This window comes from Nocardia sp. NPDC050793 (assembly GCF_040654065.1).
In the GTDB taxonomy this organism is placed as follows: Bacteria; Actinomycetota; Actinomycetes; order Mycobacteriales; family Mycobacteriaceae; genus Nocardia.
Window position 1 is genome coordinate 396,475 of record NZ_JBFAHG010000003.1, and the last position, 56,856, is coordinate 453,330.

Annotated in this window: 50 protein-coding genes and 3 pseudogenes (2 of these 53 cut by a window edge); 16 read left to right on the forward strand and 37 right to left on the reverse strand. The window is 67.9% G+C overall.

The window, feature by feature from the left end; translation table 11 throughout:
- On the forward strand, positions 1-66 hold the end of the coding sequence (locus AB0H50_RS12375; protein WP_357450402.1) for a MarR family transcriptional regulator. 435 nt of this gene lie to the left of the window's left edge; only the last 66 of its 501 coding nucleotides appear in the window; the start codon falls outside the window, past its left edge; it ends in the stop codon at positions 64-66.
- A 126-nt stretch (positions 67-192) separates the two neighbouring features.
- On the opposite strand, the gene AB0H50_RS12380 is transcribed toward AB0H50_RS12375, so the two are convergent.
- Entirely contained in the window at positions 193-909 is a 717-nt protein-coding gene (locus tag AB0H50_RS12380; RefSeq protein ID WP_357450405.1) for a hypothetical protein, read from the reverse strand.
- A gap of 579 nt (positions 910-1,488) precedes the next feature.
- Here AB0H50_RS12380 and AB0H50_RS12385 point away from each other — a divergent pair.
- A complete protein-coding gene (locus tag AB0H50_RS12385) occupies positions 1,489-2,868 on the forward strand; it encodes a sigma 54-interacting transcriptional regulator (protein WP_357450407.1) in 1,380 nt (459 codons plus the stop codon).
- Between the two features lie 202 nt (positions 2,869-3,070).
- Here the strand turns inward: AB0H50_RS12385 and AB0H50_RS12390 are convergent, their stop codons facing one another.
- The 12 genes and pseudogenes from AB0H50_RS12390 to AB0H50_RS12445 all read right to left on the reverse strand — a co-directional run bounded on the left by AB0H50_RS12390 (position 3,071) and on the right by AB0H50_RS12445 (position 18,211).
- Positions 3,071-3,952: an amidohydrolase family protein gene (locus AB0H50_RS12390; protein WP_357450410.1), complete on the reverse strand. Its 882-nt coding sequence runs from the start codon at positions 3,950-3,952 to the stop codon at positions 3,071-3,073.
- Positions 3,888-5,507 (reverse strand): hypothetical protein, encoded by a 1,620-nt coding sequence (locus AB0H50_RS12395; RefSeq protein ID WP_357450413.1) that lies wholly within the window; start codon positions 5,505-5,507, stop codon positions 3,888-3,890. The genes AB0H50_RS12390 and AB0H50_RS12395 overlap by 65 nt, the downstream gene beginning before the upstream one ends.
- Positions 5,491-6,837 carry a hypothetical protein gene (locus AB0H50_RS12400; RefSeq protein ID WP_357450416.1) on the reverse strand — a complete coding sequence of 449 codons (1,347 nt, stop codon included), beginning with the start codon at positions 6,835-6,837 and terminating at the stop codon, positions 5,491-5,493. Before AB0H50_RS12400 ends, AB0H50_RS12395 begins: the two co-directional genes overlap by 17 nt.
- 27 nt (positions 6,838-6,864) lie before the next feature.
- Positions 6,865-7,599: a hypothetical protein gene (locus tag AB0H50_RS12405; protein ID WP_357450419.1), complete on the reverse strand. Its 735-nt coding sequence runs from the start codon at positions 7,597-7,599 to the stop codon at positions 6,865-6,867.
- Between the two features lie 42 nt (positions 7,600-7,641).
- A complete protein-coding gene (locus AB0H50_RS12410; protein WP_357450422.1) occupies positions 7,642-8,448 on the reverse strand; it encodes a hypothetical protein in 807 nt (268 codons plus the stop codon).
- Between the two features lie 177 nt (positions 8,449-8,625).
- Complete coding sequence (locus AB0H50_RS12415; protein ID WP_357450424.1) at positions 8,626-9,618, reverse strand: hypothetical protein; 993 nt, start codon at positions 9,616-9,618, stop codon at positions 8,626-8,628.
- 988 nt (positions 9,619-10,606) lie between these two features.
- A complete protein-coding gene (locus AB0H50_RS12420; RefSeq protein WP_357450427.1) occupies positions 10,607-11,557 on the reverse strand; it encodes a hypothetical protein in 951 nt (316 codons plus the stop codon).
- Positions 11,558-11,802: 245 nt separating this feature from the next.
- Positions 11,803-13,599: an acyl-CoA dehydrogenase gene (locus AB0H50_RS12425; RefSeq protein ID WP_357450430.1), complete on the reverse strand. Its 1,797-nt coding sequence runs from the start codon at positions 13,597-13,599 to the stop codon at positions 11,803-11,805.
- A gap of 153 nt (positions 13,600-13,752) precedes the next feature.
- Positions 13,753-14,451: pseudogene (locus AB0H50_RS12430) on the reverse strand (3'(2'),5'-bisphosphate nucleotidase CysQ); the annotation flags it as partial.
- Between the two features lie 6 nt (positions 14,452-14,457).
- Entirely contained in the window at positions 14,458-16,293 is a 1,836-nt protein-coding gene (gene cysC, locus AB0H50_RS12435; protein ID WP_357450433.1) for an adenylyl-sulfate kinase, read from the reverse strand.
- Complete coding sequence (cysD, locus tag AB0H50_RS12440) at positions 16,293-17,225, reverse strand: sulfate adenylyltransferase subunit CysD (protein ID WP_357450436.1); 933 nt, start codon at positions 17,223-17,225, stop codon at positions 16,293-16,295. The genes cysC and cysD overlap by 1 nt, the downstream gene beginning before the upstream one ends.
- Before the next feature lie 32 nt (positions 17,226-17,257).
- Entirely contained in the window at positions 17,258-18,211 is a 954-nt protein-coding gene (locus tag AB0H50_RS12445; RefSeq protein ID WP_357450439.1) for a helix-turn-helix domain-containing protein, read from the reverse strand.
- An 84-nt stretch (positions 18,212-18,295) separates the two neighbouring features.
- Between AB0H50_RS12445 and AB0H50_RS12450 the strand changes: the two genes are divergently transcribed.
- The 3 genes from AB0H50_RS12450 to AB0H50_RS12460 are packed head-to-tail and all read left to right on the forward strand — an operon-like array spanning position 18,296 to position 21,430.
- Positions 18,296-19,459 carry a hypothetical protein gene (locus AB0H50_RS12450; RefSeq protein ID WP_357450442.1) on the forward strand — a complete coding sequence of 388 codons (1,164 nt, stop codon included), beginning with the start codon at positions 18,296-18,298 and terminating at the stop codon, positions 19,457-19,459.
- Positions 19,459-20,235: an SDR family oxidoreductase gene (locus AB0H50_RS12455; protein ID WP_357450445.1), complete on the forward strand. Its 777-nt coding sequence runs from the start codon at positions 19,459-19,461 to the stop codon at positions 20,233-20,235. Before AB0H50_RS12450 ends, AB0H50_RS12455 begins: the two co-directional genes overlap by 1 nt.
- A gap of 31 nt (positions 20,236-20,266) precedes the next feature.
- Positions 20,267-21,430, forward strand: coding sequence for a sulfotransferase (locus AB0H50_RS12460; protein ID WP_357450447.1), 1,164 nt, complete (start codon positions 20,267-20,269; stop codon positions 21,428-21,430).
- A gap of 442 nt (positions 21,431-21,872) precedes the next feature.
- Here the strand turns inward: AB0H50_RS12460 and AB0H50_RS12465 are convergent, their stop codons facing one another.
- The 3 genes from AB0H50_RS12465 to AB0H50_RS12475 form a co-directional block, all read right to left on the reverse strand.
- Entirely contained in the window at positions 21,873-22,424 is a 552-nt protein-coding gene (locus tag AB0H50_RS12465; protein ID WP_357450448.1) for a hypothetical protein, read from the reverse strand.
- 358 nt (positions 22,425-22,782) lie between these two features.
- Entirely contained in the window at positions 22,783-22,926 is a 144-nt protein-coding gene (locus AB0H50_RS12470) for a hypothetical protein (RefSeq protein WP_357450451.1), read from the reverse strand.
- A 71-nt stretch (positions 22,927-22,997) separates the two neighbouring features.
- Positions 22,998-23,540, reverse strand: coding sequence for a DNA-directed RNA polymerase subunit beta (locus AB0H50_RS12475; RefSeq protein WP_357450454.1), 543 nt, complete (start codon positions 23,538-23,540; stop codon positions 22,998-23,000).
- Positions 23,541-23,731: 191 nt separating this feature from the next.
- Here AB0H50_RS12475 and AB0H50_RS12480 point away from each other — a divergent pair, with 191 nt between their 5' ends.
- The 3 genes from AB0H50_RS12480 to AB0H50_RS12490 all read left to right on the forward strand — a co-directional run bounded on the left by AB0H50_RS12480 (position 23,732) and on the right by AB0H50_RS12490 (position 26,950).
- Entirely contained in the window at positions 23,732-24,892 is a 1,161-nt protein-coding gene (locus AB0H50_RS12480; RefSeq protein WP_357450457.1) for a helix-turn-helix transcriptional regulator, read from the forward strand.
- A 355-nt stretch (positions 24,893-25,247) separates the two neighbouring features.
- Entirely contained in the window at positions 25,248-25,490 is a 243-nt protein-coding gene (locus tag AB0H50_RS12485) for a hypothetical protein (RefSeq protein WP_357450460.1), read from the forward strand.
- Complete coding sequence (locus tag AB0H50_RS12490; RefSeq protein ID WP_357450463.1) at positions 25,487-26,950, forward strand: NAD(P)/FAD-dependent oxidoreductase; 1,464 nt, start codon at positions 25,487-25,489, stop codon at positions 26,948-26,950. Before AB0H50_RS12485 ends, AB0H50_RS12490 begins: the two co-directional genes overlap by 4 nt.
- A 7-nt stretch (positions 26,951-26,957) precedes the next feature.
- On the opposite strand, the gene AB0H50_RS12495 is transcribed toward AB0H50_RS12490, so the two are convergent.
- A complete protein-coding gene (locus AB0H50_RS12495) occupies positions 26,958-27,629 on the reverse strand; it encodes a PaaI family thioesterase (RefSeq protein WP_357450466.1) in 672 nt (223 codons plus the stop codon).
- Positions 27,630-27,835: 206 nt separating this feature from the next.
- On the opposite strand from AB0H50_RS12495, the gene AB0H50_RS12500 reads away from it, so the two are divergent.
- A complete protein-coding gene (locus tag AB0H50_RS12500; RefSeq protein ID WP_357450469.1) occupies positions 27,836-28,489 on the forward strand; it encodes an HAD family phosphatase in 654 nt (217 codons plus the stop codon).
- Positions 28,490-28,498: 9 nt separating this feature from the next.
- Here the strand turns inward: AB0H50_RS12500 and AB0H50_RS12505 are convergent, their stop codons facing one another.
- Positions 28,499-29,092, reverse strand: coding sequence for a helix-turn-helix domain-containing protein (locus tag AB0H50_RS12505; RefSeq protein WP_357450472.1), 594 nt, complete (start codon positions 29,090-29,092; stop codon positions 28,499-28,501).
- Between the two features lie 21 nt (positions 29,093-29,113).
- Here AB0H50_RS12505 and AB0H50_RS12510 point away from each other — a divergent pair, with 21 nt between their 5' ends.
- Together AB0H50_RS12510 and AB0H50_RS12515 are read left to right on the forward strand one after the other, a co-directional pair.
- Positions 29,114-29,482 carry a hypothetical protein gene (locus AB0H50_RS12510; RefSeq protein WP_357450476.1) on the forward strand — a complete coding sequence of 123 codons (369 nt, stop codon included), beginning with the start codon at positions 29,114-29,116 and terminating at the stop codon, positions 29,480-29,482.
- A complete protein-coding gene (locus AB0H50_RS12515) occupies positions 29,479-29,985 on the forward strand; it encodes a hypothetical protein (protein WP_357450480.1) in 507 nt (168 codons plus the stop codon). The genes AB0H50_RS12510 and AB0H50_RS12515 overlap by 4 nt, the downstream gene beginning before the upstream one ends.
- 54 nt (positions 29,986-30,039) lie before the next feature.
- On the opposite strand, the pseudogene AB0H50_RS12520 reads toward AB0H50_RS12515, so the two are convergent.
- Positions 30,040-30,255 (reverse strand): annotated as a pseudogene (locus AB0H50_RS12520) (ABC transporter ATP-binding protein); the annotation flags it as partial.
- A gap of 103 nt (positions 30,256-30,358) precedes the next feature.
- Positions 30,359-31,030: an FCD domain-containing protein gene (locus tag AB0H50_RS12525; protein WP_357450483.1), complete on the reverse strand. Its 672-nt coding sequence runs from the start codon at positions 31,028-31,030 to the stop codon at positions 30,359-30,361.
- 178 nt (positions 31,031-31,208) lie between these two features.
- Here AB0H50_RS12525 and AB0H50_RS12530 point away from each other — a divergent pair, with 178 nt between their 5' ends.
- The gene (locus tag AB0H50_RS12530) at positions 31,209-32,966 is read left to right on the forward strand and encodes a 2-isopropylmalate synthase (protein ID WP_357450485.1); all 1,758 of its coding nucleotides are present in this window, start codon (positions 31,209-31,211) and stop codon (positions 32,964-32,966) included.
- A gap of 58 nt (positions 32,967-33,024) precedes the next feature.
- Complete coding sequence (locus tag AB0H50_RS12535) at positions 33,025-35,310, forward strand: LuxR C-terminal-related transcriptional regulator (protein WP_357450487.1); 2,286 nt, start codon at positions 33,025-33,027, stop codon at positions 35,308-35,310.
- 132 nt (positions 35,311-35,442) lie between these two features.
- Here the strand turns inward: AB0H50_RS12535 and AB0H50_RS12540 are convergent, their stop codons facing one another.
- From AB0H50_RS12540 to AB0H50_RS12565, 6 genes are all read right to left on the reverse strand, one after another.
- Positions 35,443-36,009, reverse strand: a complete 567-nt coding sequence (locus AB0H50_RS12540) for a hypothetical protein (RefSeq protein WP_357450490.1) — start codon at positions 36,007-36,009, stop codon at positions 35,443-35,445.
- A gap of 254 nt (positions 36,010-36,263) precedes the next feature.
- Positions 36,264-37,418, reverse strand: coding sequence for a hypothetical protein (locus tag AB0H50_RS12545; protein ID WP_357450493.1), 1,155 nt, complete (start codon positions 37,416-37,418; stop codon positions 36,264-36,266).
- A 34-nt stretch (positions 37,419-37,452) separates the two neighbouring features.
- Positions 37,453-37,974: a DinB family protein gene (locus AB0H50_RS12550; RefSeq protein WP_357450496.1), complete on the reverse strand. Its 522-nt coding sequence runs from the start codon at positions 37,972-37,974 to the stop codon at positions 37,453-37,455.
- An 83-nt stretch (positions 37,975-38,057) separates the two neighbouring features.
- The gene (locus tag AB0H50_RS12555) at positions 38,058-38,912 is read right to left on the reverse strand and encodes an alpha/beta fold hydrolase (protein ID WP_357450498.1); all 855 of its coding nucleotides are present in this window, start codon (positions 38,910-38,912) and stop codon (positions 38,058-38,060) included.
- 2 nt (positions 38,913-38,914) lie between these two features.
- On the reverse strand, positions 38,915-40,081 hold the full coding sequence (gene hsaA, locus AB0H50_RS12560) for a 3-hydroxy-9,10-secoandrosta-1,3,5(10)-triene-9,17-dione monooxygenase oxygenase subunit (RefSeq protein ID WP_357450500.1): 1,167 nt from the start codon (positions 40,079-40,081) through the stop codon (positions 38,915-38,917).
- Between the two features lie 137 nt (positions 40,082-40,218).
- Positions 40,219-41,712 carry an FAD-dependent oxidoreductase gene (locus AB0H50_RS12565; RefSeq protein ID WP_357450503.1) on the reverse strand — a complete coding sequence of 498 codons (1,494 nt, stop codon included), beginning with the start codon at positions 41,710-41,712 and terminating at the stop codon, positions 40,219-40,221.
- A gap of 240 nt (positions 41,713-41,952) precedes the next feature.
- On the opposite strand from AB0H50_RS12565, the gene AB0H50_RS12570 reads away from it, so the two are divergent.
- Both AB0H50_RS12570 and AB0H50_RS12575 read left to right on the forward strand, forming a co-directional pair.
- Positions 41,953-44,376 carry a PEP-utilizing enzyme gene (locus AB0H50_RS12570; RefSeq protein WP_357450505.1) on the forward strand — a complete coding sequence of 808 codons (2,424 nt, stop codon included), beginning with the start codon at positions 41,953-41,955 and terminating at the stop codon, positions 44,374-44,376.
- A 40-nt stretch (positions 44,377-44,416) separates the two neighbouring features.
- Positions 44,417-45,340 (forward strand): tyrosine-protein phosphatase, encoded by a 924-nt coding sequence (locus AB0H50_RS12575; RefSeq protein ID WP_357450508.1) that lies wholly within the window; start codon positions 44,417-44,419, stop codon positions 45,338-45,340.
- A gap of 61 nt (positions 45,341-45,401) precedes the next feature.
- Here the strand turns inward: AB0H50_RS12575 and AB0H50_RS12580 are convergent, their stop codons facing one another.
- The 6 genes from AB0H50_RS12580 to AB0H50_RS12605 form a co-directional block, all read right to left on the reverse strand.
- Positions 45,402-45,740, reverse strand: a complete 339-nt coding sequence (locus AB0H50_RS12580) for an MmcQ/YjbR family DNA-binding protein (protein WP_357450511.1) — start codon at positions 45,738-45,740, stop codon at positions 45,402-45,404.
- Between the two features lie 78 nt (positions 45,741-45,818).
- Positions 45,819-46,364 carry a hypothetical protein gene (locus AB0H50_RS12585; protein ID WP_357450514.1) on the reverse strand — a complete coding sequence of 182 codons (546 nt, stop codon included), beginning with the start codon at positions 46,362-46,364 and terminating at the stop codon, positions 45,819-45,821.
- Positions 46,365-46,493: 129 nt separating this feature from the next.
- Positions 46,494-47,432: an acyl-ACP desaturase gene (locus AB0H50_RS12590; protein ID WP_357450517.1), complete on the reverse strand. Its 939-nt coding sequence runs from the start codon at positions 47,430-47,432 to the stop codon at positions 46,494-46,496.
- A gap of 395 nt (positions 47,433-47,827) precedes the next feature.
- The gene (locus AB0H50_RS12595) at positions 47,828-48,352 is read right to left on the reverse strand and encodes a GNAT family N-acetyltransferase (protein ID WP_357450520.1); all 525 of its coding nucleotides are present in this window, start codon (positions 48,350-48,352) and stop codon (positions 47,828-47,830) included.
- A gap of 116 nt (positions 48,353-48,468) precedes the next feature.
- Positions 48,469-49,866 carry a xylulokinase gene (gene xylB, locus AB0H50_RS12600; protein WP_357450523.1) on the reverse strand — a complete coding sequence of 466 codons (1,398 nt, stop codon included), beginning with the start codon at positions 49,864-49,866 and terminating at the stop codon, positions 48,469-48,471.
- A complete protein-coding gene (locus AB0H50_RS12605; protein ID WP_357450526.1) occupies positions 49,863-50,867 on the reverse strand; it encodes a zinc-dependent alcohol dehydrogenase family protein in 1,005 nt (334 codons plus the stop codon). The genes xylB and AB0H50_RS12605 overlap by 4 nt, the downstream gene beginning before the upstream one ends.
- A gap of 77 nt (positions 50,868-50,944) precedes the next feature.
- On the opposite strand from AB0H50_RS12605, the gene AB0H50_RS12610 reads away from it, so the two are divergent.
- Entirely contained in the window at positions 50,945-51,397 is a 453-nt protein-coding gene (locus AB0H50_RS12610) for a hypothetical protein (protein WP_357450529.1), read from the forward strand.
- Here the strand turns inward: AB0H50_RS12610 and AB0H50_RS12615 are convergent.
- The 5 genes and pseudogenes from AB0H50_RS12615 to AB0H50_RS12635 all read right to left on the reverse strand — a co-directional run.
- Entirely contained in the window at positions 51,388-52,404 is a 1,017-nt protein-coding gene (locus AB0H50_RS12615) for a glycoside hydrolase family 172 protein (protein WP_357450531.1), read from the reverse strand. The genes AB0H50_RS12610 and AB0H50_RS12615 overlap by 10 nt on opposite strands.
- 104 nt (positions 52,405-52,508) lie before the next feature.
- Positions 52,509-52,862: pseudogene (locus AB0H50_RS12620) on the reverse strand (thioredoxin domain-containing protein); the annotation flags it as partial.
- Positions 52,863-52,916: 54 nt separating this feature from the next.
- The gene (locus AB0H50_RS12625) at positions 52,917-54,398 is read right to left on the reverse strand and encodes an FGGY-family carbohydrate kinase (protein ID WP_357450534.1); all 1,482 of its coding nucleotides are present in this window, start codon (positions 54,396-54,398) and stop codon (positions 52,917-52,919) included.
- Between the two features lie 24 nt (positions 54,399-54,422).
- Positions 54,423-55,853, reverse strand: a complete 1,431-nt coding sequence (locus tag AB0H50_RS12630; RefSeq protein WP_357450536.1) for an L-fucose/L-arabinose isomerase family protein — start codon at positions 55,851-55,853, stop codon at positions 54,423-54,425.
- 137 nt (positions 55,854-55,990) lie between these two features.
- Positions 55,991-56,856, reverse strand: the 3' portion of a protein-coding gene (locus AB0H50_RS12635; RefSeq protein WP_357450539.1) for a family 43 glycosylhydrolase. It continues 16 nt past the right edge of the window; 866 of the gene's 882 nt are visible here — the last part of the coding sequence; the start codon falls outside the window, past its right edge; it ends in the stop codon at positions 55,991-55,993.

Sequence of the window (56,856 nt, forward strand, 5' to 3'; positions counted from 1 at the left end):
CGCGACCAGGTCAACGCCCTCGGCGCCCGGCTCGACACCATCGTCTCCGAACGCGCCGCGCAATAGTCGTCGCTCGGACCGGAGCGCTTGACGGGCGGCACCGTCGCATACACGCTGCGGCGGCGCAACCCCCTCCAGCCAGGCACATCGGTGAACGAGGCCGTACCCGGGGCACGCCCCCGACGATCAGCGTCATGGTCGCGGGTAGGTGATTCTCTCCCATGCCTCCACCGCTTTTGCGACCGAGTCTCCACCGGGGCCAAGCCACCAGCTAGACTCCGGGGCGTTCGCGGCGGCCGAACTTGGGGGGATCCAAACCGGTCGCCAGCTGGTGACTTTTATGAACGACACCTCAGCCGACTTGCGCGTCGGGCGCGGTAGCAGCCTCCTGAGCCCTGTCTGTCCCTCAACTAGCCTTGCGAACTCGACGGCAAGCATCTTGAACGCGATATAAGGGCCGATTTCGTCGAGATTGCCCCGCACCTTGAACGGGAGTTTGTTCGACTCGCTCAGCGTGCTGACAGTCGCTCCGGCTTCGATGGTATTGCGCAGTTGCTGGTACCCTTCGCGGAAGCGACCCAGTCGTTCGATCTCCTTGTTCGAAAGCCGTCTCTCGGTCGCGATCTTGATCAGCAACGCCTCGAACTGGCCCTCCGTGGCTGCCGCTCGTTCGAGTAGGTCCTCGCGAGTAGCTGTCCGTACCTTGCCCTCGCACATCGCACTCCAAGTCTTCCATACGACGAACCACGCGCCGTACACGTCGTGAAAGCGTGAGAGGGCTTCTCTGTCCAGCTCCTTGCGGTGCCGGATGGTTGCCCACAGCAGACCTACCGCGCCGCCGAGCACCGCGACGAATACGAAGGTGAGCAACGCCTTCCAGGTCTCAGGGTCGATCTTCGCAATGCTCATCGAGGCCTTCTTCATGCCGTTGGATGGCTGAACCAACCCATTCTCGGGACAGCCGCACCAGGGTCGGCAGGTCTTCGAAACGAAAAGGTCATCGAGCAGAACCGGCGAACCCTCCGGGATCCGGCTATCCCTGCCCAGCCCGATGCGGACATGCCAGAGATGGTTTGGGGTGAGCCCCAATTAGCTTCTCAGGCTAGCACCCTCTTCCTCGACCACGGTTCTGATTCGCACTCTGATCCCTTGCGAGGTAACCGTTCCGGAATCTGCGTCGGCCTCGCTAACCGGCTTGATTCCCGCCTGCCACCAGGGCTCCATCGACACGAACCGCCTCGAGGAGTGTATCCGCGCACGCGCCGTGCGAACGTTGTTCACAACAGCGCCCGCGACGTTGCGACCGGCTTGTCGGCGGGTGGCGGTGAATTCGTCGAAACTACAACTTCTTTGGCAAGCAATTGCTTGTGCGCCCACGGGTGGTCGCACGGGATAGCCTGTCGGTTGCAAGTTGCTCCGTCGCGAGCCGACATGGACTATCCTCGGTTCGTCAGACCTTGTACGAGACCGATGTTCGGTAGGAGGCTGATGTCGTGGATCCTCAATCTAAGCTTGCGCGCACCAGCGCAACGGATTGTCGAAACTCTTTGTGGGGCCGGTGCAGCGCTACGCATCGTCGAGGAACCCGACATCCTTGACCCGGTCGGGCTGATCGTCTGCTCGGATACGACAACCGCCCTGTGCGATGTCCTCGCAATGGCCAAAGCCGAGAACCTGCAAGTCTATTTACTTGCGATCGAAGAAAACGTAATAGATCCGTGGTGGGTACTGGAGCAAGGCGCGACCGACTATTCGGTATGGCACGACGATCCACGACCGATCCTCGCTCGACTGGAACGACTGGCCGAGGTCGAGGGGCTGTTGGACTCCACGCTCGTATCCGGCGTCATTATCGGACGAAGCCCGCTACTTCGTGCCGCATTGCGAGATCTGGTGATTGCGGCCCGATATGGATCGGCCCCTGTTCTCATTCTTGGCGAGACCGGTACCGGCAAGGAGCTCGCGGCGCGAGTGGTGCATTCGCTCAGCACCCATATCTGTACGGGCGAGCTGATCGTGGTGGACTGCACGACAATCGTGCCCACACTCATGGGAAGTGAACTTTTCGGGCACGAGCGCGGGGCGTTCACCGGTGCGGTAGGGATTCGGACGGGGGCCTGTGCGGCCGCGAATTCTGGCACCTTGTTTCTCGACGAGGTCGGGGAGCTTCCGCTCGACCTGCAGCCCGAACTCATGCGAGTGGTTCAGGAAGGTATGTACAAACGAGTCGGCGGCGACAGGTGGTTGCGGAGCAACTTTCGATTGGTTTGCGCGACGAATCGGAATCTCCTGGAAGAAGCCAATGAGAAACGGTTTCGCATGGACCTGTACTACCGGATCGCCGCCTCCACGGTGACGTTGCCCCCGTTGCGAGATCGGAAGGAGGACATAGTCCCGCTCTTCTGCCACTTCTACCGAGAGGCGAACAAGTCAGCGGATCACATTGTGCTCGACACAGCTGTGGAACTGGCATTGCGATCGCGCGATTATCGCGGGAATCTCCGTGACCTGCGACAGTTGGCGAATCGAGTGGCCGCGCGACATGTGGGGCCGGGACCGATCACACCGGGCGACTTGCCGATCGACGACCGCCCGACAGGTTTCCCAAGCCGTGCGGACTCAGGCGCTCCGACCGAGCATGGTGGAGCCGGGCCGAGTTCAACCGGCGACCTTGCCGACATGCTGGACACAGCCGCCGACCTCGCCGTCCAGCATGGCATGACGCTCAGAGCATTGAAAGAACAAGTCGGTGACCTGGCTGTCTCGGCAGCCCTGGCGCGCAGCAACGGAAACGTCAGAGCAGCTGCGGCGATGCTGGGAGTGACTGACCGCGCGATACAGCTACGGAAGGCGCATAGGTCCGATTGAAGGTATCGGCGAAATGCATTGTCAGGGGACTTTACTGCCGTGGCTACACAATCGGAGCCGGAGTTGATTCAGCCCTGACCTCAGCGCCTCCGGATAATTCGGCTTCATCTCCGCAATGCCCTTGGGTGACCGCACCTGCAGAATTTCCTTCTGGAGATGTGTCGCGATTCTCGATCGGCATCATCGTGGCGCTCCTGGCAAGCTATCGCCGTCGTCGGATGCCGGCAGACTTGCGTGCGCGGTGCGTGAGTCGGAGGACGTTCGCGGACAGAACGAGACGGGAGTCCTCCGGGGGGAGCCTGAGCGCGAAGATCTTGGTGAGTTCGACGAGGGGATTGAGGTACGGGCCGTCGGAGCCGAACAGCACTTTGTGCGGTCCGGCGTACCGGACCGCGTCGGCGAGCAGATCGAAATACCGCACACCGGAGGTGTCGGTGAAGACGTTGGGGAGCTTCGTGAGCAGGCTGATCATCCGGGTTTGCGCTCGCCAGTCGTCCGCGAACGACGACAGGTGAGGAATGATCCACCCCACATCGGGGTGACGTCGGGCCAGCGACTCCACTGTGGTGGTGTCGCCGTACGGGTCGTACAGCACAGGCATGTGGTGGGCCCGGGCCACAGCACCGATCTCGTCGGTCGCGGCCCCGTCACTCCAGTGCACTTTGATGCCGCACGCTCCCCATCGACGTGCTGCGGCGACCACGTGTGCGATCTTGCCTGCCTCGGTGACGGGGTTGACGAACACGTAGCCGAGGAAGCGCGTGGGATAGATACTTACCAACTCGCCGACTGCGCGATTTCCTTGTCTGTATCGACCGCCTGGAGGGGCCATGACGACTGTCAAAATGACGCCGGCAGAATCGGCTCGATCGACATAACGGTCGAACGAGCGATCCGGCGCCTCTCCGGTCAACGGCACATTGCCAAGTCCTAGATGACAGTGCGAGTCGACGATCTTCGTCGTCCTCGCGCAACGACCACCGCTATCCGCCACGTACCGAAGGTTTCGGTCCATGCGGTCATGTCCGCTGCACGTACTGATGCCGCAACCGCTGCGCGAGCAGAGTGGACGGCATGGTGGCATCCACACCAACCATGAGGTCGACTCCGGTCACCGCCCGGTAGGCGTGGATATAGCGCTGAACGGAGTTGCGGAATCGCAGCGCCCAATTTTCGGCGTCGGTTCCTTCGATGCCGGAGTCGTTCCACTGGCCGTGGCGGACGGACAACAGCAGCCTTTCTCCGTGTACCGCGAGGTCGAAGAAATGACTGATGCTCACATCAGACCAGTTCTGTAGCGACTTCATTGTATCGACGCGATCCATCCATTCCTCCTCGTACGGCACCATAGCCCGGCCACCAAGGAACTCCCGCATTTCGGGTTGTGCCAGGGCGAATTGCATGACGATCATTTCTTGCCGCGCTGTCAAAGGGAGATCGGCGAACTGGTTGTTCGCTCCGTAAGCCAAAATCAGGTGTAGTTCACGCAGGCTGCTGAGCAGCGGGAATGCATCCGCCTGCACTGTCTTGTCGTCGTATTCTTTGTAGAAGTGGTGCGTTGCGTTGAGCAAGCTGTGAAATGCTTCTAGGAACTGAGAGCGTCTTTCGACGGCCATTGCGCGCGGTGGGATTGCTCGGCCCACCAGGTGTAGCCCGTACTGGTATTCGTACTCGGCGGCACGCCGACGCACCGAAAGTCTTTCTCTCTCGGACTCGGCGAATCCCCATAGCAGGCTGCGTAAAGGAAGGAGTGGACTGACGCTCAACCGCGCAAGGGGGTCGCGTCCATTGTCGGCGATCCGATTCTGAAACCGCGCGAGGATGCGGTTCATGGTCTGCACGAGCATTCCTTCTTCCATCCAATAATTCCAGATGAGTTCTACCATCGGTACAGTCAGGAATGGAAAATTCCAACATCTCGACTTGTAGTTTGCGAGAAACGGATTAGCTAGATTGCTCCTCTTTCCGATTCCATAGACGTACGACGACTGAAGTCCCTCGGGCACCGTGCTCGAACTATCGAAGTCTTCTACCGGCTGACTTACCCACCGTGGATCTGCTGCCGAATTGACAAAGACTGAAGCCGCACGATCGAGCCGCTCGTAAGGACCGGTTCCGTGCCAGTTATCCTTTCCGCACTGTCCATCCAATTCGGTGTTGGCAGCGTTGATGAATTTCTCGAATCGTAGTCTCTCGGAGATTGATTCGATAAAGTTCCACAATACGGTATGATAACTGCTCGGTGTTGAACTCGGTACGAGCTCAACTTTATGGGGAACAGGCGGTATTACCTCGAACGTCTTACTTCCGTCGGCAACGAATCCCTCGGCGCTGAATTCATCGAGGACGCTGGATTCGGAAAGGTCACTGTAATAGTTGTCTGGATCAAATTTCCATGCAACTACGCATGCACCCGGATATTCGGGCTTTATGGCTATTTTTCGATATCTGTTGTTCGGAGGGTAATCGCTAATTTTTGGAAGATGAAATACCGCCGATATATTTGCGATGTCGTTCGATTCTGTTATCTGCTCGACAACGGCGGTCAACTCTTTCTCCTCTTCCTCTGATTCGGGTCTGAATTCTATAACTCCGTGTATCGTGGCTGTGATCGGATCTGGGTTAACGATGATCTCCATTTTTTACTCCATGACTATTCTGTCTACCGGGATCCGGTGGCGTATTACTCGGCTGATGCGGTGTGTTCACACGATGAACGGCATCTAAGCTGCTGCGCACCGCCCAGATGGTGAGCAGACGAGTCAGCAGTGCGTTCTCGGCTTCTGGCGAGATCGCACCGGTCGCTTTGGCTTGACCGATAACCGCGAACACCAGCGAGGGCGACTGCCGCGCCATGACCGCCACGTCGTCCCCCCACTCCTGGTGGAGACGGCCGAGATTCTCTGGCCTACGTTCCTTCAGCGGCCAAATGCTCCCTAGTTCGCGTCCTTTGAGCGCCGGGGCGCGGTGATGGACCAGCAGGTCGACGAGCCTGCCGATTGCCGCTTCGGTGTTCTCGATCCGAGTTCGCCGCGCCGACGGCAGTACGTCGATGGGGTACATCTGTTTCCAGGTCGAACGCATGATCTGCCACTGCGGATGCGGGTAGAGGGCCTCCCCGACGGCAGAACTGATCAGGACTCGCAGATACGGGGTAGGGTGCGGATCGTCCCCGGAATCGCGGAACACGAAGAACTTCGGGAGACTCACCACCGCGAGCAACCCGACCGTTGAGGTGAGTCCGAGCTTCCCGACGGACCACATGTCCGCGATGATCTCGCTGATCCACCGATCGAAAACCAGCCAGTGTCCGCCGGATTCGGTGCGGGCGGCGCGCCGGATGTCTACTCGGAGCGATGTCACGAGATCGAGCTGTGCCGCACCTTGGTGACCGACCTCGTGACACAGCGATGACGCTATCCCGCTCCCGATCATACGTTCTCGTGGAATGCGAATGATCGCAACAGGATTCGGCTTCCCTCCAGGAAGTCGAGTGTTCGCCCGCCGGATCGCCGCACCCGCTCCGCGTGCGAGGTAGCACACCGCGCGGGCCTCTCGTGTTCCTTCGACATCGACCCGCAGGGCGTCGTCGGCGAGTACGTCGAGACCCGAGAGCCAGATTCCGGTTTCGGCTTCGCTGCGTTGGGTGACAACTTCGGTGAACAGGTCGAACTGTGTCAGCACAACATTGAACTCGAGTCGTACGAGGACGAATCGCTTCTGTTGCTGCGCGGCAGGTGCCGAGCGTCCGGGACCGTGGAGCCAGCGCAAGAACTCGCTGACCTTCGTGCGGAGTTGTTCACGGCCCGCGTGCAGAAACCGCTCGATGATCAATTGCGCATCCGTCGGCAGCGCGGCGGCCTGCACCATCGTCTCGTGCATGACGAATGGTTTGATCTGGTTGAGCCTGCTCAACAGGCCGCGAGCCTCGCTGTCGAGCAACGCGGCGACAACTGCACCGGTTTCCATCGCGGATGCCCTCTCCCTACCGGCGTCCTACAGTCCGTAGAGGACGACCTGACCGTTTCGTCGTACCCACCGGCCCTGGCTGGGCGCGTCCCCTCCGACGTCCTGGCCCCACGTGCCGCTGTTGTCCCATCCGTATCCCGGACTGCCGTACCAGCGACGGCGTCGGCGCCACGGGCGTCGCGCCGACGATCGCAGCAGTGCCGGTGCATACCTTCGTGCGGAACCCACGATCGCCGCACGAACCGCGACCGGAGGGGGAACGGACCTCGGCGTGCGATAGGCGTTGCGGTAGGCGCCCCGCGCGAAGCTCACGAATCTGTGCGCCGCTAATTCTTCGGCGGTGATTTCTCCCAGCGCCTCCGCTTCCTCCTCTTCGAGGAGATTGCCTGCCAGGGAACCGAGCCGACTTCCCAAGGCGGTCCCGATACCCGGTGCGATGAACGAGCCGATAGCGCCGCCGACCATGGGAAGGCCTGCCTTGGCCACGGACTTCAACACGCCGCCCAGCGCCTTGCCGATCGGTGATCTGATGAACTTGCCTGCTCTGCGGACGACGCTGCGGGCTAGTTTCCCGAGGAACTGATCGAGTTCTTCCTCGGATGTGATTTCGAGCAATTCCATCGCGAGTTCGTGTTCCATCGCGTAGTTCTCGTCCTCATCCTCCGATTCCTGGAACGAGCCTTCTTGGTACTCGTCCTCGGATTCGCCGGACCATTCGAACTGCGAGGAAGCTTCCCCGGGGTACTCGTATGCCGTACTCATGTCGTGCTCCTCAGCTGGGGTTTGATCGTCTAGGGGCGAGAGTCATCCGGCTCCGAAGAGCACGATGTTGCGTCCGCGGCGGACCCATCGCCCGCCCTGATTCCGTCTCGAGGATCCTTGGGCGGATCTCGACGCCCCCGACGGTCCGGCGGATGGCCGCGTCAGCCCAGGAAGGTATCGCTGTGCCGCTAGCAGGGCGGCACGGCGAGCCGCGATCGCCGGCGGCACATTACGAGGTGTTCGAGCGAGATTGCGCGCGGCGGCGCGCGCGTAACGGATGAAGGCCCTCGCGTTCACCAGCTCGCGATCCTCCGCCGACAATCCTTCTGTTTGCAGTCCGGTCTCGAACGACGCGGCCGCCGCCCGGCCGAGGTGTTTGCCCACGTCAGCACCGCGGTCCGGGGAGAGGTAGCCGCCTACGGCTTGTCCGATGTGGGGAAGGGCGCGCCTTGCCGAATCCTTCAGAATCTTCCCGATCGCTCGCCCTGCGTCCGATGACGCGAAGTTCTTCGCCGCAGTGATGGCCCCACTGATCAGATTGCCGAGGAACCGGTCCAGTTCCTCCTCGCTGTTGAGCGCAAGCAGCTCGGATGCGAGTGCCAGTTCCTGCCCGTCGACCTCGCCGTAAGTTTCCTCTTCGCCGGACGAGCCCCATTCGCCGAAGATCGAGCCGGTGTTCTCCTGCGATTCTTCGCCGTAGATCTCCCCTTCGCCAGAGAATTCCTCCTCGCCCTCGCCGTAGCTCTCTTCCTCCCCGTAGATCTCCCCCTCGCCGAAGAATTCCTCTTCACCGTAGGTACCGCTTTCGTTCGGCATGGCCTCGAAAAGCGCGCGATCGATGTCGTGCATGGTTGTTCCTCTCGTCGGTCTGTGCCCGAATCGGCAGCCGCCGCGGCACCGCAGTAGCCGCGCACAAGGCCCTACCTCCATGGCTGCACAATCTGTGCCAGGACCGGCAGGGCGAAAACGGCTGGTGGAAGCGAAGAGACGACGAACTGCACTTCGGTCCGTTCGAGCGCGCCGAAGTCAGGTTCGCGGTGACCGGTGGCCCTGCGCCGCGATGCCGAGCTGAGAACGGTATTTGGCGACGGTGCGGCGTGTGACCTCGAAGCCGGTACCGGCGAGTAGTTCTCGCAGTTCTCGATCAGTACGCAGCCCGTCGGAGTCCGAGGCCAGGGCTGCGAGCTGAGCATGGGCGGCGACCGACTTCCCGAACAGGTCTGCCAGCCCTGCGACGTGGCCGTCGGGTAGGCGCAGACGCTTGCCCCGCACGGCTCGGCTCACGGTGGAGGGATGCAGCCCGAGTTCCTTGGCGATTGCTGTTCTGGTCAGCGGGACATGGTCCATCGGTCCGTGCGCGATGAATGCTCGCTGTCGATCGACGGCAACTCCGGCCACCCTCGTCAGCACATCCGCGCGGGCATCGATCTGGTGCAGCAGTCGCCGGGCTGCGACGTCATGGGGGGCGAGCCAGCTTCGCGCCTCGGCATCCGCGACGATCTCGGGAGCGAGTGCCGTGACTCGTAGGCCGAACCATGCACTGTTCGGAACTTCTACGCGGAACGTGTTCGGTCCGTCGGGATAGAGGAACACGTCAGGCTGTTGGCGCAGCGCAGGGCGCGACGGACGAATACTGACGAAGGGACGCAGTCGTGAACGGATCAGTTCCGTAGCATGCGTGAGGTCAGCCTCGGTGACACCGAGTGCGGCCGTGGCCGCGGCATGATTCTCCTCGGCGAGCAGGCCCAGGTGGTCCTGCACGAGCGTCACGAACCAGGCCGGTGCGGCACCGGTGTCACGCAAGACCTCGGCCTGGGCGGTGAGTAGCCCGATAATCGTGGTCTCGCCGATGCCGGGAGGACCGACCACGCGGATTGCGCGGAGAGCTTCGGCCACCGCATCGATGTCCAGGCCGTGCAGCGCTGCGATCTCTTCGGGTTCGGCGTCCAGCAGGCCCCGGTCGGTCAGATGAGCCAACACCAGCGGCAGCGCGACGCGGCATGCGGAACGGATCTCCATGCCTGCCGCCGCTTCGAGCGTGCAGAAAGGATCGACGACAGGCTCCGGAACGGATGCGGCAGCTGTGCCGGAACGAGCGCAGTCGATACACACCCCGGATCGGCAGTGCCGGCCGCATCCCACGCACGGCGCGCCATCCTGCCGTTCCAACAATGGGTTGTCGCGGAGCGCAGTGTCTACCGCAGCATCGACCTCGAGATGTGTGGCGGGTAGCAACGTGAGCGTGTGCAAGACCGCGGCCGTCGCGGACACGGTGAGATCGGTCCTTGGGGTGATACCGAGGGCAGGTGCCGCTCCGTACACGAGAAGTATCGTAGGCGCCTACTATCGCGTCCGGATCGAAAGCCGAGACGATCGCGCCGACGCGGTACTGCGTTTCCGCGACGGCGAGGTGGTCGCCGCACTTGTCTGCACAGCCAGCTCGACAAGCGAAGCCGGCCCGCGACAGGCGGCGTAGGACCGCGAACCTCGCAGGTGACGCAGTTTCGGTCCGTCTGTCTGCGTATGTACGGTATCGGAGCGGGAACGAGGTCGCCGTGGATGTCGACGTCCTCCGTAGCTGTCCGCAGTCTTCGCCTCTCCGGCGCGTACCGGCACGGGTGTGGGCGATCGTGATAACGGTGTCGCCCGGCTTGCGTAAGTCCAGTATCCGGCCCGGGCGGAGTGTGCCGCTCAGAGATCGGCGGCGGCCATGATGCCGCAGCGGCCGCGCATGAATAGGCCTGCACTGGAACAGAACCAGGCGCCGCTGTCGTCGTCGCTGTGGTCGCGTCGGGAACTGTCTTACCGCCCCGACGAACACCCGAGCACCGCAACGGCCCATCCCGCCGCCAGTACAAGTCGAAGCCCCACGCCACTTCCTCAACCGTTCCGCCTGCTCAACCGACCCTACCCAGCGATCGAATACTGGCCCAGCACGGACTTACCGGCCCGCCAGTGTCGCCGGGATTCCCACCCTTCCGGTTCTCCCTGGAATGCACCGGTCCGGTCAACTGCTGGCTTCCTCCTGGGCCGGATCGGACTCAGGCGCCGTGTCGCCCTGCTCTGGTGGCGTCTCGGCGGACTCGGAAGGTGTGCTTTCGGGCTCCGGGGGTGTGCTGAGGGCCTGCGGAGGCGCGCTGAAGGCGTGCACGGCACCGAGCGCCGCACCGACGCCGGCGCCGATGGCCGCGAGGGGGACGGCCATGAGGGCCGCGCCGTAAGCAGCACCCATCGGCCCCGCGGCGAGGCCGATCGGCGCGAACGGCAGGCCGATGGCCCCGCCGATCACACCGCCCATGGCGGCCCCGAACAGCGCGAACGGGCTCGCCACCACCGTGCCCGCGGCCGCACCGATCGCGGCGGAGCCCACGGTCTGGCTCGCGATGCGGTCGGACCTGGTGCGCTCCATACCGACCGAGTCGAGGAATGTGGCGATGTTGGCCTCTGCTTGCGCGGCGCCGTCGTTGAGCTGGATCGCCTGCTCCCGATAGAGCCATTCCGGTGCGTCGACTTGCACGTCTCCGAAGCGCAACTTGTGTGGCGGCGGCGCGATGGGCGGCACCGGGGCGACCGGAACGGGCAGGTGCAGAACGTCTATCGGTGCCAGGTATTTCTTGTCCGGCATCGGCCGCGCCCACTGCAGCGAACTCAGCGTGTCCTCCGGAATATGCAGACCCTGGTACGGACGTACGTTCGGCTCCTGGGCCGCGGGCCACTGCTGCGACGGATCGGCTTCCGCTTCGCCGGTCTCGTCCGTCCCGGTGATCTGGTCCGCCTCGCCGGTCCAGCCGAGCTGCTCGGCTCGGTCGGCCTCGGTCGCCGGGACGGACCGATCGGGCCCCGCGTTCGCGGTTCCGGTTCCCACCAGCGCGACGACCAAGGGGATCGTGCCCGCTACGACAATCGAGCCCATCTTCTGCCGACGCGCGTCGACTGCTCGATGCTTGCCTGTGCCCATAGATCGCCTTTCATCCGGAAGGAGACTTCGACGCTTCACATTCGGATTCGCTGGCGACCTGGATTGGTCGAGCTCGCTATGACATCACGAATTGGCACAACTGCGTGTTTTGCCGGCTAGCTCGCTTTGGTCGTGCAACCGGGCGCTGAACTGTGGAAACAGGGTGGCTAACGGTTATTGCGCCACCCTGTTTCCCGGGCCTGGGTGTCGATCACGCAGATTCGAACAGTCGATCTCGAGCGTGCTCAGAACCAGTCGTCGCGCATTTCCAGCGTGGTGCGGTCGAGCGCGTCGAGCAGGTCCAGCTGCGGACCGGTCTTGGGCAACTCGTAGCGGAAGAAGTAGCGGGCCGCGGCGCGCTTGCCGTCGTAGAAATCGCCCTCGCGGTCGGCCGCGGCCACCACCTGCTCCAGCCAGATCCACGCGACCACGATGTGTCCGAACGCCTCGAGGTAGACGGTCGAGTTCGCCATCGCCGCGGCCGGATCGCCCGCCGCGAACATGCCCGCGGTGACGAGCAGCAGGCGCTGCCAGGACGAGTCCAGCTCCACCGCGAATTCCTCCGCGTCACCACCCTTTTCGGTGGCGGCCTCGACGGTCGTCGCGATGCGTTCCCCGAGCAGGCGCAGCGAGGCGCCCTCGTGCTGGATCACCTTGCGGCCCAGCAGATCCAGGCCCTGGATGCCGTGCGTGCCCTCGTGGATCGGGTTGAGGCGGTTGTCGCGGTAGTGCTGCTCGACGTCGTACTCGCGGGTGTAGCCGTAGCCGCCGTGCACCTGGATGGCGAGGCTGTTGGCCTCCAGACACCACTGCGAGGGCCAGCTCTTCGCGACGCCGGTCAGGATTTCCAGCAGCAGCGTGTGTTCGCGGGCGGTCTGCTCGTCGGCGGCGGTGCGGCGCAGGTCGACCAGCCGGTTGCAGTAGAGCAGAAGGGCCAGCGCGCCCTCGACATAGGCCTTCTGCGCCAGCAGCATTCGCTTCACGTCGGCGTGCTCGATGATCGGGATCTGCGGCGCGGCAGGGTCTTTGGCGGCCACCGCGCGACCCTGGTGCCGCTGCCTGGCGTACTCCACGGACTTGAGATAGCCGGTGTAGCCGAGCGCGGTGGCGCCGAGGCCGACGCCGAGCCGCGCCTCGTTCATCATGTGGAACATGTAGGACAGTCCGCGGTGCGGTTCGCCGACCAGGTAGCCCACCGCGCCCGCCGCGCCGCCAGGGGTGTGCCCGCCCTCGCCGAAGTTGAGCACCGTGTTGGTGGTGCCGCGGTAGCCCATCTTGTGGTTGAGCCCGGCCAGCACGACGTCGTTGCGCTCACCGAGCGTGCCGTCCGCGCCCACCAGGAACTTCGGGACGACGAACAGCGAGATGCCCTTGGTGCCCGCCGGACCGCCCGTGATCTTGGCCAGCACCAGGTGCACGATGTTCTCCGTGAGCTCGTGATCGCCGCCGGAGATCCACATCTTCGACCCGAACAGCCGATAGGTGCCATCGGCCTGCGGTTCGGCGCGGGTGACGATGTCGGCCAGCGACGACCCGGCCTGTGGCTCCGACAGGCACATGGTTCCGGTGAACCTGCCCTCGACCATGGGCCGGACGAAACGGTCGATCTGGTCCTGAGTCCCGTGCGCGGCAAGGAGATTGGCGTTGCCGATGGTCAGGAACAGGTAGCCGGAGGTGCCGACGTTGGCGGCCTGGAACCAGCTGAACCCGGCGGCCTCCACGGCGGCGGGCAGTTGCAGGCCGCCGATCCGCTCGTCCATGCCCGCCCCGACCAGGTTCGCCTTGGTGAACGCCTCGACGGCCGCCTTCACCTCGGGGATGATCGTCACCCGCTCCCCGTCGAAGGTCGGCTCGTTGCTGTCGTTGCGCTTGTTGTGCGGCGCGAAATACCGGGTGGCGATGTCCTCGCAGAGATCGAGGAAGCCGTCGAAGGTCTCCCTGGAATGCTCCGCGAAACGGGGGAACGCGGCCAGGTCCTCGACCCGCAGCCATTCGTACAGCAGGAAGTCGAGATCCCTGCGGGAGATCAGGTTCGAGCGCACGGCCATCCTCTCGCGAACATCACTGCCGGGGCGCGGTTTCGCCCCGAAGTATTTGATACGTTACTACCAATGTGTCGCGAATGGGTGGTTCGGTTACCGCGATCGGGCCTCGGCGGCCGCCACCGCCTCGAGCAGCGGCGTTCGCCACGACGCCCGGCATATCAGCAGGTCGGGCAGGTAGGGGTGGGGACGGTTGTACTCCAGCGGGCTGCCGTCGACCCGGGACGCGTGCAGGCCGGCCGCCAGCGCGACGCCGACGGGCGCCGCGGAATCCCACTCGTACTGTCCGCCCGCGTGCAGGTAGCCGTCGGCCTCGCCGCGCACCACCGCCATCGCTTTGGCGCCCGCCGAGCCCATCGGCACCAACCGTGCGCCGACGGCGTCGGCGACGTCGGCTGCCCAGGCGGGCGGCCGCGAATCGCTCACCAGGAGGCGCGGCTCTCCGGGGGCGGCGGCGGGGCAGGGCGCGTCGCTGGCGTGCACCCGGCCCAGCGGGGGCTGCGCCACGGCCGCGGCGGTGATGCCTCGGCCGCGTTCCCACAGCGCGACGTGCACGGCCCAGTCCGAGCGGCCGGGTATGGCGTACTCGCGGGTGCCGTCGAGCGGATCGATGATCCACACCCGGTCGGCGGTGAGCCGCGCCGGGTCGTCCGCGGATTCCTCGGAGAGCACCGCGTCGCCCGGCCGTGCCGCGGCGAGTTCGGCGAGCAGGAAGTCGTTGGACAGGGCGTCGCCGCGCGCTCCGAGGTCCGGGGGCGGCGGGCCACCGGCAGATAATTCCTCGCGTAGGGCGCGCAGCAGGGTTCCTGCGCGTTCGGCCAGGTCGGCGGCCAGGCGGGCATCGGTGAGCATTGTTTGTCAGTCCAGGGTGTCCAGCAGGGTCAGGATGGTCGCGGCCATGGCGGCCGGGTCGCCGTCGGCGGGGCGCAGCGCCAGATCCGGTGCGGTGGGCGCCTCGTAAGGATCATCGATGCCGGTGAAGCCTCGGATCTCGCCCGCCCTCGCCTTGGCGTACATGCCCTTCGGATCGCGCGCCTCGCAGATCTCCAGCGGCGTGTCGACGAACACCTCGACGAACGGGAGCCCGGCCGTCTGGTGTGCGGCGCGCACCCGCTCGCGGTCGGCACGGTACGGGCTGATCAGCGAAACGACCGCCACCACACCGGCTTCGGCGAACAACCGGGCCACCTCGCCGACGCGGCGGATGTTCTCGACCCGGTCCGCGGCGGAGAAACCGAGATCGGCGTTCAAGCCGTGCCGCAGGTTGTCGCCGTCCAGCAGGAACGCGGGACGCCCCGACGCCACCAGCCGCCGCTCCAATTCGACAGCGACCGTGGACTTTCCGGAACCCGACAGGCCCGTGAGCCAGACCGTCGCGCCGCGGGTGGCGCGCTCCTCGCGACCGACCGCGGTCGAGTGCCAGACCACCCGGGCCGAGGGCAGCGTCGGACCGGTGATCATGCCCGCGGCGACGGTATTGTTCGTCGCCTCGTCGACCAGGATGAAGCTGCCGGTCGAGCGATTGCGGCGGTAGGGGTCGAACAGCAGCGGCTGCCGGGTGCGCAGCTGGATGCGGCCGATCTCGTTGAGCGACAAGGATTCCGCGTGCTCGTCGCGATGCAGGGTGTTCACGTCGAGCCGATAGTCCAGGCTGCGGACCTCCGCAGTCGCGGCGCGGGTGGTGTGGCGCACCGTGTATCGGGCGCCGGGCGTCAGCGCGGAGTCCTCGGCGAACCAGCACACCATGGCGTCGATGTCGCGGCCCACCTGCGGGCGGTTGGCCGGACGGCAGATCAGGTCGCCGCGCGAGATGTCGATCTCGTCATCGAGCTGCATCGTGATCGCCTGCGGGGGAAAGGCTTCGGACACCGCGACGCCGCCCGGACCCCAGATCGCCGCGACGGTTGTGGTGAAACCCGAAGGCAGCACGGCAACTTCGTCCCCCGGCTTGAACACTCCGCCCGCCACGGTGCCTGCGTAACCGCGGAAATCCTGGCCGTGCCTGCGGGTCACGTATTGCACGGGGAAGCGCGCGTCGATGAGATTGCGGTCGGAGGCGATGTGCAACTCCTCGAGGTGGTGCAGCAGGGGCGTGCCCTCGTACCAGGGCATGCTGGCGCCGTGGTGCACGATGTTGTCACCCTGTAGCGCCGAGACCGGGATGAAGGACAGGTCGGCGACTTCGAGCTTGGTGGCGAAACCGGCGAATTCCTCGCGGATCTCGGTGAACCGCTGCTGGGACCAGCCGACCAGATCCATCTTGTTCACGCACAGCACCAGGTGCGGAATACCGAGCAGGCTGGCCAGGAAGGCGTGGCGGCGAGTCTGTTCCAGCACGCCCTTGCGCGCGTCGACCAGGATGAGCGCGACGTCGGCGGTGGACGCGCCGGTCACCATGTTGCGCGTGTACTGGATGTGTCCCGGGGTGTCGGCGATGATGAACTTGCGCCGCGGCGTGGCGAAGTACCGGTGCGCCACGTCGATCGTGATGCCCTGTTCGCGCTCCGCGCGCAGTCCGTCGGTGAGTAGCGCGAGATCCGGGTAGTCGTCGCCGCGCTCGCGGCTGGTGCGTTCCACGGCGGCGAGCTGATCGGTGAAGATCATCTTGGAGTCGTAGAGCAGACGGCCGATCAGGGTCGACTTGCCGTCGTCGACGCTGCCCGCGGTGGCGAGGCGCAGCAGGGTGGTGGCCATCAGAAGTACCCTTCTCGTTTGCGATCTTCCATGCCCGCCTCGGAGATGCGGTCGTCGGCGCGGGTGGCGCCGCGTTCGGTGACGCGGGCGGCGGCGACCTCGGCGACCACGTCGGCGGGGGTGGCCGCGGTGGATTCCACGCATCCGGTGCAGGTCGCGTCCCCGACGGTGCGGAAGCGCACGGTCGCCTCGTAGGGCCGCTCGCCGTCGAGGAGTCGCAGGAACCTGGTGTGCGCCAGCAACATTCCGTCGCGCTGCACGACAGAGCGGCGGTGCGCGTAGTACAGCGGGGGAAGCTCGATCGCCTCGGCCACGATGTAGCTCCAGATATCCAGTTCGGTCCAGTTGGAGAGCGGGAAGACCCGGATGTGCTCGCCGGGGCGGTGCCTGCCGTTGTACAGATTCCACAGTTCGGGGCGCTGGGCGCGCGGCTCCCACTGCCCGTATTCGTCGCGGAAGCTGAAGACCCGCTCCTTGGCGCGGACCTTCTCCTCGTCGCGGCGGGCGCCGCCGAAGACCGCGTCGAAGCCGCCCTCCCGGATGCTGCGCAGCAGCGTGCTGGTCTGTAGCCGGTTGCGCGAGGCGCGCGGACCGGTGTCCTCCACGACCCGGCCCGCATCGATGTCGTCCTGCACCCGGCCGACGATCAGCCGCAGGCCGAGGCGCTCGACGGTGCGGTCGCGGAACTCGATGACCTCGTCGAAGTTGTGTCCGGTGTCGATGTGCAGCACCGGGAACGGTAGCGGCGCCGGCCAGAAGGCCTTCGCCGCCAGGTGCAGCATCACCACCGAATCCTTGCCGCCGGAGAACAGCAGCACCGGACGTTCGAAGGTGGCTGCCACTTCACGGAATATGTGCGCCGACTCGGCCTCGAGCGCGTCCAGATGGGGGAGCTCGTAGGTGCTCGCCGTCGACTTTGCGTACTGGCTCACGCCCCAAAACTAGAACAGGTTTCGGTCAGTGGTCAACGGGTCGGCCGCGCCGCGCCGTCGCGGTGTGTCGCGTTCCCGGACGCTTCGGGGCGGCCCGCCGTGCGGTCTTCGAGCGGTTTGCGACCGCCGGACGCGCTGGTCACCGCGTCTGCGGCGGCGACCAATGCCATTCCGCGGCGGGCGATTTCGGCGCCGGTGATGGACGCGCCGACGTACATCGTGAGCACCATGTTCTGCCTCCCGTTGCCGCCGTAGGTCGGCGCGGCGAGCAGGCTCACCGGGTGCTCCTTGCGCGGCCGGAGATCCGCGCCGAGATACACCCGTTCGCCCAGGCTCGAGACCAGCTCGCCGACCAGTTCGCGCAGCTCGTCGGGCAGATCGCGGGCGGCGACGCCGGCCAGCAGCGAGTACAGCCGCCGCCCTGCCGCGGTCAGGCTTTCCACCAGGTAGCCGCGCTCGCGGCACTCGGCGACCACTTGGCGCAAACGCGCCTCGTCTTGCCGGAGCGGGACGGTGGGCGGGATGGCCAGCCACGCGTCGAACGCCGCATCGGTGTCCCACAGCACGTACATCAGGCCGACGGGCGGCGCGAAGTGGTAGGACGCGCCCATCTTCACCATGCCGGGGCCGGTGCTCTCCAGTACCGAGATCCGGTCGCCGACCACCGCCGACGCGGTGCAGGTCGTGCGGTACCGCGCGCTGAGTTCGGCCAGCTCGGCGCGGGCGATGGCCGAGATGGCGAAGCTGTCCTGGGCGACCCGGCCCGCCGCGATCAGCGCGGGTCCGAGACCGTAGACGTGGGTGTGCGGATCACGCACCAGGTAGCCGCCCGCGGTCAGCTCGGTGAGAATGCCCAGGCAGGTGGGCTTGGCCATGTTCAGTTCGCGGGCCAGCTCAGAGAGTCCGAAGCGCTTGCCGCGCTGCTCGACGAGGAAATCCAGTAGCTGGACCACCCGTTCGGTGGGGGCGGATCGGCGCGCGACCATGGACAACTCCTAGAACACGTTCTAATCTTGCTCGTATCGAAATGTACCAGAGCGGTACATATTTGGACCACCCGGGAGAGCCTCTTGCTGACCCAGCCGTTCGCGGACGCGATCGCCGCCGCCGAGCAGATCATCACCGAAGCACCGCATATCCGGACCGAACAGGATCTCGTGGAGGGCTACGACTACCTCGCGGGCAGCATTCGCGCGGCCCTGCAGATGGCGTGGGCCTACGAGCGTGACTTCCCGTTCTTCGTCCAGTCGACGGGGCCGTACACCAAGATGGGCTTGGACAACCCCGACACCCTGTACTTCCACGCCTATCTGCGACCGGACGCGGAATATCTGGTGACCGGCACCCGCGGCACCACCAGAGACCTCAGCTTCCAGGTGCTCAACGGCAACTATTCGCCGGTGGACGTGCCCGACAGCGAGACCGCCTTCGACGATCGGGCGCTGGACGTGGCGGCCGACGGCTCCTACCAGCTGCGGCTCGGCCCGGGCGAAGCGCGGCCCGGCTACGTGCACCTGGCGCCGGATTCGGCGATGCTGGTGGTGCGCGAGGTCTTCAGCGACTGGTCCACCGAGAAACCGGGCACCCTGCGCATCCAGCGCGTCGACACAATCGGCGACGCGCCGCCCCCGCTCACCAAGGATCTGTTGACCAAGCGCTACGGGATCGCGGGCAAGATGCTGCTGTCCCGGTTGAAGACGTTCCTGGCCTTCCCGGAGTGGTTCTATCTGAACCTGCCGGTGAACACGATGACCGAACCGCGCTCCACCCCGGGCGGGCTCACCACCCAGTTCTCCTCGGCGGGCCACTACGAGCTTGCCGACGACCAGGCCATGATCATCACGGTCCCCAAGTCGGACGCGCCCTACCAGGGCTTCCAGCTGGGCAGCATGTGGTACCTGTCGCTGGACTACATCAACCACCAGACCAGCCTCACCGCCGACCAGGCCCGCGTCGATCCGGACGGGATGATCCGGCTGGTGGTCAGCGAGCGCGACCCCGGACTGGCGAACTGGATCGAGCGCACCGGGCACGCCAGGGGCTACCTTCAGTTCCGCTGGCAGCGGCTCTCCCGTGATCTCAAACCCGAGGACGGGCCGACCGTGGAGATCGTGACGGTCGACGAATTGCCCACGCGGCTGGCGTATTACGAGCAGGCGCGGGTGACGCCCGAGGAATGGAAGGCACGGATCGCGGCCCGTCAGGTCGCCGTCGCGGAGAGGATGCTCGGCTGATGTTGTTGCAGGACAAGGTGGTTGTGGTCTCCGGCGTGGGGCCCGGGCTCGGCAGGGCCATCGCGGTGCAGGCGGCCAAGGCGGGCGCGGACGTGGTGCTCGCCTCGCGCACCGAATCGCGGCTGACCGAGGTCGCCAAGGAGATCGCCGAGGTCGGCAGGCGCGCGGTGGTGGTGCCCACCGACATCAACGACGAAGCGGCGGTGGCGAATCTGGTCGAGACGGCCACCGGTGCGTTCGGCCGGGTGGACACGCTGGTGAACAACGCCTTCGCCATTCCGCCGCTGGCGGATCTGGCCGTGGTCGACCTCGATCAGGTGCGGGCCGGGTTCGAGACGAACGTGCTGGCCGCGTTGCGTCTGACCCGGTTGTTCGTACCCGCGCTCACCGAGACGAAAGGCTCGGTGGTGATGATCAATTCGGCCGTGCTGCGCCACTCCCGGCGCACCTTCGGCCCGTACAAGATGGCCAAGGCCAGCCTGCTGGCGCTGGCGCAGAGCCTGGCGACCGAACTGGGCCCCAAGGGCATCCGGGTGAATTCGGTGGCGCCGGGCTACATCTGGGCCGACAACCTGAAGTGGTATTTCAACTACCTCGCCCAGCAGCGGGGGATCACGCCGGAAGAGGTCTACGCCGAGACCGCGTCGACCATCGACCTGCGCAAGCTGCCCGAACCCGACGAGATCGCAGACGCCGTCGTCTTCTTCGCCTCGCCGCTGGCGCGGGCGATCACCGGCGCGTGTCTGGACGTCAATGGCGGCGAGTACCACCACTGATCGAACACCACCGATGAGGAGAGAGCACAGCATGATCGGCAGGGACGACGTCGGCACCGTCGAGGATCTGCACGCCTCGGCGACCAAGGTGGTCGGACTCGACGATTTCGGCGACGACGACTATCGCGAAGGGCTCCAGGTACTCCTGGACTCCTATGCCGCGGACGCCGAGCTGACGCCGTTCGGCAACAAGGTCAATCGCGCGTTCCTGCGCGGCGCGCTGATCGCCAGGCTGCTCAGCGAGAACGCCTGGCAGCGGCATCCCGAGCACGCCGACGTCGCGATCGAACGGCCCGTCTTCGTGACCGGCCTGCCGCGCTCCGGGACCACGGCCGTGCACCGGCTGCTCAATGCCGATCCCGCGCACCAGGGCCTGGAAATGTGGCTCACCGAGATGCCGCAGCCCCGTCCGCCGCGCGAGACCTGGGCCGACAATCCGGTGTACCAGCGCATCGAGGCGGCGTTCGAGAAGCATCACGTGGAGCATCCCGAATTCATGGGCGTGCACCACATCTCGGCCGACCAGGTGGAGGAGTGCTGGCAGCTGCTGCGGCAGTCGGCCATGTCGGTGTCCTACGAATGCCTGGCCTACCTGCCGGGGTATTCGGAATGGCTGGCTGGCCGAGACTGGACCGACGCCTACCGCAGGCACCGGCGCAATCTGCAACTGATCGGTCTGCCGGACGCGAATCGCCGCTGGGTGCTGAAGAATCCGAGCCACCTGTTCGCGTTGGACGCGATCTTCGAGGTGTATCCGGACGCGCTGATCGTCCAGATGCACCGCGATCCGCGCACCATCATCGCCTCGGTGTGCAGCCTCAACGAGCAGGCATCGGCGGGCTGGTCGGAGAAGTTCCGCGGACCCGTGGTCGGGCGGACACAGCTGGATCTGTGGGCTCGCGGTGCGCAGCGCTTCCTGGAAGATCGCAAGCGGCACAACGCCGATCAGTTCGTCGACGTGTACTACGACGACTTCGTCGCCGACCCGATCGACACGGTGCGCTCCGTCTACCGGCACTTCGGTCTTCCGCTGAGCGCCGCGGCGGAGGCGGCGATGGCGGCGTTGCACGCGGAGAGCACCACGGGCGCGGCGCGTCCGTCGCACCGGTACACGCTCGACGACTTCGGTCTGACCGTGGATCAGGTCGACGAACAGTTCGGCGAGTACCGGGCCGTGCATTTCCCGAACCGCTGAGGGGTTTCGCCGGTCGCCCCGCGCGGTCGACCGGCGAACCTGACACACACTGCAAAGTTGCACCGCATGCAATTTCGGCCAGGGAGGGCGGCTTGACCCCGAATTGTGCTGCGGAACAACACTTTCCGCCTTCAGGCTACGGATTCCATTCTGGATAAGACACCCCCCGCGCACTTGCACTGAGTGCAATCCTCGCGTGATGTCGTCGCCCGAAGCCGCTGTACCACGACGGTACCGCCTCGATGGCCCACCTGCCACCGATGAAACGCGTGTCTGCATCCCGAGTCTTGCGCGACTGCCGCTTCTTGCCGACCGCCGCGTGTGTGTCAGGGGGCGGCGGTACGGCCGGTCGCAGGTCGTTGGTGTGTGGCGTCGACCAAGGGCGCGGGCCTGGCGGGCGGACAGGAATTTCTTCGCCCCGCCCGGTACCAGCTGCGCTCAGTCACAAAATTCGCATTCTCCATTGCTCACGAAAGGTAGCCTGCTCTGCGGCTGTCGCGACTCGCGAGACGGGAGCCGCATCGAAGATGTACCGGCGCGTACCCCTTCTGGACACGACATCCACCAGGTCATGGACGAGCCGCTGCAGTGCCGAGCGGTAATGCCGGTAGACCAGTACTCCACCACTCATTGAACTGCTCATGCCCGATGGCCAGCAGTCCAGCCTCGCCCCGACGACAAGGAAGCGAAATCCACGAGCCCCGGGCTCGCTCCGGACCGCGGCGAAGGCGTCGAATACGTCGCCGCCGTCGGCATCCCAGTGCGTGCCTTGGCCGTCCGTGAGTCGCACACAGTAATCGGCGTCGTCGTTTTGTCTCACCCAGACAGTCCACCTCTGCATTTCACCATCGGGGGTAAGCACTGGAATCTCTTCGACAGAGACCTCACTGTTGTCTGCAACGTCCATGGCTCCAACCTCACCGCCCGCAGTACTGCCCCAGTGCACTCTAATGGCCGAGCGTTTGTGCGGGTCCATCCCGATGATGACCGTCACCGGTGTCCTCCAAGGTCCGAACGAAAGGATGTCCGTGCGAGAAGGCACCGCTACGTCGAGCCACGGCAAACCCCTTTCCAGCCACGCCCGCACGGCACCCGGCGGGACGCAAGCCATTAGCGAGCCACACAGAACACCGACGGGGGCAGCCGATTAGGGAGCCGCCCACCGGGCACCTTGACCCGATCCTGGCCGGGAACGAGCCCTGCCACCAGTCTCGAGTAGCCGATACCTGCGCTCGACTGAAGTCGTCGGAGTGACGAGGTAAACCTGCTGTGCCACTGGTTATTTGAGATGACCTGACGCATACTTACTGTTCTGCGGGGCGGAGGTCGGTGGGCGACTGCGATCAGGACTGCTAGCGCTCGATGTAGAGGCGTTCGTTGGGCAGTCTCGGGAACTCGCGCTTATCGAGGTCGACGGTGACCGCGTCGAGGTAGTGGCGGGCTTGGTGCTCCTGGACGAAGACCAACGCGGCGGTCAGGCAGGCGGTGAAGTCCATCCGCACCCCGTGTAAGAACACCGACAGGTGGACATCTGGTTCGCCAGGGAGCGGCGATGCTGCATCGATGCTCACAAGACCGGCTGTCGTTGGGGGCCGATGACCGCGTGCACGGCGTACAGCACCGCACGCCCGGAGGGCCGAAACACCGAGTGCGCGGCGGTGATCCACCCTCGGTACTCCGAACCCTGATCAGCCGGGGACGGCAACGCCACGAAATCACCGTTTCCCAACACTGCCACCCGGCGGCTGCGATACAAGGCTGCCTCGGCGGCGATCATGGTTGCGGGGATGTCGGAGCGGACCAAAAACGTCCACGTCGCGGTGCGAGGTGTGGTGATGATCGGCCCGCCGCCGTGCCTTTTGGTGTCCAAGTCGACCTTGACCATCTGCCCGATCTCAGCGGGCACCTGCACTGCCCACACCATGCCCGCAGTGAAACCGATTCGGCCCGTGTCGGGTTGGAGTACGGCGGGCAGATGGCACACGGTGCGGTAGTACTCCACCCGTGAACGCGGGGTGTCCCCTATGGCCGGTGCGCTGGATTCGGTGCGCGTCGGTACGGGGGACGGGTATGTAGTCGCTGTGCGGTCATCGTGTTCGAACAAACCCATCGGCAGCACCCTCCCTGCTTGCTCCAGACTTGGTGAGCGCCCACCGTCGGAGACCTTGGAGGGGCACCATGTCAGTCCGACGGCGGGGCTGGATCTGAGCTTGATCGCTGGCCAGCGCTCGAAGGGTCAGTAAAGGGACAGGGCCGTGGACAGCAAGGACAGCTGGGGAGGATCGATCTACGCTCGAATGTATGGGTCAGCATGCGGGAGAGCGGATCGCCACGGAGCGCAAGATCGCCGGGCTGAGCCAACGACAGTTGGCCAGCCGGGCGAAGTACAGCCTCAGCATGGTCAAGGCTGTTGAGCAAGGCCGCGAGGTGCCGTCCCCCGGCTTCCTTTCGGCAATCGCTCGCGCTCTGCGGATAACTCCCGAGCAGCTGACAGGCGCGCCTTACGATGATGGCAAACCTCTCTCGGACGCCGTAAATGACCTGTCCATATTGCTCACAGAGGGGCGGTACGCTCGGGCAACCGAGCCCAGCCGTCTCGCAAATCTCGAAACGGAACTGGCTGCGGCACAACATCTTTACCGCACCGATCGGACCCGTCAAACGATCGAAGCGCTTCCGGAGCTGATCCGTCGGCTGCACGGGGCGGTGCGAGAACTGTCCGGCGACGAGAAAGCATGTGCCTACACCCTATTGACCTCGGCCTACGTATTGGCAGAGTGGTCGGTTCGCAGGACCGGTCATCTCATGCTCGCCCTTCCAGCACTGGATCTGGCCGACACCTACGCCCCGCTTGCCGACGACTCGAATTATGGCGCGTTCTCGGCCCTGGCCCGAGCCCGAGTGCTGACGCATTACGGAGAGTCCGAGGTAGCGGAGCAGCTGATCGATTCCGCGATCCGTTCGGCGGACGACAGCCGAGCCGGCATGGTGCTGGTCGGCTATTCCCATCTGGCCGGAGCGATCAACGAAGCGCGAAAGCTCAACTACCCGAACGCGACAGCTCATGTCGAAGCGGCACGTGATCTAGCTCGGCATACCGGCGAGACCGACCTGTACATGACGTCCTTCGGCCCGCTGAATGTGGACATCCACGCCCACGCGATCGAACTCGAGGCGGGCGACCCGAACCGAGCGGCGTTGGAGGGGGCGGAACTGACGTACCCGGCGGACGCGGCTCCAACACGGATCGCCCATCATTGGCACGACAACGCTCGTGCGTGGTTGATGTCAGGTAAGCCCGATCGGGCGCTTGCGGCGCTCAACAAGGCGAGGGCGGCGGCGCCCCAGCAGACTCGGCTACACCCGTCGGTGCGGGAAACGCTCTTCGGGATCGCGGCCGCGCAGCGTCGCCAGACCGATGGGCTTGTCGGCTTCGCATCCTGGCTCGGCGCTAGTCTCTAGGCGTCGCCGCGAGCCGATCCCGGAGCGGAAAGCACGCCGATCGGCGGCGCGGACTCGAACTATGTTGTGGTTTCACCATTTTCGGCCCAATTCCGGATTCCATTCTGGATAAGATATCGGAGACAGGCTTACGTCTAACGCAATTCTGGCGTGGTGTCGGCGGCAGCGGGCACTGGCGCACACTGGGGGACCGCCGACCTCACCGCCGATGAAGCGCACGGACAATCCTGCGGGCATCGCACGCCGCGGCAGAATCCAAGCCATGGTGGCGGGGTGAGCGCCGCTGCCCGGAAGAATCGACTTCCTGTCGGCTCGGAACCTTCCGCCGGACGGCCGCACGTCATAGCGTTGGAGTGTGACAGCAACGCCGCGACGCCTTGCTCTCGCCGACGTCATCGCCCGGCCTGGGGTCGCCGCGGCGACGTCGGCCGAGACCGGGCCGGAGACGGGCTCGGCGTGGGTGCCGGACGCGGCCGGGCCGACACCGGACGTGCGCAGCCTGATGGCGGACGCCGACTTGGTAGCGGGGCGGAGGGGATCGGTACCGGACCAGGTCCGTGCGTGCCGTCGCCTCGCTGAAAGGAGAGTCGGACCATGACCGCGCCGCGTGAGCCCACGATCGTGGTGATCGGTGCGGGGATGTCGGGCATCTGCATGGCGATCACATTGCTGCGCGCCGGTTTTCGCGATGTCACGATCTTCGAGAAGTCCGATCGGTTCGGCGGCACCTGGCGTGAGAACACCTATCCCGGGTTGACCTGTGATGTGCCGTCGCGGTTCTACCAGTTCCGCTTCGCGAAGAACCCCGACTGGTCGCAGTTCTTCGCGCCGGGGGCCGAGATCGAGGAGTACTTCACGCGGGTGGCGCACGAGTACGGGCTGGCGGGCAGAACCCGGTTCGGCGCGGAGGTGTGCGGTGCGGAGTTCGTGGACGGCAGGTGGACGGTGACGACCGCCGCGGGCGAGCGCGAGCACTACGACTTCGTGCTGTGCGCCACCGGCATCCTGCATCACCCCCGCACGCCGGAGCTACCCGGCTTGGACGACTTCGCGGGTGCGGCTTTCCATTCGGCGCGCTGGGACCACGGCGTCGAGCTGACCGGCAAGCGCGTCGGTGTGCTCGGCACCGGGTCGACCGGTGTGCAGATCGTGACCGATCTGGCCGGAAAAGCGGGGCGGCTGATCATGTTCCAGCGCACGGCGCAGTGGGTGGCGCCGCTGCCGAACCGCCGCTACTCCCGGTTCACCCGCGCCGCGCATCGGCGTTTCCCGGTACTCGACGAGTTCGGCTACGTTGTCACCCACCGGATCTTCGAGTTCCTCATGGGCGCGCTCACCGAGCCGGGACCGAAGCGCACGATGGTCGGTGGACTGTGCCGGGCCAACCTGCGCACGGTCCGCGACCCGGCCCTGCGCGCCGCGCTGACACCGGAGTACGAGCCGATGTGCAAGCGGCTGGTGATCTCCGGCGGTTTCTACCGCGCGGTGCAGCGTCCCGATGTAGCGGTGGTGACCAGCGCCGTCGACCACATCGTGCCGCGCGGCGTGGTCACCGCCGACGGCCGCGTGCACGATCTGGACGTGCTGGTGCTGGCGACCGGCTTCGACGCGCACGCCTTCATGCGGCCGATGGGCATAGCCGGCGTGGATGGCCGCACACTGGACCAGGCTTGGGCGGACGGTCCACGAGCCTTCGAAACCGTTGCGCTGCCCGGCTTTCCGAATATGTTCCTGCTCATCGGACCGCACAGTCCGGTGGGCAACTACCCGCTCACACTGATCGCCGAGACCCAGGCCGAGCACATCGTCGGCTGGATCCGCCGATGGTGCGCGGGGGAATTCGACACCGTCGAACCGACCGAGGCCGCCACCGAGCGCTACTACGCGCAGCTGCGCGCCGCGCTGCCCAAAACGGTATGGGCCACCGGCTGCCAGAGCTGGTACCTAGGCAAGGACGGAAGGCCGGAACTGTGGCCGTGGACCCCGGCCCGGCACCGCGCGCTCATGCAGCGCACACCGGACCCGGCCAACTACCGGTTCGCGGGCCCGCGCGATTGACCCGCGGCTACTGCTGGCCGGGCTTCAGCACGATGAACAGGCCGTTGGCCTCGGCGCACAGCCGATCGCCGTCGTGCAGGGTGGCCCGCACGTAGACCTTGCGACCTTCCTGGCGCTCGGCCCACGCGTGCAGCCGCAGCTCGGTGTTCAACGGGGTGATCGAGCGGTAGTCGATGGTGAGGGAGGCGGTGCGGGTTACCCCGCCCGCGTGCACGGCGGCCGCCATGCCGAGCAGGTCGTCGAAGCCGATCGCGATCTGACCGCCGTGTGCCGCCTTGTTGCCGCCGAGGTGGTACGTGCGGAAGGTGATGCGCGCCTCGACGCCGTCCCGGTCCGCTCGGTCCACCACGAAGGGCGGCAGCGTGATGTTGCCGCGGCCGGGCAGGTCGACCCGGGTCCAGGCGGGCGCCGACCACTCGTCGACGACCGCGGCGTCGAGTTTGTCGTTGAGCTCCTTGAGCACGGCGATGGTCTCGAGCGCCAGCTCGTCGGACGGCGACGAGAGCCGCGCCCGGTCCATCAGGCCGCGCACCTGCTCGATGAAGGCGCCGTAGTGCGGACCGCCGCGGGAGATGTCGACGTCGTTGGCCGCGGCGTCGATCAACTCGGTCATCGGTCGGAACCCGCCCTCGTGATGCTCCTCGCTCGGCAGCGCGGCGCCGGCCTGCTCTTCGTTCATGAGAACAAGTTATCGGTTGCCCGCCGGATGCTCGCGCGGCGGGGGAGGCGCGTACCGTCGGCCCCCGGCGCGACGAGAATCGGGTACCCCTACGCTGGGTACCCGTTCACCCATCAGGTCTACCGAATACACCACGCGAGCTCGGCGCGGCCGGTCGACGACGGCCCGCGGGCGTGCCCTCGCGAGCGGCGAAAGGCGTTGTACCGATGCGTATTACGGCAGTCGTGTTCGATATGGACGGCGTGCTGATCGACTCCGAACCGGTCTGGGAGCAGGTGCGGCGCGAGTACGTCGCCGAAATGGGCGGCCGCTGGCTACCGGATACGCAGAAGCGGCTGATGGGCATGAGCACGGGGGAGTGGTCGGAGTATCTCAGCGGTGAGCTCGGGGTCGGCGAGCCGCCGGAACGGGTGGCCGACGACGTCATCGAGCGGATGGCCGCGCACTACGACCGGACGGTGCCGCTGCTGCCAGGAGCCGTGTCGGCGGTGCAGCGGATGAGCGAGTACTGGCCGCTCGGGGTGGCCAGCTCCTCGCCGAGGACGCTGATCGACACCGTGCTGGGCCGCACCGGGCTGATCGAGTTCTTCGACGTGACGTTCTCCACCGAGGAGGTCGATCGCGGCAAGCCCGCGCCGGATGTGTACGTGGCGGTCGCGGGCTTCCTGCGCAAGAAGTCGACCGACTGCGCGGCCGTGGAGGATTCGAGCAACGGGTTGCGCGCCGCGCATGCCGCGGGCATGCGCGTGATCGCCGCACCGCGTCCGGAGTATCCGCTCGACCCCGACGCCGCGGCGCTGGCCGCTCAGGTCATCGGCGGTCTCGACGAACTCACTCCCGCGCTCGTCACGGGCGAGTGAACGCGCCGCTCAGCGGCGGTAAGACTCGAGCAGGGTACGGGTGGCGCAGGCAAGGTCGGCGTCCACCCAATCCGGCAGCGCGGGGGCGTGCGCGTGCCTGCGCAGGGCCGCGTAGGGCAGGTCGACCACCGCGCGGCTGACCGCGTCGATCTCTCGGTGCCCGTCCGTCCCGAACAGGTCGCGGGCGACGCGGCGCAGATGTTCGATCAACGGCGCGTTCATCCGGTCCAGGCGGGCGCGGAACTCGGCGTCGGGGCCGCCGTCGAGCAGGTCGCGCGGGCGCAGCTCGAGCAGCAGCCTCGCGTCTTCGGGGAGCTCACGGCCGAAGCGGACGGCCGCGCCCGCCATGGCGACCCCGGCCTCGACAGGGTCGGTGTGGTCCGCGGCCGCCAAGGTCCGCTGCTGGAAGCGATCCAGCGCGCGAATCCAGGCGGCGGTGAGCACGCCGTTGCGATTGCCGAAGCGGTGGTACAGCGTGCCGACCGGCGCGCCGCTGGCCTTGGCGATGGCCGCAACGCTGACCGCGCGCGGCCCGTCGGCGAGCGCGAGGGCGCGCGCTGCGTCGAGGATCACATCGGTGTCGTGCTTGCGGGGTGGCGCCATCTACTAGTACGTTCCTTCTATATGGAGCGATTGTCTTATATCGACGAGCATGCCAGAGAAGTCGACGCGAATCGCGAGCAGACCTGGAAAGCGCTGCTTCGAGTCGTCTGCAAGGACCCGCACGACCCTGCCACCGTTCCCTCCGGATTCGTCCTGGACACCGCCGATGAACCGGCTCGTTTCGCGATGCACGGGCAGCACTGGTTCTCCCGCTACGAGCTGATCTTCGAACTCGATGACGAGGGCGCGAGCCGCACCAGGGTGCGTGCCGTGAGCAGGGGGGATTTCCCCGGCCTGCACGGCAAGATCTATCGCGCGCTGGTCGTCGGCAGCGGCGGCCACGCTTTCATCGTCCGGCGCATGCTCGGCCGAATCGCGGCCGCGGCATGATCAGCGGAAAGGTCTGGGGCGCCACCGAAGCCGAGCGCGACGCTCCGTTGCCGTGCGACGAGCTGGAACCCCGTGGGTTGCAGACGGATCGGGCCATCAGCATCGACGCCTCGCCGTGCGTGGTCTACAACTGGCTGTGTCAATTGCGGGTCGCGCCATACAGTTACGACCTGCTGGACAACTGGGGTCGCCCCAGCCCGCGCGAACGCGACCCGCAACTCACCGAACTCGAGGCAGGCCAGGAATTCATGTCGGTCTTCCGGCTCGAGTCGTTCGTCCTCGGCCGCCACATCACACTGGTCTCCGGCCGGATCGCGGTCACCTACGCGGTGCGCCCCGAGGGCGTTGGCAGCCGCCTCGTCGTCCGAACGCGCTTTGGCACACCGCGAATCGTCGGCCACCTGCTGGCCTTCGGCGACGTCTTCATGGCGCGCAAGCAGCTGCTGACCCTGCGCGAGCTGGCCGAGGCCGAGGCGAAGCGGGCGGCCACCGGAACCGAGTGACGGTCACGGCGTGAACGTATGCAGCGGATCGGCTTTCGCGCGCGCGGTCCAGCGTCAGCGGTCGTAAGCGACCTCGACCGGATGGTCGAAGGCCGCGGAGACGGTGTCGGTGGTGAGGGTGTCGCACGCCGGGCCCGCGGCGACGGTGCGGCCGCCGGAGATGAGCACGGCGTGGGTCGTGCTGGTCGGCAATTCCTCCAGATGGTGGGTGACCAGGACCGAGGCGACCTCGGGATGGGTGCGGTCGAGGCCATCGATGGTCTCCAGCACGGTGAGCGAGATGCCGTCGATGATCTGCTTGCCGTCGCGGCGGAAGGTCACGTCGGTCAGCTCGAGCACGGGTGTGGTCACAGGTGTTCCTTCCTCGGCGCGGTCACGAGAACGCCGCCTTCAGTGCGGTGAGATGGGCGCGGCTGAATTCGGCTGCCGCCGTGGGGTTTCGGTGGGCGATGGCGTCGACCAGCCGGATGTGTGCCTCGTGGTCCTCTGGTTCGGAGGGCACGGGGCGAATCTTCGGCATGTCGATCATGGCTTGGCGCAGGCGGGGCAGGAAGCTGTCGAACAGCTGGGTGAGCACGTCGTTGTGCGCGGCGACGATGACCGCGCGGTGGAACGCCATGTCGGCGTCGACGTGCTCGTCGACCGGCTCGCCCCTGGCCTCGCGTGCGGCCAGCGTGCGACGGATGGCCCGCAGGTCCGCGGGGGTGCGCCTGGTGGCCGCGAGCGCGGCGGCCTCGGCCTCGATGGCGATCCTGGCCTCGATCACCGACGCGATGGCGGCGCGGCGCAGCACAGCGTCCCACTCCTCGGTCACGTCCAGCGCGGTGACGAACACCCCCGCGCCCTGGCGGCTGTCGAGCACGCCCTTGCCCGCCAGTTCGCGGATGGCCTCGCGCAGCGTCGAGCGGCCGACGCCGAGCTGCGCGGCCAGCGTCGTCTCGCCGGGCAGGCGGTGTCCGAGCGGCCATTCGCCCGCGCGCACACGGGCCAGCAACAGCTCGGCCGCCTGTGCGGCGAGCGGGTGGCGGCGAACCTGCGGGACCATCCGAACCTCTCTACTTGTCTGAGGAGTTGTGTATAGTCTAGCCATCATGACGCGCATGCTTCTGCTTAGCCGCCACGGCGGGGCCTGAACGACCGGCCGCCCGCCGTGGGGCTTCGTCGTGGCCGGTCACCGCTTCGTATGCGCAGGCCGCGTCCGCCGGAAAGCAGCAGAAACCTTCATGACCGCAAGCGTTTTCCCTACCATCGATACCCCCGCCGGCCCGGTCGCCGACGGTGCGCCGGACTGGAACAGACAGCGGCATTCGCGGATGCCGTCGCACCGGTATCGCAGCGTCTACGACCGCGTGAATGTCCCACTGACACAAAGTGATTGGCCGAACGCGCGAATCACCGCGGCGCCGCTCTGGGTCCCTGTCGACCTGCGGGACGGCAATCAGGCGCTCGCCGAGCCGATGGACCCCGACCGGAAGTGGCGCTTCTTCGAACTGCTGGTCGCCATGGGCTACAAGGAGATCGAGGTCGGCTACCCGTCTGCCTCGCAGACCGATTTCGACTTCGTCCGGCTGCTCGCCGAGACCGATCTCGCGCCCGAGGACGTGACCATCGTCGTCTTCACCCCCGCGCGGCGCGATCTCATCGAGCGCACGGTGGAGTCCGTGCGCGGCCTGCGCAACGAGGTGGTCGTGCACATGTACACGGCCACGGCGCCGACCTGGCGGGAAGTGGTGCTCGGCAAGGACCGCGCCGCGCTGCGCGAGCTGATCCTGGCGGGCGGCCGCGACGTGCTCGAGTTCGCCGGTGACCTGCCCTCGGTGCGTTTCGAGTTCTCGCCGGAGGTGTTCAACCTGACCGAGCCCGACTTCGTCCTCGACCTGTGCGACCGCATGACGACCCTGTGGGACGCCACCCCGCAGCGACCCGTCGTGCTGAACCTGCCCGCCACCGTCGAGGTGGCCACCCCGAACGTGTACGCCGATCAGATCGAGTACATGCACCGCAACCTGGCCCGCCGCGACAGCGTGATCCTCTCGGTGCACCCGCACAACGACCGCGGCACCGGCATCGCCTGCGCGGAACTGGCGATGCTGGCCGGCGCGCAGCGGGTCGAGGGCTGCGTCTTCGGCAACGGCGAGCGCACCGGCAACGTCGACCTCGCGACGCTGGCGCTGAACCTGCACGCCCAGGGCGTCGATCCGATGATCGATTTCTCCGACGTGGACGAGATCGCGCGCACGGTCGAGTACTGCACCCGCATGCCGATCCACGAACGCCACCCGTACGTCGGCGCGCTCGTGCACACCGCGTTCTCCGGCACCCACCAGGACGCCATCAAGAAGGGCATGGCCGAACACCGCGCCCGTGCCGCGGCGACCGGGCGGCCGGAGCGCGAGATCGATTGGCGCGTACCGTATCTGCCGATCGATCCGGCCGACCTCGGGCGCTCCTACGACGCCGTCGTCCGCGTCAACTCCCAGTCCGGCAAGGGCGGCATCGCCTACCTGCTGCACACCGAGTACGGCCTGGACCTGCCGCGGCGGTGGCAGATCGAGTTCGCCCGCCGCGTCCAGGCACACGCCGACGACACCGGACTGGAGATCACCGCGCCCGAGTTGCACGAGCTGTTCACCACCGCGTACCTGGAGGACGCCGAACCCGCGCCGGTGGTGCTGAAGCAGTGGCGCACCGGCGACGCGGTCACGGACATCACGCTCACCGTGGGCGGCGCGACCTCGACCACCGAGCACCACACGGCCGAGCCGATCGAGGCGCTCACCGCGGCGCTGGCCGCGGCGGGCCTGCCGGTGCGGGTGCTGGGTCTCACTCAGCAGTCGATCGGCACCGGCGCGATCGCCTATCTGGAATACCGGACAGGGGAGCGGACCGGTTGGTGCTGCGGTCGCGGCGACTCCGCGCTCACGGCCTCGCTCGCAGCCCTGGTTCGGGCCGCCAACCGCGTGGCATCGACGCCCGAATAGCGGCAAAACGCCCGCCGTGTCCGTCGCACGTGCGAAGGTAATCGGCGTGGTGCGGCACGTGACAGGAAATCTCCCCGCAGAGGTGACGAGCTTCGTCGGACGCGGGGACGAGGTCGCCACGGCGAAACGGCTGCTGTCCACCACGCGGCTGCTCACCCTGACGGGGCCGGGCGGCGTGGGCAAGACCCGGTTGTCGCGGCGGGTCGGCGAATCGGTGCGGCGGGCGTTTCCCGACGGGGTGTGGCTGGTCGAGGTGGCCCACGTCCACGACGGGAATCTGGTGGCGCTGAGCGTCGCGCAGGCACTGGGCTTGCGCGACGAGACCAGCGCCCCCCTGGCCGGGCTCACCGAGTTCCTCGCCGACAAGAACCTGCTGATCGTGCTGGACAACTGTGAACACCTCATCGACGCGTGCGCGGCGCTGGTGAACAGGCTGATCCCGGCCACCGAGGGCGTGCGGATCCTGGCGACCAGCCGTGAGCCGCTCGGCGTGGACGGCGAGCAGGTCATGCCGGTCGCTCCGCTGCCCGTCCCCGAGGTCGACGAGCTGACCGGGGAGATCACCGCGCAGGACAGCGAGGCGCTGCGCCTGCTCATCGATCGCGCGGCGGCGGCCAACCCCGAATTCCGGGTTACCGACGCCAATCTCGGTGTGCTGGCCGCGATCTGCCGTCGGCTCGAAGGCATTCCGCTGGCGCTGGAACTGGCCGCGTTGCGGCTGCGGATGTTCACCCCCGACCAGGTGCTGGCTCGTCTCGACGACGCGATGCGGCTGCTCACCACGGGCCTGCGCACCGCGCCGCGCCGCCAGCAGACACTGGAAGCCGCGATCAGCTGGAGCTACGACCTGTGCACCGCCGACGAGCAGCGGCTGTGGGAGCAGCTCGCGGTGTTCGCGGGCGGTTTCGATCTGGACGCGGCCGAGGCGGTGTGCGTGGTGGATCCGCCCGACGCGCTGGTGGACGCGCTGACCGGTCTCGTCGAGAAGTCGGTGCTCGGGCACCGGCACGACAGCGACGGCAGCGGCCGCTACACCATGCTGGAGCCGCTGCGGCAGTTCGCGCTTGCCCGGCTGTCCGCCGCCGGCGGCGAACGGGCCGTGCGCATCCGCCATCGCGATCACTACCACCGCATCGCCCGCCGCGGCCGCACCGCCTACTGGGGCGGCGACGACGTCACCTGGTTCCGCGACGTCACCAGGGAGCACGCCAATATGCGTGCGGCACTGCACTTCTCGCTGTCCGACCCGGACGGCGCGCACCGGGCGCTGGAGATCGCGACCGAACTCCGCCCGTTCTGGGAGCACTACCGGTTCCTGCTGGAGGGCTACCGCTGGCTGGTGGAGGCGATCGAAAAAGACAAGGCGCACACCGTCGATCGGGCCAGGGCGCTCGCGGCCGCCTCGGTGATCGCGGCGATGCTGTCGGACAACGCGGAGGCCACCCGTTACGCCCGCGAATGCGTCGAGCTGGCCACCGAACTCGACGCCGCCGAGGTGCTGGTCGAGGCGACGCTGCTCTCGGCGCTGCTGGCCTTCAGCGGCAACGACCCGCACCGCGCGCTGGAGATCGCGCTCGCGGCGGCCGAACGCGCGGGCGAGGTCGCCCATCACGGCACGGAGATGGAGAGCTTCGCCTTCGCCTACGTGTGTGCGCTGGTGCTGGAGGACGAGCGCGCCGACGCCATCGCCGAACGTTTCCTGGCCAGGACCGCCGAGCATGGCTCGCATCTGCTCGGCGGGCTGGCGTATTGGGCGGTGGGCACGAATCATTGGCGCCACGGCGAACAGGAGCGCGCCGCCGTCGACCTGCGGCACGCGGTCGAGCAGTTCCGGCTGTTCGATCGATGTGTCTGGACCGCTTCGGGTTTCGACGGGCTGGCCTGGGTGTCGGCCGCGGAGGGTGATCGGGTGCGCGCGGCGCGGCTGATGGGCGCGGCGTCCACGGTGCGGCGCGGCAGCAAGCAGCGGCTGGCACACGCGATGACCGAGGTGGTGGGCGACAAGGTGCGCGACCAGGTGCATCGGGCGTTGGGTGACAAGGAGTTTCGGGTCGCCTTCGACAGCGGCGCCGCGCTGGATACCGACGAGGCGGTGCGCTACGCGCTGGGCACGGCGCCGATCGTCGTCGAGCGCGCTCCGAAACCCGTCGCGGCCGATGTGCTCACGCGGCGGGAGAAGGATGTGGCCAAACTGGTCGCCGCCGGGTACAGCAACAAACGCGTCGCGGCCGAACTGGTGATCTCGGTGCGCACGGCGGAAAGCCATGTCGACCACATCATGACCAAACTCGGCTTCGATTCCAGGACCCAGATCGCGGGCTGGGTCGCCGAGCATCTGCGCTGAGTTCGTGGACGAGACCGCAACGCCGGGGCGATATCCGTTCGAAATGCGCGCCGTGGACTTGGTCGGCGTTTTGCCGGAGGTCCGACGGCCCCGTAACCGTGTCACGGGGCCGTCATTCGCGGCCGGGACTTCTCACTGCGTCTGGGAGCTCGGCAGAAACCACCACCAGTGACTGTCCGGAATTCCCGCCGGAGGTCTTTCGCCTGGCTGCGGCGACACCAACGAGGCTTGTGCACGGAGCTTGGCGTCGGCTTCGGCCAACATCTGCTTCTCATAGTCCGGCGAAATCAACAGTTCCGAACCACCGAATTCGTCCAGTAGGAACTGCACGGCGGAGCGGAACCGGCAGGCGATCTCCCAACTATCCCACTCCTCGAGCGCCGAATGCAGTGCGCTGTCGAGGGTGTCGTCGATGTAGTTGGTCAGCGCCCAGCCACTCGCTCCGATCAGGGTGATCACCCGATTCCGGAAATCGGACCAACCCGTAGCAGATCGAACCTCGGCGCCCCCGAGACAAATCGAGAACAATTCCGACATGCCGTCGGCGAACGCCCGATCGCGTAACTGCACCATGTCGTCCGCGTCGGACGCGGCGGCGATCTCCGCCGCCCTCCCGAAATCATCGATCGCACTCCCCAGCTGCTTCGCCCGCGCGCCCAGATCCAATTCTTCTCCACCTTCTCCGATGTAGAAACCCACGACTCCAAATCCCTTCGCGGCGCGATCAGCTCAGATGAGCCGACAACAGGTCGACGGCGGAACCGCGGCGACCGGAGTTGCTGGGTTGCTAGTGTTGGGTCCAGCTCGAATGCTGTTGTCGCGGTGTACATCGCCTCGGCGAGCGTGGTCAGCATTGCCCGTGCGCGGACCTGCCCGATGCCGTCGCCGATGAAGCGCTGTGCGTCGGTTTCGCAGTTCACAGCCAAACCAAGCACGCCACGATCACCGCCGGGCTATCTGCCTCGGTGTCTCAGTACCAAGACGTCCGGGGCCCAGTCGGGCCGGTAGTCCGAGGATGGGCGCGGCGTCCACGGTGCGGCGCGGCAGCAAGCAGCGGCTGGCGCACGCGATGACCGAGGTGGTCGGTGACAAGGTGCGCGACCAGGTGTATCGGGCGTTGGGTGACAAGGAGTTTCGTGTAGCCTTCGACAGCGGCGCCAGCCGTTTACCACGGCTGTCGAAACCGTCACCACCCAGTGGCTGTGGCCCGCCAATGGAACGCCGATCTGCCGTCCGGTGCCGAGGTCCCACACCCGCGCCGTGTGGTCGGTACCGCCAGTGACCGCAACGAGGCGACCGTCCACCAGAGCTGTCGACACGGACAGCACCCAGCCGTCGTGGCCGGCCATGGGCTCGCCGATCTGCCTATGGCCGAACAGATCCCACACACGCGCCGTTCCGTCCTCGCTTCCGGTGATGGCAACAGGGCGCGCGTTCATGGTTGCCGTCGCCACCGCTCGAACCGAACCGTCGTGGCCGGCCAAAGGCTCGCCGACCTGCTCGCCGGTCATCAGGTCCCACACCCGAAGTGCCCTGCCGTTGTTGCCACCGCTCCACGACGGGCCCACAGCGACGGCACGGCCATCCACCACGGCTGTCGCCACAGACGGCACCTTCCAGCCGGTCAGGGCGTATCGAAAACGGGAATCGACCTGGCTGGCAGTGGCCCACTCCACCCCCCATCGCGCGTGTTCGCCCCCGTCCACAGGTACGGCAGTGATTCGGGCGGCCAGCTCCCGGTGTCCGTACCGGGCGGCATCCAGCGCCAGCAGTTGCCGACGCACCATAGGCGAAGCGTCATGGTGCAGATGTGCCGACGCCCGATACACCGCCGCCACCGAGCGAGCCTGAGCGTCTGGCGCCGAATCCAGCAGCCCCCACACACGCTCGAAGTCCCCACGCACCAGCAACTCCGGATCCATCCACCAGGCATCCTGCCCGACAGCCCCGGCACCTGAACCGCCGTCACGCACACCACCAGACACGATCAGCATCGTAGGTGCTGCCACCGTCCACACCCACGATCCAGAGGTTCGGGATGCTGTCCGCACACGCGGAGCTCCAGCGGGAGCTGATCGTGGCGAACACGAACGGACGGGCAGAGCCATATGGCTCTGCCTGCCTACTGCACTGCCGATGTGGTCAGTCTCCGGTGCGGCCGTCGATGCGTTCGCGCAGCAGATCGGCGTGGCCGTTGTGACGGGCGTATTCCTCGATCATGTGCACGTACACCCAGCGCAAACTGAAGACGGCGGTGCGGAGCGGGCGCGCGAACGTGTGGTCCAGCGGAAGCGTGGCGACCGCGGCATCGGCGGCGCGCACCTCGCGGTGATAGACGGCGAAGGCGTCCTCGGGATCGGCGTCGGCGATGTCGTCGAAATCGCCGTCGGGGTTGACCTCCGAACAGTAGAGGTAGTCCAGCGGCGCGCCCGCCGCCGCGATGCGGAACCAGCCGCGCTCCACCTCGCTCATGTGCCGGACCAGGCCGAGCAGCGAGAGGCCGGACGGCGCCAGCGGGCGCGAGCGCAGCTGCTCGGCGTCCAAACCGGTGCATTTCCAGAGCAGGGTCGCTCGGTGCCGATCGAGCCAGGCTTGCAGCATGGGGCGTTCGCCGGCGACAAGCGGGGTGGGCGTCCGTTCGACCTCGGGGGCGGTCCACGTCATGGACCGAGGCTATCGTCCAGATGGGAGAGGCGCCTTCGGTTTTCGGTGCGGGCGGGCCGGTGGCCACGCCCGCACCGCAGGGCCTACAGGCCGTTCCGGAGGAAATCGGTGACGGCGCGTTCGAAGGCCGCCTTGCGTTCGATCTGCACCCAGTGCCCGCAGCGCCCGAAGAACCGCAGATCGACGTTCGGCAGCTGCCGTGCGGGGAGCAGCGCGCCTTCGGCGGGGGTCACCCGGTCGTCGCGGCCCCACAGCATCAGCACCTCGCTGCGCAGGCCGCGCAGCCGCGCCCACAACGGAACCCGTTCGGCCAGTGCGGGATCGGCGAACGTGGCGTAGGCGTCGCGGATGGCGGCGATGGCCGCGGGTTCCGACGCGGCGGCCAAGCGCGCGTCCACCAGCTCGTCGGTGAGGATCCGCTCGTCGAAGACCATGGTGCGCAGCCAGGCCAGTACCCTTTCGCGCGTCGGGTCGGCCGTGAAGTCGAGCAGTCGCCGAATGCCTTCGGACGGTTCGGGACCCAGCACGTTCACCCCGACCCCACCCGGCGCCATCAGCACCAGCCGGTCGACGCGTGCGGGGTGATCGAGGGCGACGAGCGTGGCCACCGCGCCGCCCATCGAATTGCCCAGCAGGTGCGCGTGCGGCAGCTCCAGGCTGTCGAGCAGGCCGATCACGGCGTCGGCGGAGATGCGAAGGTAGTTGCGGTCGTAGACTTCCTGGCGCGCGCTGGCGCCGAAACCCGGCTGGTCGAGCACCAGGCAGCGGAAGTGCTCGGAGAGCGCCGCGAGGTTGCCGCCGAAGTTGGCCCAGCCGGACACGCCGGGACCGGAGCCGTGCAGGAGCACCAGCGGCGGACCCGAACCCGCCTCGTGGTAGCGGAGTTTCAGCCCGTCGACCGTCACCCAGCGGGTGGTGTCCTCCGCGGTCGGCGCCACCGTCACACCATCCGATCTTCGACGGTCAGGCCGAACTCGCCCCGGCCGAACATGGCGAGCGCGCGCTCCACGTCGTTGATGACGTGCACGCTGCCGGCGTGCGCGTCGCGCCAATGCCGTTCGATCGCATTCGGTTTGCGGATCGAATGGCCGCCGGAGTTGTCGAAGAGCAGCTCGATCGCCTGGATCGCCCGCTCGGTGCCACGCACTTGGTCGCGGCGGGTGCGCAGGCGCACCTCGTCCGGAATCGGCTCGCCCGCTTCGGCGTAGCGCAGCTGCTCGGAGATGTTGCGCTCCATCTGCAGAATCGCGGCGTCGATCTCGGAGGCGGCGCGGGCGACCCGGACGTGGGCGAACGCGTCCTCGGCCACCTTCTGCCCGCCGTAGGACAGCCGAACCCGTTCCCGCATCCGCTCGATGTGCGCCTCGTAGGCGCCCTGGGCGGCGCCGATGATCGGCGCGGTGATGGTGTTGGAGAAGACGCCGGCGAACGGAATCTTGTAGAGCGCAGCGGGATTCGCTTCCTGGCCGGGCCCGCGCAGCTGCGACTGCTCGGTCGCGCTGTAGGCGCGGTGGTGCGGCACGAACGCCTTCTCGATGACGATGTCGTTGCTGCCGGTGCCGGAGAGCCCGACCACGTGCCAGACGTCGTCGATGACGTAGTCCGCGCGCGGCACCAGGATCGTCAGATAGTCGCTGGGCTTGCCGTTCTCGTCGGGGGCGAGCGCGCCGAGGAACGCCCACTGGGCGTGATCGCAGCCGGAGGAGAAGCTCCACCGTCCGCTCACCTCGTAGCCGCCCTCGACGGGGGTCAGCACGCCCGTCGGCGCGTAGGACGAGGAGATGAGGGTGTCGGAGTCGGCGCCCCACACCTCCTGCTGAGCCGCCAGCGGGAACAGCGCGAGCTGCCACGGGTGCACGCCGAGCACCGAGGACACCCAGCCGGTGGACGGGCACGCCGAGGCGATCGTGCGGATCACCTCGTAGAAGGCCACGGGAGAGGACTCGTCACCGCCGAACCGGGCGGGCTGCAGCATCCGGAACACGCCTGCCTCGGTCAGCTCCCGGATGCTCTGCACCGGGACCCGCCGCTGCGCGTCGGTGTCCGCGGCGCGTTCGCGGATCGCCGGAAGCAGGTCACGGACCCGATCGAGCACCTTGTTGGTCATGACGGGTGTCCTCCTGTGTTTCGTCGGGCCGGGAACCGCACGCGCGGCCCCCGCCATGGTGGTGACGCTAGGGCGGTCCACCCCGCGTCCGGTAGGTCAGTCCCGATGATCGGAACCATGGAGGGTGTTTCCGGCGCTCAGCCGACGCCGGCGGCGGCGCGGCCCGCGAGGCGGCCGAAGAACGTGCCGTCGCCGAGGGAGGTGCCGCTGATGTAGCCCTCGCCGTGCAGGCCGGAGCTGGCGCGGCCCGCGGCGAACAGGCCCGGGATCGGCGCGCCGTCGAGATCGAGCACTGCGCCGTCCACGGTGGTGTGCAGGCCGCCGAGGGTGAACACCGAGGCGCCGGTGCCGCGCCGGTCGCCGGTCTCGGCGGGCGGGCGCACACCAGCGCGCACGTCGATGGCGGCCAGCGGCGGGGTCAGCGGACGCAGCCAGCGCGGCGCCTTGTGGAAGTCGGGATCCGCACCGCGCGAAGCGAATTCGTTGTACCTGGCGATGGTCGCGGCGAGCGCGCCTGCCGGGGCGCCGATCAGCTGCTCGAGTTCCTCCGCGGTCTCGGCGACGTGGGTGGGGCGCACGCCCCAGCGCTGCGGTTCTGGCACGGCCTCGTAGGCCTGTTCGTCGAGCACCACCCAGACGTCCATGTCCTGCCGGAACAGGGCGGCCTGGCCGATGCGCCCCGGGTAGGTGTCCTCGTTGACGAAGCGCGCACCGCGACCGTTGACGACCATCCCCCGGGCCGCGAATCCGGGAATCAACGCGATGCCGACCTGTCCCGCGGACATGTGGCGCACCGCCGCGCCCGCCGCCTGCGCCATCCGGATGCCGCTGCCGTCGTCGGTGCCGGCGCTGACCTTGGTGTGCCGCAGCAGGCGGGGAGCGTGCGCGGCCAGCATGCAGTCGTCGTCGACGAACCCACCCGTGGTGAGCACGACGCCTTGCCGGGCGCGCACGGTGAACTCGCGGCCGTAACTACGCGCCGCCACACCGGTCATCGTGCCGTTCTCGGCGCGGATCAGGTTCGTCGCGTAGCTGTCGAATCGCGCTGTCGCACCGGCGTTCTCGGCCGCCGACGCGAGCACGTCCATGAGCAGCTTGCCACCGAAATCATTGGCGGCGGGCCGGTGTCCGCGCGGCGCGGGCGTCGCGAGTTCGGTGAACGGCCAGCTGTTCTCGCCGAGCCACATGAGCCCATCGTCGGTGGGCGGCACCCAGGCGGGGGCGTCCCACAGGCTCGGCTGGAACGGCACGCCGCGCGCCACCAGCCAGTGGAAGTGCTCGACGCTGCCTGCGCAGTACCGCTCGATCTTGGCCTCGTCCGCGCCGGGGCCGAGCGCGGCGCGCAGGAACGCCGCCATCTGCTCGGGAGTGTCGGTGAAACCGCACGCCTGCTGGATGGGCGTGCCGCCGCCGAGATAGATCTCGCCGCCCGACATGGCCGAGGCGCCGCCCGGCCCGCCCGAGCGCTCCAGCACCAGCACCCGCGCACCCGCCTCGGCCGCCTCGAAAGCCGCTGCCGCTCCAGCGGATCCGTAGCCGACGACCAGAACGTCGGTGTCGATGTCGTAGGCGTCGACCTCCGTCGCGGGCCGCGGCGCGACCGACCGGCGTGCGCCCAGAGTTTCGCTCATGCCTGCGCCTCGCTGACGCTCGGCTCCGGCATGCGCGATGCGCGCTGGCACACGATTCGCTCACTGCGTTCGCTCATGAGTGCGACAGTCGCGCCTCGTCGGGCGACTCGACACCGGTCATCTCGGTAGCTGATCGCCACCGCCCGCTCAGTGGGACTGAACCGGCTGGTGCGGTCGCGCACTCGCAAAGGTGTGTGAACGGCGTCACGTTCGTGGTGGCGCAGTGAGGAGAGGATATCGATGCGGGTCCTGATCACCGGAATCACCGAGCCGAGCGGTCGGGCGGTGGCGCGCATGCTGTTGGCCGCCGGGCACGACGTGGCAGGCCTGGACCGCCGGTGGCACCGCTTCGTCGACCCCCGCGTGCGGTTCACCGCAGGTGATCCGGCGGACGCCGCGGTCTGCGCCGAGGCCGTCGCGGGCTGCGACACCGTCGTCCACCTGGCGGGACCGAGCGTCGGCGCGGTCGCCACTGCGGCGCGGAATGCCGGTGCGCGCGTGGTGGTTCCGGTCGTGGCGGGGGCTCGCTCGGCTGGCGTGCCGGAATCCGAAGTCGCCGAACGACTTCGGGAATCGGGCGCGGACCACCTGCTGGTGCGCACCGCGCTGATCGCGGGCCGCCGGATCGGTCACCAGACCCGCCGCGCGCTCGAACCGATCCTCGGCGCCAAGTCCGGCGGCGGATTCCAGCTGCTGCACAGCGACGACCTGGACCGCTTCCTGGTGCTGGCGGCGACCTCGCCGCGGATCGGCGTGGTCGAGCTGGCCGCACCGGGTGTGGTGACGACCGACGAGGTGCGCGACCTGATGCGCGCGGCCGGGGTGCGCTACTCCGCCTGGGTTCCGGGCTGGTCGGCGCGTCGGCCGCTGCTGAATTCCTCGGTGGCGCAGCAGGACTGGGGATTTCGCTGCGGGTGGACCGCGGCAGGGACGGCGGCCGATCTGGTGCGCGGTCTTGTCGGGCGCAAGCCATCGGGCGGTTCCTTCCGTACGCGCAGCGGCGCGATTCCGTTGCCCGCCCACGTGATTCCCTCGCGCGCCGCCACCTCCGACCGCCACCGCCTGGTCGACGTCGCCCCCGAGGGGCTGGAGGGCGAGTTCGACGATCGTGTCGACCCGCGCTACCCGGTGCACACCGCCACCAACACCTCCGAGGCGCTGCCCGGTCCGATGACGCCGCTCACCATCGACCTGCACGCGGGCGCGATCCGGCTCGCCAACGAGGCGATGGGCACCATGATCGCGCTCGACGGCATCGCCCTGGAACACTGGACGAGCCGGGTGACCACGGTGCTCGGCCACCACATCTACATCAACGCCTCGATCGGCGTGCTGGCCGCGGAGAACATGCCGGGCTGGGACGAGGAGAGCATCCGCCGCGACGCCTACGGCAACATCCCCGACGAGATTCCGCTCCAGCCGCACGGGAAGCCGCCGATGCCGACGGGCCTGGCCAGCACCGCCGCCACCTGGCGCGCCACCTCCCGGGTCATCGCCACCGCTCGCCGCTTCGCCGCGACCGCGGAACTGATCAACGCCGCCGCCCACACCGAGGCGCTGACCGCCGAACAGATCGCGGCCCTCACCGACGAACAGCTGCACGTGCGCGCCCTGCTCTGGCGCGACCGGCTGCACCAGGCCTGGCAGGCCGCCTCCATCGGCGTCATGATGACCGGCGCGGCCACCGCCGTGCACGCCCGCGGCAAGAACGCGGGCGAGGTCCCGATCGACTTGAACCGGCTGGAATCGGCGAAACCGATGCTCGCGGTGGAGCGTTTGGCCGCCATCTGCCGCGATGATTCGGCGCTGCTGGAGATCGCGGGCACCGGCGACGTCGCGGCGGCGCGGGCCGCTTCGCCCGCCTTCGCCGCGGCACTGGACGAGGAACTCGCCAAGATCGGCCACCGCGGTCCCGGCGAATGCGAACTGATCAATCCGACCTTCGGCGACCGGCCCGCGCTGCTGGTGACCGCCGCCGCGCGGGCCGCGCAAATGCCCGCGCCGACTCGCGAACCCGTTGCGGAGAATCCGAGCCGCACGGCGCGGATGGCGGCGGGCGCCACGGTCGCCAGGGAACGGGCCCGCGATGCCGTCGTCCGGATCACGCACTGCCTGCGCATGGCGGTGCGCGAACGCGCCGACCGGCTGATTCGATCCGGTCTGCTGCGCGAGACCGACGACGTCTGCTACCTCAGCCTGGACGAAATCTTTTGTCCTCCTGCGGATGCGGCCGAGCGGGTGAGCCGCCGTCGCGCCGAGCGCAAGCGCCTGCGGGACATCCGGATGCCCGATGTCATTGCCGGACAATGGGAACCGGTCGCGGATGCGGGCGCGCTGGCCGCCGACGAGAGCCTCACCGGTATCGGCGTGTGCCCCGGCGTGGTGGAGGGCACCGTGAAGCTGGTGCTCTCGCTCGACGACGACATCGAACCCGGCGACATCCTGGTCGCCTCGGTGACCGACACCGGACACACCGCGATGTTCGCCTACGCCGCCGCGGTGGTCACCGACATCGGCGGCTCCGCCTCGCACGCCGCCATCGTGGCGCGCGAATTCGGCATCCCGTGCGTGGTGGACACCAAGACCGCCACGACCAGTCTGTCCGACGGACAGCGGGTGCGCGTGGACGGGGCCGCGGGCACCGTCACGCTGCTCGCCGGCTGATCACAAAACCTCCGTCCCAGGATCGAAAGGAACCCTCCCTGTGACCATTTCACGCGCCATGCGCGGCGTCGTCGCGGCCTCGGCCGCGGTACTGCTCGGCGTCCTGCCGGTCACCGTCGCGCCCGCGCTCGCGGGCCCGGCCGTCCCCGTCCTCGAATCGCCGGGCAAGGCCGACCGGCCGATGGGCTTGGCGCACGCGCCCAACGCCCGCGACATCGGCGGCTACCCGGCCAAGGGCGGCAGTCGCGTCGCCAGCGGCGTCGTCTACCGCACCGACGCGCTCGCCAAGCTCGACGCAGGCGAACAGCAGAAGCTGGTGGAGCTGGGCATCACCCAGGTCATCGACTTCCGCAGCCCCACCGAGGCGGGCCGCGATCCCGACAAGCTCCCTGCTGGCATTCGCCGCACCGAGCTGCCGGTGTACGACCCCGCCAACGACTTCTTCCTGATGGTGTCCGGGCTCATCCAGGCCGGGCCCGCAGAACAGCAGAAGGTGCTCGGCGACGGCAAGGCCGCCGAGATCATGCGCACCTACTACCGCTGGTTCGTCACCGACCCGACCGCTCGCGGACAGTTCGCCTCGGCGTTCCGCGAGATCGCGAACGCCCAAGGCGCGGTGCTCTACCACTGCACCGCGGGCAAGGACCGCACCGGCTGGATGACCGCCATCCTCATGAGCGCCCTCGACGTCCCGAAGGGCCAGATCTACAACGACTTCCTCGACTCCAACGACAACCTCGCCGCCGGCAACAAGGCGCTGCTCGACGCCCTCGTCCAGCAGGGCCTCGTCCAGGACCGCGAACTGTGGGAGCCGATCGTCGGCGTGCAGCGCGACTTCCTCGACGCCGCATTCGACCAGGTCCAGCAGTCCTACGGTTCGTTCGACCGTTTCCTGTCCGAGGGGCTCGGGATCGACGCGGCGACCCTCGACGCGGTGAAGGCGAAGCTGCTCACCAAGCACTGAGCCGCGCCGCGTTCGACCAGCGCCGCCGTTCCCGCTTCGGCAGGGACGGCGGCGCTGTCGTTCACTCCGCGTCGTCGAGCAGATGCCGAGGGGCGGCCTGCCGCCACGAGTCCAGCACGATCGCCTCGAGTTCGTCCCGATCTTCCAGCGCCGCGAGCCGCACCCGGACCCACGGATTGTTCGCCTCGTGCGCCGCGATCCAGAACTTCTCCGGCTCCGCCACCACCAGCTCGTCCCGATCGATCGCGGGGCACCGCACCGCCATCGACGTCTCGTTCTCCGGCAACGTCAGGAACAACTTCCCCGCCACCCGGAAAATCGGCATCCCCCAAGCGAACTGCTCGCTCGTCTCGGCCAACGACAAGGCATAGGTGCGGACATCGTCCCCGGTGGTACTCATGCCCCGAATCCTTCCAGGAGCTACCGACACCCGACGCCGTCCGGGGGCTGGATGCGAACGCGCGCTCGCGCCGCACTTCTACGGGTCGCCGTCATTGGGCACGACGAACGCCGCTTGGCCGGCCGCGACGGTGTCGACCTCCAGGTCGGCGAAGATCAATGAGAGGTTGTGGCCGTTGGCCATGATCTCCGCTTCGTGGAAGGGCAAGCCGAGTCGTGCCGACCATGTCGCGGCTTCGTCGGAATCGCGTCGCAGCTTCGCGCCCGGGTAGAGGCATTGCCATCGCACACCCCAGACGTAGCCATCGAGTTCGCGACCGATCTCGTAGTCGACGAGGCGGTCGTCCAGCGAGCGAGCCCAAACTTCAACGGGCACAGCAGAGGTTGCTGTCGCGCGGACGCAATGTTTGAAGCGGTACCGCAGATACTCGGGCTGAACGCCTGTCCGAGGATCGGCTGTGGCGTGGAGGAAGATGTCGTAGTCCCGCATGTAGTCGGCGAATCCGTGAAAAACTATCGCCTGGTCGAACACGTCTTCCAGGGCCTGAGCGATCTGTGCGGCGTCCACAAGACCATCTTCCGATACCCGTTCGGCGATTCGTCGAGTTCCGGTCGGGACATCCATAGGCTGGCGCATTCCTCAGCCGGAGGAGCGCCGTCGGTCGTGAGAGGTCTATCGGCCGTGGTACCGCGGACCGGGTATTCGGACCGGCCGTGATGGGCCGGTCCGAACCGTCGGGGAGTGATCGGTGACTTACCCGACCCGCGCCGCTTCACGGGCCAGGATGCGTTCGCGTTGTTCTTCGAACCGGATGACGTCGCGTCCGAGTTTCTCGAGGTATGCGCCGAGTTCTTCGAGGCTGCGTTCGCCGCGCGCGGTGAAGTCGGTGCGGTTGAAGACGTTCCAGATGCGCAGGATCGGCATGACGACCTCGTCCAGGTGCTGGCGGAGGTCGTAGATGCCGTGCTTGACCATCAACACGCCATTGCGCCGCCAGTTCGGCATGCCGGTGCCCGGCATGGCGAAGTTCTTCACGATGGGGGTCACCGCCTCGATCATTTGGTCGGGAGCGATGTCGAACGCGGCGCCCGCGATGTTGCGATAGAACATCATGTGCAGGTTCTCGTCCGCCGCGATGCGTTGCAGCAGCCGGTCGGCGATCGGATCGTCGCAGACTCGTCCCGTGCTGCGGTGGCTGACCCGGGTGGCCAGCTCCTGGAACGTCACGTACGCGACCTGAGCGAGGGCGCCGAAGCCTGGCGGCGCGTGGACACCGCGGGTCATGTGCACCATCCGATCGTTCTCCAAGGCGACGGGATCGACAGCGCGGGTGCAGACGAGATAGTCGCGCATGGCGATGGCGTGGCGGTTCTCCTCGGCGGTCCAGCGGCCGACCCAGGTGCCCCACGCCCCGTCCTGCGAGAAGTTCTCGGCGATCACGCGGTGGTAGGACGGCAGGTTGTCCTCGGTGAGCAGGTTCGTGATCATCGCGACTTTGGCGACCTCCGAGAGCCGTGATTGCTCGGGATGCCAATCCTCGCCGCCCATCGCGGCGAAGTTGCGGCCCTCGTCCCAGGGCACGTAGTCGTGCGGACACCACTCCTTGGCGGTGGCCAGGTGCCGGTCGATATTGGTCGCGACGACCGGCTCCAGCTCCCGCAAAAGCTCTAGTTGCGTCAAGTCTTCAGACATGCAGCGCCTTTCGATTCGGTGGAAAAACCACGGAACGTACCGTTCGCTGTACACGCATACTGACTGTGCGACCCTCGCCGCACTCACACAGTAGACCAGCGGCTTCGATTCGGTGCGCATCATTCGCACACCGGCGGTCGGCCGTCAGGAAGGTTCGCCGGTCCCGGGAATCTGGCCGAGGTGAAGCCGTTGGTACGCCGCCGGTACGTGGGCTGGGTCCCATCCAGTAGCGGATCGATGACGCGCTGCACGGCGCTCGGGCGGTGTTCTGCGCGGTCCCGCATCGCGTTGCGCAACTCCCGCCGCATGTCGCCCGGCCGCTCGCCGGAATCGGGCGACCGCGCGCCGCTCACGCTGGGCGCGCATGCGGTTCCGAACTCGACTGCTTCAGCGAATCATGCACTCGGCCCGCCGATTTCGATCCAGTAGCGGCGAGCGAGCCCGAGTTCGGTGTCCCGGATACCCTCCAGCACACCTCCCTGCCGTTCGATCGTCTTCGCCGAGGCGATGTTGTCGGCCGCGCAGACCGCCAGTACCCGGCTCATGCCGAGCACTCGCGCCTCGTCCAGCATCCGGCCCAGCGCCCAGGTCGCGACCCCGCGGCGGCGCGCGGAGGGCCGGATGCCGTAGCCGATATGGCCCGCCCGCTCGACGGCTTCGTCGGACCCGTGTCTGAGCGCGATACCGCCGAGCACCCGGTCGCCGTCGATGATCCACCGATAGACGGTGCGAACAGGAACCTTCGCCCGGTCCGGTGCGCCGGACAGCCGTGCGACCCAGGCCGCGAATCCCTCCAGCGTGCCGACCTCGTCGGACAACCGCAGACCGAAACCGTCCTCGTGGACGCCGGGTCCCCACTCCCGATGCGCCTCGAGCCAGGCGGCGTGCAGGCGTGTGGTGGGCGCGATCAGCTCGGGCATAGCGCGAACGATACTCAGACGCCCGCCCGCGGTCCGGTAGCTTCGGGCCACGAGGTGAGCAGTTCCGGGTGCTCATCGATCGGATCGAGCTGGGCGCAGTTCCAGGGACATCGGGCTCAGCCGTAGAGCGCGTCCCTGGCGCGGGCATACGTGTCGCGGATGGTGCGGCCGGTGGCGACGGCGTCCGCGGAGACGGAGATTTCGGCGGCGGTGCGGGTCGGCCATCGCGGGGGAGCGGCGGTACCCGCGAGCGCCCAGGCGGCTTGGCGGGCCGCGCCGAGGGCGACGTATTCCTCGGGTTCGGGGACGGTGACGAGATGGCCGAGGATCTGCGCGGCGATCGCCCGGACCAGGGGCGAGCGGGCGGCTCCGCCGATGAGCAGGATGCGGCGTGGGCTGATACCGGTGGCCACGAGGCGGTCGAGGGCGTCGGCCAGGTTGCACAGCATGCCTTCGTAGGCGGCGCGCGCGAGGTGCCCGGGGTGCATGGTGCGCGGGCACAGGCCGTGCAGGCTGCCCGCGGCGTGCGGCAGGTTGGGGGTGCGTTCGCCGGTGAGGTACGGCAGCATGACCAATCCGTCCGCGCCCGGGGGTGCCTGTGCGGCAAGGGTTTCCAGGTCGGAGAGGCCGACGCCGAGTAGTTGCACGGCGGAGGACAGCACCCGCGCCGCGTTGAGCGTGCAGACCAGCGGGAGGAACGCGCCGGTCGCGTCGGCGAATCCGGCGACCGCGCCGGACGGGTCGGCGCTCGGGGAGCCCGCGCACGCGTAGGCGGTGCCGCTGGTGCCGAGCGACAGCACGACGTCGCCGTGTTCGAGCCCCAATCCCAGTGCGGCCCCGGCATTGTCGCCGGTGCCCGCCGCGACGAGCGCGCCCGACGGGGTTCGGCCCGCGGCTTCGGCGGGCGCGAGTACCCGCGGCAGCAGCGGCGTGCGACCGCGAAAAGCCAGTGCTAGCAAGTCTTCTCGGTAGCGACCCGTGGCGGGGGACCAGTAGCCGGTGCCGGAGGCGTCGCCGCGGTCGGTGACGGGCTCGGCGTCGGGGCCGCGCAACCGCCAGGTGAGGTAGTCGTGGGGTAGCAGGATCCGCCGGGTGCGGTCGGCCAGGTGGGGTTCGTGATCGGCGAACCAGCGCAGCTTGGTGACGGTGAACGAGGCGACCGGCACGCTGCCCACCGCCTCGGCCCACCGCCGCGGGCCGCCGAGTTCGCCGACGAGTTCCTCGGCCGCCGACGCGGACCGGGTGTCGTGCCACAGCAGCGCGTCTCGGACCGGCGCGCCGTCGGCGTCCAGCGCCACCATGCCGTGCTGCTGCGCGCCCACCGCGATCGCGTCGATGCCGTCGAGGAGTCCGTCACCCGCGGCGCGCAGCGCGTCCCACCACGCCTCGGCGGGCACCGCGGTGCCGTCGGGATGCAGGGCGGTGGCGCGCTCCAGCACCGTGCCGGTCGCCGCGTCGCAGACGACGATCTTGCACGACTGGGTGGAGCTGTCCACCCCGGCGACCCGGGTCATCCGGACCGATCCGGCCGGATCTGGATCTTGCGGCCCGCTCGCGCACGGAATGCCCCGATCGCGTCGGCGAACTCGTCGAGCGCGAAGCTGTGGGTGATCATGGTGTCGGCGTCGATCACGCCTTTGCCCATCAACTCCACCGCCCGCCCGAAACTGTGCAACACCGCCATGGACCCGACGATGGTGATCTCGTCGTTGTAGACGCGGAACGGGGAGATGGCGGCGGTCGCCGCGCCGGGCGCGACGCCGAACTGCTGATACACCCCGCCGCGCCGGACCCTGGTCACACCGTCCTCGATCGCGGCGATCGCGCCGGTGCAGTCGATGACGACCTCCCACCCGTGCGGCCGCTCGAAAGCGTCGGCGTCGGTGCCGACCGCGTCGGCGCCGAGCTTCTCGGCCACCGCGAGCCGCGCGGAATCCAGATCCACGACCGACACCGAGGCCGCGCCGGCCACCCGCGCCAACTGCAACATCAGCAGGCCCATGGTGCCCGCCCCGTAGAGCAGATAGTGCGAGCCCAGCGCGCGGGGGAGCACGTCGAAGGCGTGCACAGCGCACGACAGCGGCTCGACCAGCGCGCCATGGCTCAGCGAGACCGCGTCCGGCAGCCGGTGGCAGTTGGCGGCGGGCACCGCGACGTACTCGGCCATCGCGCCGTCCACGGTGTCGCCGATCGCGCCCCAGCGTTCGCACAGATTCCCGCGGCCGATCGCGCAGTAGTGGCACGCACCGCAGAACAGCGAGGGATCCACCGCGACCCGGTCGCCTTCCGCGACGCCGACTACCTCGTGGCCGACGGCGACGACCTCGCCCGCGAATTCGTGCCCGGGCACGATCGGATACGGCGTCGGCGGGAATTCGCCATCGATGATGTGCGCGTCGGTGCCGCAGATGCCGACCGCGGCGACGCGCACCACCACCGCACCGGGACCCGGCGACGGGTCCGGCACGGTCTGCACGGAACAACGACCTGGCGTCTCGATGACCACCGCGCGCATGCATCTACCATGCACCCGGATCCACCTGCGGCGGTGCATTTCGAGTATTCGCGGCCGCGATCGGGCAGACTGGCCCGGTGCGTGCGGACCCCAGTCGACCAGCCGGTGACCCCGATTCGACGACGCCGGCCGAGAGCGGCGCCGCCGAGCAGCCGTTCCTGGAATTGGCCAGGGGCGAACGCGCGTGGATCCGGGCCCGCCGCCTGCCCGACGGCATGTACGAACTCCAGCACCGCGAGTGCGACGACCCGCGGCGCTTCGAGGTGTACACCTCCGATCACTGCCTGGTGCGCGATCTGCTGTGCGCGTGGCTGGACGGCGCGGCCGACTGGTCCGTGGGCGTGGTCTGGTCTCCGGTCGATCCGGCGATCGAGGAGCTGGAGCAGGTGCGCAGCGAATTGTCCGGACTGCTCGGCGGTTTGACGTTGCTCGACGACCTCGGGGCGGGGTTGGACATGGCGCTGGCACGCGCCGACGAGCTGATGAACGGGCTCGACGCCGCCGCGCTGGAGCTGCCAGGTCAGCCCTGATACCACCAGGCGGTGGTGGCGATCTCGGCGCGTTCCAGCGGTAGGTAGGTGCCGGGATCGGACCAGCCGAGCGCCTGCACGGTGACGCGCAGTTCGCTGTGGAAGCAGATCGGGTCGCGCACGTGCCAGCGGTACATGCCGAACCGCTGCTCGGCCTCGTAGCAGCGGTCCGGCGGAAGCACTTGGGGCAGACCGAGATACGGCGTCGAGTAGGTCCGGTAGCGGCCGTCCATGTCGAAGTTCCACGCGCCGCCGAAGTAGTCCTCGGTGCCGGTGCCGCAGATGCTCGGGTGCTCGGTGTCACCGTCGAGGTAGAACTTCAGCTCGCCTTCGCCCCACCACCCCGGGTCGCCGGGCCGGATGGCGAGATAGGTGCCCACGTAGCGGCCGCGTCCGGTGACGCCGTCGAGGACGGTGTGCACCGCCGGGCTGCCCAACGGCGCGCTGCGCCGCCACTGGGTGTGCAGGTACCCGGCCTCCTCCGGCACGTCCTCTTCGGTGTAGGTGATCTGGTAGTACACCGGCACCGCGCGGTCGGCGCCGTTGTGCAGCCCGATTCGCGCCCTCCGTCGAAAAGGCATGGGCCAGTAGCTGTTCAGGCCGCCCGCTGGCGCCACCACTACCATCTCCGAGTTCACCAGCGCGAGCTCGTCCCAGGCGTTGCAGAAGAAATCGCCCAGCGGCAGCCGAACAGCGGGCCGCGATGTGTCGTCCCAGTGCATGCGCAGGGTCAGGTCGCGCAACGCGGTGCGGTCGGTCGTCAGCCAGAAGTGCCGGATCACGCCGGGGCCCGCGACGTCGGCCAGTGTGGCGGTCGCGCCGGGCTCGAGATGGATGGACGGTGAGACCTTCCATCCCGGGCCGAGGTGGCGCGCTGCGCCGGCGCCGGTGCCCTCCGTCGCGCGGGCTCCCGCGCCGGGTGCGCCGGTGGGGTTCTCGGCACTGATCGACCGGGTACGGGCGGCGTCGAGTCGCCACAGTTCCGGTGGCGACCCGGCCGCGGTCACAGCCCCGGCCAGCCGTACTGCGCGGGCCCGCGGGCCGGTCCGGCGAGACGCGCGGCGCCCGCGGGTACCGCGGCGACCGGTTCGGCCTGGATGGCGGTTCCGTCCTGCGCGGCCAGCTCCCTGCGGACCTCGTCCATGTCCAGCCAGCGCACCCGCTGCACCACCTCCTCCAGATCGGCGGCGGGCAGGAACCCCGGCTGGTTGAACACCAGCAGGCCCTCGCGGAAGGCCATCAGCGTCGGGAAACGGTCGACCTGGGCCATCGCCGTCAGCGCCTCTTCGGCCTCGGTGTCGACCTTGCCGTGCACGATCTCGGGGTGCTGATCGGCGGAAGCCTCGTACACCGGCGCGAAGTGGCGGCACGGCGCGCACCAGCCGGCCCACCAATCGATCAGCACGATGTGGTTGCTGCTGACGACTTGATGAAAGTTGTGTTGAGTCAAGGTCACTGTGGGCAAATCGGGTCCTCCCTGCCGTTGCTGCCTCATGCATCCTGGCATGACGTGCCGGGATCAGGAAGGCGGGTGTCCCCGGCGTTGCTCGGCGGCGAGGAAATGCGCGATCTCGGCCGTGGCGGTGTAGAGCTCGCGGTAGCGCCGGTAGTACGGCTCGTAGGCGGCGGTGCGGGCCGGATCGGGGACGACGGTGTCGGCCACCGGATTCCACGCCGAGGTGTCGAGACCGGCGGCGGTGGCGGCCAGCATGGCATCGCCAAGGCTCGCCCCGACCGTGTCGGCCGGCAGCTGCTGGGGCAGCCCGGTGACCTCGGAGACGATCCGCGTCCACAGTCCGCCCTTGGTGCCGCCGCCGACGGCGACCAGCCGCCGGGCCTGTCCGCCCGCCTCGGTCATGGCCGCCAGGTTGTGCCGGACGCCGTAGGCGATCGACTCCAGCGCCGCCCGGTACAGCTCGGCGCGGCCGTGGCGCAGCGTCAGTCCGGCGATCACGCCCCTGGCGTCGGGATCGAACAGCGGGGTGCGCTCGCCCGCGAAATAGGGCAGCGCGAGCAGGCCGCGGCTGCCCGCGGGCGCCGTGGCGGCCTCGGTGACAAGCTCGGTGTAGTCGCCGCCGACCAGATCGCGCAGCCATTCGGTCACCGCGCCGGAGGTGGCCATGCCCGCGGCGAGAGTGTAAGTGCCCGGCCAGGTTCCGCAGGTGCTCCAGAGTCCGGGATGCGGGACGGGTTCGGTCAGCACCTGCACCAGGAACATCGTGGTGCCGTACATGATCATGGCGTCGCCCGGCGCGCGCACCCCGACGCTCTCGGCTTCGGCCCAGGCGTCGATGGTTCCGGTGGTCACCGGCAGACCCGCGGGAAGACCCGTCGCGGTTGCGGCCGTCGCGCTCACCCGCCCGACGATCTCGGTGGGCCACGCGAGTTCTGGCAGCGTCAGCCAGGGCGCCACCGCCTCGGCCCAGTCCGCGGCCCACGCTCGCTTGCGCAGATCGTAGAGCGGCACGCACTGACTCGCGGATTGATGGTCGAGCACGTACCGGCCCGTGAGCCGGTGCACCAGAAAGGAACTCGCCATCAGCAGCAGTTCGGTGCGTTCGGCGACCTGTGGTTCGTGCCGGGCCAGCCAGCGCAGTTTGGGTCCGACCGCTTGACTCGTCAGCGGCGAGCCCGCGCGCTCCAGCACACTCTCCGCGCCGAATTCCGCGTTCAGTTCCGCGATTTCGACGGTGGCGCGGGTATCGACGCCGTAGAGGATGGCCGGGCGCAGCGGATTGCCCGCGCCGTCGGCGGGCAGCAGGCACGGCCCGATACCGGAGACCGCAAGCCCCTCGATCCCTTCGCCGTCGGCCGCCGCCACCAGATCCGCGGCGATGGCGACGAAGTCCGGCCACCACACCATCTCCGCGTCGTGCTCCACCCATCCAGGTCGCGGCGTCGAGACGGTATGGGCGCGTTCGGATCTCGCGACGACGATGCCGTCCGCACGTACCAGCACGCCTTTGGAGGCCGAGGTGCCGATGTCGATGCCGAGGAACATCGGCTCACCACCGTTCCCCGCGCGTCATCGCTGGTCGCCGGACGGGACGCGGGAGAACTCGTCGAGCGTGATGCCGAGCAGGTCGCAGGTCGCGCGCACCGCCGCCCGGTGGTCGCCGGGGACGGCGTGAATGTGGTTGGCGCCGAAGCGGGAAAGGAAATCCTCGGCGCGGGCGTCGAGCCGGGCGAACGCGTGCGGCCACTCCCTGGTGGACTGTTTCATCAGCGAGGCGTTGGTCTGCTCGTCGTAGGTCTCGAAATCGCCGAGCATCAACTGCATTCGGTAGTCGCCGTCCTTGCGAGTCAGCCGCGCCAGGGTCATCGTGCCCGGCGCGGCGAGATGGTGCACCGAGGCGCCGCCCGCGGGGAAGAAGAACACCTCCGGGTACAGGTGCACCCTGGCGAGGTTCTCCGCGGGATCGTCGCTGCGGGCGGCGAACCAGGTCGCGTGCTGGCCCGAGTTGCACAGATCCCAGATGTCGCGGTCGGCGTGATAGTGCCGGACGTCGGCGAACAGCACCGGCGCGCCCGCGAGGTGTTTGAGCAGCTGCATGGTGAGCGCGCCGTCCATGTCGGCCTCGGTCGCGCAGACGTGGGTGTTCTTGGGGCCGTTCCAGTCGTAGGGGTCGTTGAGGAAGGCCTCGGTGACGTCCATGGTCGCGAAATACTGCGTCAGTTCCGGCTGGCCCTTGATGCCGGAGAAGTCCAGCCGCCACTGCGCGATCAGCTCGCGCATCGCCAGGTAGGAGCGGATCTGTCGCTCCAGCAGCTCGGGTGTGAGTTTCGCGCCGTCGTAGTGCACGGTGGCGTGGCGCTCCAGCCATTCTCGCGCGGCCTTCACCTCACCGGCGTCGGCTGTCTCGGCGCGCCGCACGATCTCCCACTGGTCGATCTCCTCGACGTCGACGCCGAACAACCGCTGCCACTGATCGGTGTTCGCGACGGCGGTGTTCATGCCCATCGGCCGCCCGCCGATGCGTCCGAAAGTGCTGCCGCGCAACGCCGAGACGGCCGCCGCCGCGGTGGCGCGCACCCCGATCGCCTCGATCAGGGCGGCATCCGCCGGGTCGCCCCAGAGCCTGGTGTGCGCGCGCCCGATCTGGTCCAGCGCGCCGCCCGCCGCGAGCATTCCCACCATGCCCGGCTGCACCGGATCGATGTTCGACAGCAACAGCAGCGGCCCCGGTGTCGCGCCCGCGGCGAGCATGCTGAAGTGCGGGAACGCCCAGACGGCGTAGTGCAGCACGGTGAGATCGACGCCCGCGGCGGCCACTTCGCGCGCTACCGATCCGGCCAAGGCGTTGTCGCTGATGATGTCCGTGCCCCGCACCACCTCGTGCCCCGCCGCCGTCAGGGCGTCGACGAGACGGTCCTCGGTGGTCCGGATGAAGTCCGCGATGCCGGTGTGCACATAGTCGCGGCCGTCGGAAACACTGATCACGCCGATACGGGCCATGCCGTTACCTCCCGCGGTGGGTGGGCGGATAGTCGACTCGCTCAACAGATACCAGGCCACCCCGCCGAATCGGCCTCTTTCGGCGAATCGGAGCCGGGATCGTCACCGAGCGTGGGAGCCGCCGCGGCGTGTCTCGATCAGCGCGGTACGGCGATGCCCGCGGGCGGGCGCGGGAACGTCAGCGGCGCGAGATGCACACCGCCCTGCCCCCATCCGGCACTGGTGATCCACCAGCGACCCGCGTCGCGTACGACCTCGGCGGCGTGCGCGGCCACGTGGCCGATCTTGTCGCCGATGCGGAAGCGAAAAGGGTTGTCGCTGCGGAAGACATCGGTGCCGACGTAACCGGGACGCGGACCGATGAACAGGTACCAGCGATCGTCGTGCCGCACCACGAACGGCGACTCGGTATTGCCCGCCTCGGTGCCGATCGTCGGATCGGCGTAGGCGATATGCCGTTCGCCCCAGTGCCACAGGTCGGTGCTGAGCCGGTAGGCGACCGCGTGGTGACCGCCTGTCGGTTCGCCGGTCGCGCAGTAGTACATCACCCATTTCTCGCCGATGCGCAGCACCATCGGGTCGCGGGCGTCGTAGCCGTCGCGGAACAGCGGCCCGCCCGGCGCGCGCTCCCAGTGGACCAGGTCGGTGGAGGTGGCCAGATTGATCGCCGCCCTGGTTCGGTCGGCGCCGCCCGCCGCGTAGTACATGAAATACGTTGCGCCGGACCGGATCACGTAGGGCGCCCAGAGGTGAGTTTCACCGTGGTAGCCCGGATCGACCCGGAGTGCGGGCTCCCGCTTGGTCCACTGGCCGTGCAGGTCCGGCGCGGTGGCGTGTGCGAACTCGATCTCGTGGAACGGGTCGGCGGGCTCGGGGTGGGTGATGCCGAACAGGTGCCAGCCGCCGTCCCGGTCCTGGACGATCGTGTGGTCGTTGATGTACCACGGGTGCGGCTCGCCCGCGCTGGGGTCGTAGATCCCGGTGAACCGGCCCGATCGCACCA

Bases quoted from the DNA above. Each gene is read 5' to 3' on its own strand.
- AB0H50_RS12380 (WP_357450405.1), bottom strand. From the start codon at position 909: ATGAGCATTGCGAAGATCGACCCTGAGACCTGGAAGGCGTTGCTCACC.
- AB0H50_RS12385 (WP_357450407.1), top strand. From the start codon at position 1,489: ATGTCGTGGATCCTCAATCTAAGCTTGCGCGCACCAGCGCAACGGATT.
- AB0H50_RS12390 (WP_357450410.1), bottom strand. From the start codon at position 3,952: ATGCCACCATGCCGTCCACTCTGCTCGCGCAGCGGTTGCGGCATCAGT.
- AB0H50_RS12395 (WP_357450413.1), bottom strand. From the start codon at position 5,507: ATGGAGATCATCGTTAACCCAGATCCGATCACAGCCACGATACACGGA.
- AB0H50_RS12400 (WP_357450416.1), bottom strand. From the start codon at position 6,837: ATGGAAACCGGTGCAGTTGTCGCCGCGTTGCTCGACAGCGAGGCTCGC.
- AB0H50_RS12405 (WP_357450419.1), bottom strand. From the start codon at position 7,599: ATGAGTACGGCATACGAGTACCCCGGGGAAGCTTCCTCGCAGTTCGAA.
- AB0H50_RS12410 (WP_357450422.1), bottom strand. From the start codon at position 8,448: ATGCACGACATCGATCGCGCGCTTTTCGAGGCCATGCCGAACGAAAGC.
- AB0H50_RS12415 (WP_357450424.1), bottom strand. From the start codon at position 9,618: ATGGAGATCCGTTCCGCATGCCGCGTCGCGCTGCCGCTGGTGTTGGCT.
- AB0H50_RS12420 (WP_357450427.1), bottom strand. From the start codon at position 11,557: ATGGGCACAGGCAAGCATCGAGCAGTCGACGCGCGTCGGCAGAAGATG.
- cysC (WP_357450433.1), bottom strand. From the start codon at position 16,293: ATGGCCACCACCCTGCTGCGCCTCGCCACCGCGGGCAGCGTCGACGAC.
- AB0H50_RS12445 (WP_357450439.1), bottom strand. From the start codon at position 18,211: ATGGTCGCGCGCCGATCCGCCCCCACCGAACGGGTGGTCCAGCTACTG.
- AB0H50_RS12455 (WP_357450445.1), top strand. From the start codon at position 19,459: ATGTTGTTGCAGGACAAGGTGGTTGTGGTCTCCGGCGTGGGGCCCGGG.
- AB0H50_RS12460 (WP_357450447.1), top strand. From the start codon at position 20,267: ATGATCGGCAGGGACGACGTCGGCACCGTCGAGGATCTGCACGCCTCG.
- AB0H50_RS12470 (WP_357450451.1), bottom strand. From the start codon at position 22,926: ATGGACTTCACCGCCTGCCTGACCGCCGCGTTGGTCTTCGTCCAGGAG.
- AB0H50_RS12475 (WP_357450454.1), bottom strand. From the start codon at position 23,540: ATGGGTTTGTTCGAACACGATGACCGCACAGCGACTACATACCCGTCC.
- AB0H50_RS12480 (WP_357450457.1), top strand. From the start codon at position 23,732: ATGGGTCAGCATGCGGGAGAGCGGATCGCCACGGAGCGCAAGATCGCC.
- AB0H50_RS12490 (WP_357450463.1), top strand. From the start codon at position 25,487: ATGACCGCGCCGCGTGAGCCCACGATCGTGGTGATCGGTGCGGGGATG.
- AB0H50_RS12495 (WP_357450466.1), bottom strand. From the start codon at position 27,629: ATGAACGAAGAGCAGGCCGGCGCCGCGCTGCCGAGCGAGGAGCATCAC.
- AB0H50_RS12500 (WP_357450469.1), top strand. From the start codon at position 27,836: ATGCGTATTACGGCAGTCGTGTTCGATATGGACGGCGTGCTGATCGAC.
- AB0H50_RS12505 (WP_357450472.1), bottom strand. From the start codon at position 29,092: ATGGCGCCACCCCGCAAGCACGACACCGATGTGATCCTCGACGCAGCG.
- AB0H50_RS12510 (WP_357450476.1), top strand. From the start codon at position 29,114: ATGGAGCGATTGTCTTATATCGACGAGCATGCCAGAGAAGTCGACGCG.
- AB0H50_RS12515 (WP_357450480.1), top strand. From the start codon at position 29,479: ATGATCAGCGGAAAGGTCTGGGGCGCCACCGAAGCCGAGCGCGACGCT.
- AB0H50_RS12525 (WP_357450483.1), bottom strand. From the start codon at position 31,030: ATGGTCCCGCAGGTTCGCCGCCACCCGCTCGCCGCACAGGCGGCCGAG.
- AB0H50_RS12530 (WP_357450485.1), top strand. From the start codon at position 31,209: ATGACCGCAAGCGTTTTCCCTACCATCGATACCCCCGCCGGCCCGGTC.
- AB0H50_RS12545 (WP_357450493.1), bottom strand. From the start codon at position 37,418: ATGGCTCTGCCCGTCCGTTCGTGTTCGCCACGATCAGCTCCCGCTGGA.
- AB0H50_RS12550 (WP_357450496.1), bottom strand. From the start codon at position 37,974: ATGACGTGGACCGCCCCCGAGGTCGAACGGACGCCCACCCCGCTTGTC.
- hsaA (WP_357450500.1), bottom strand. From the start codon at position 40,081: ATGACCAACAAGGTGCTCGATCGGGTCCGTGACCTGCTTCCGGCGATC.
- AB0H50_RS12565 (WP_357450503.1), bottom strand. From the start codon at position 41,712: ATGAGCGAAACTCTGGGCGCACGCCGGTCGGTCGCGCCGCGGCCCGCG.
- AB0H50_RS12570 (WP_357450505.1), top strand. From the start codon at position 41,953: ATGCGGGTCCTGATCACCGGAATCACCGAGCCGAGCGGTCGGGCGGTG.
- AB0H50_RS12580 (WP_357450511.1), bottom strand. From the start codon at position 45,740: ATGAGTACCACCGGGGACGATGTCCGCACCTATGCCTTGTCGTTGGCC.
- AB0H50_RS12585 (WP_357450514.1), bottom strand. From the start codon at position 46,364: ATGGATGTCCCGACCGGAACTCGACGAATCGCCGAACGGGTATCGGAA.
- AB0H50_RS12590 (WP_357450517.1), bottom strand. From the start codon at position 47,432: ATGTCTGAAGACTTGACGCAACTAGAGCTTTTGCGGGAGCTGGAGCCG.
- AB0H50_RS12595 (WP_357450520.1), bottom strand. From the start codon at position 48,352: ATGCCCGAGCTGATCGCGCCCACCACACGCCTGCACGCCGCCTGGCTC.
- xylB (WP_357450523.1), bottom strand. From the start codon at position 49,866: ATGACCCGGGTCGCCGGGGTGGACAGCTCCACCCAGTCGTGCAAGATC.
- AB0H50_RS12605 (WP_357450526.1), bottom strand. From the start codon at position 50,867: ATGCGCGCGGTGGTCATCGAGACGCCAGGTCGTTGTTCCGTGCAGACC.
- AB0H50_RS12625 (WP_357450534.1), bottom strand. From the start codon at position 54,398: ATGTTCCTCGGCATCGACATCGGCACCTCGGCCTCCAAAGGCGTGCTG.
- AB0H50_RS12630 (WP_357450536.1), bottom strand. From the start codon at position 55,853: ATGGCCCGTATCGGCGTGATCAGTGTTTCCGACGGCCGCGACTATGTG.